The organism is Desulfuromonas sp. TF (genome assembly GCF_000472285.1).
GTDB lineage: Bacteria > Desulfobacterota > Desulfuromonadia > Desulfuromonadales > ATBO01 > ATBO01.
The window spans coordinates 124,442-165,211 of record NZ_KI421424.1 but is presented as its reverse complement, the minus strand read 5'-3'; the positions used below and the strand labels follow the sequence as shown (position 1 = coordinate 165,211).

The window sequence follows — 40,770 nt, the reverse complement described above, 5'->3', positions numbered from 1 at the left end:
CGCTCTGGACCTGGTTCTTGAGCTTCCCCATTCCGGCGATGGCGTTGTCCACCACCTGGACTCCGTTGTTGCAGGCGGCGCTGGCCTGGGCGGCCTGGGCTTCCACCCGCATGGCGTTTTCGGCCACCTGCTTGGCCGTCACCGCGATCTCCTCGCTGGTGGTGGTCGCCTCCTGCACCGCCGAGGCCTGCTGGGTGGCGCCTGAGGATTGCTGGGCGGAGATGGCCATGATCTCGTTGGCGCTGGAGGAAAGCTGCTGTATGGCCTCCTTGACGCTCTGTATAAGGCGATCGCTTCTTTCTATTTCACTTTTGAGGTTCTTGACGATGACCTGGGTCATCTTGTTGAAGGCGCTGGCCAGCCGGCCGATCTCGTCGTTGGAGTCGATTTCGATAGTTTCGTCGAGCTGCCCCCCGGCGATACGGTCCGCCACCTCCGTCAATCTCTTCAACGGGGTCGTGATCCGCGCCACGACAAAATAGATGGTGATGGAGGCGACCAACAGTACTGCCAGCATGGAGAGGCCGACAGTGTTGCGCAGCTTCGCGATCTCACCGTCGATCTCCTTCATGGAAATGCCGACGCGGAAAGCGCCCCAGTGATCCCCGCGCACGAATACCGGGGCCGAAATGTCCCAGACCGTCTCTCCGGTATCCTTCTGATAGACCTGGCGCAGGATCTTGTTCCCGTCCTCGCCTGTATACCGGGCAGCAGCCAGCCCCACCGGATCATTGAAGATGCGTTTGGTCCGGTTCTGCGCCTGATCGATTTCCGGATTCCCGGTGAGCGGCATGGAAAATTTGCTGTTGTGGGTCGGCGCATAGCCGTTTCGGTCCAGCAGAGCGGCGAATACGACCATGCTGTCCTCCTCGACCATGGTATCTTCTATTTTCTGGATGGTCTGATCCAGAAAGGTATCGTAGGCAGTGTGGTATTTGGGGATGGTCGCCCCGGCAAGCGGACCCTCAGTGATCTTCCGGTAATCGGTATCGAAGATCTGCTCCTTGGTAAACCGCCCGCTGGCGATGGCATCCTCGAGGATCTGTTCCATGGTTCTCGCCCCCACCAGAGCCATCACCCGGGCCTTGGTCAGGAGCTGCTCCCGCAGAACCTCTCCGCGTTTTTTCACCAGCAGAATGGTAAACACCCCCATGATCACCGCCAGGACGATGACCAGGGAGACGACAATTTTCTTGGATATCCGATCTGTAACCCACCCGAACATGACAACCCCTTACTCAGTAGTGCCTGCTGAAAAACCGAGACGGATGGCGAGTGACAAGGGCGTCTTGAACGCCATTCGTCACTCGCTACCTCTCTTCTGATCGATCACGAATTCCGACCGCGACAAGATATGCTCCAGATCGAGCAGGACCAGCAGACCTTCCTCCCCCACCATCTGTCCCGTAACCGCCTCCCGGGGAAATCCGGCCAGCCCTTCCGTGCACGGTTCGATCGAATCGACGGCGATGCTTTGGATTCCTTCCACCCGTTCCGCCAGAAGGGCGGTGACCAGCCCGGCAGCCTCCACCACCACCAGCCTCCCACCGGCAGGGAGGTCCTCTCCGGGCAACCCCAGCATCGGACGCAGGTCGGTGACCGCAACGATCTCTCCGCGCAGGTTGATGACCCCCCGGATATGGTCGGCCATCCTCGGCACGCGGATGAGGCGGGGCATCCGCAGAACTTCGCGGGCTGCCGAGGCGGAAAGGCCATAGCGTTCGCCGGCCAGGCGGATCACCACGAAATCGCGGGTTTCAGACGCCGTGGCCTCTTCGGCCTCCTCGATTCCCCTCCAGTATTCCTCCCGCATTTCCCTGAGAACGTCCTGGATCTGGTAGGTATGGTCTTTCATCGTCCGACTCTTTCTTCATTATCTGTCCGGCCGCTTAAGGGTGGCCTCTCTATATACTTTCGAGCCTGGCCGCATCCTCAAGACAGACCTCCAGAAAAACAGCTCGGGTGAGTCCCGACGAAAAGGGAATGATCTCTTCGTCGGCCGTCTGTTCCAGCAGGAGCCGGGTATTGTTCAATTCGCGACGGGCATCCCGAATCCGCCCCTGACGCCAGAAAATTTTGCTCAGGCTATAATGAGGCATGACAAATTCCATGTCCAGCAAAAGCGCCTTTCGGTATTCCGATACCGCTCCGCTGTAATCCTCCGCCATTTCAAAAATCAGTCCCCGCAGATAGTACGCCTCCGGACGCAGGTCATCCACCGCCACCGCCCGGTCGAAAAATTCCACCGCTTCATCGTACAAGCCCTGGTTGGCCAGAATGAAGCCTTTCCCCACCATGGCGTCGACGTGAAGCGGATCGTGCCGGAGTATTTCGTCGTAATTCCGGGAGGCCGTTTTGAAATCATCGCGATTGAAAGCCTGCACGGCTTTTTGATAAATGGACTGAAGGTCCGGCTTGGCAGGAGCGGGTTCCGGAGGTATTGGCCGGGGCTCAGAGAGAGGCAGCGGAGCCGGAGGAGCTTCAGGCGCGCCCTTCGATAAAACAGGGGCGATGGCGGGCATGCTCATCCCGGGCGGTGAAAGCTTTTGCGATGCCTCACCTGTCTTTAGCCGATAGTAAAATCCCCCCGCATTCTGCACCCGCTGAAAACGGTCGGAAATATAGGCCAGCGTCTCGGCGTGTCCGAGGAAAAGATATCCCCCCGGACGAAGACACTGGGAAAACTTCTCCACGATGTGCTTTATCGTGGGAAGGCGAAAATAGATCATGACATTGCGGCACAGCAGGATGTCCACCGCGGCCGTGTCGTTGACTTCGGAGGGGAAAACTCCGGTCTGGAGGTTGAGAAAAGAGAAATCAACCATCTCCTTGACCCGCCGGTCGATCGCGAAAGCACCGCCGAGGTCGCGGAAATACTTGTCGCGATAGCGGGATTCGGTCACCCGCAGAGCCCGGGGCCGATAAACCCCTTCGCGCGCCTGCCGAAGGGCTCGCTTGTTGATATCGGTGGCAAGGATGTGCACATCCCAGTCGGCCAACTGGGGAAAATGCTCCAGCAGCACCATGGCGATGGAATAGGGCTCCTCGCCGGAAGAACAGCCGGCCGACCAGATGCGCAGGCTCCGAGCATGACGGTTTCGTTCGATGAATTCAGGCAGAACGCTTGCGATCAGGGCTTCGTAATGGGGCAGGTAGCGAAAGAAATAGGTCTCGCCGACGGTCAGAAGTCCGAGAAGCTTTTTCAGTTCCTGTCGGCTCTCCTGATATTTTTCCAGATAAACGAAGTAGTCGCGAAAATTATCGATATGCACGGCCCGCATGCGGCGGACCAGCCCTCGCTCCAGGATTTTGCTGTTGCGCTGGTCGAAATGCAGGCCGCTGTGAACGACCAGGAAATCTTCGAAGAGGGACCGTTCAGCGGAAGTCAGGAGAGGCGAGGAAGCCGGCGCCCCGGAACGCGATCCGGAGGCGAGCAGAGAAAGATCTTCAAGAAGCCGCTGTTCCTCCACCGGCTTGGGCAGGAAGTCGAAGGCATCCAGGAGCTCGTATTCGAGTTCCGCCTGGCGGGATGTGACGATCACCGGAATTTTCCGGAGCCCGCGAAGGGTATCGAGACGGCGCAGTGTCTCCATCCCTTTTGCCTCAGGCATGGAAATGTCCAGGATGACGACGTCGGGGGCCATTTCACGGATGGCCTGATACGGATGGTCTCTCCCCGAGAGGCACTCGACCCGGTATCCGCCTCTGGCGATGATATCCGAAAGAGCGCAGCACAGCTCCCGGTCCTCATCGACGATCAGTACGTGTAATGGTTCTTTCATCCCGGCCTTCATTTCTGCTGCAGCATCCTGTGATCAACTCTGCGGCTTCTCGCGGCTGCTTTATCCCTTCCCGTTTTCGCTCCAGGAATCTCGCAGAGTGGCGGTGCGGTTGAATACCGGCGCTCCGGGCGCCGAGTCGACGGTATCGACACAGAAGTAGCCCAGCCGCTCAAACTGATAGCGGGTTCCCGGCGCCGTCTGCGCCAGCCCCGGCTCCAGCCGGCAGGACGTTAATCGCTTCAGGGACTCGGGATTGATATGGTCCCGGTAATCGGTCTCTTTATCGCCGGTGGGGTTGGCCCGGACGAAAAGACGGTCATAGAGGCGCACCTCGGCTTCCAGGGCATGCCTGGATGAAACCCAGTGGATCGTCCCCTTGACCTTCCGCCCGTCCGGGGCGCCGCCGCCCCGGGTCGCAGGATCGTACGTGCAGCGCAGCTCAACGATCTCCCCCTGTTCGTCCCTGATCACCTCTTCGCACCGGATGAAGTAGGCGCTGCGCAGGCGCACCTCCCGGCCGGGCGCCAGACGGAAAAATTTCTTCGGCGGCTCCTCCATGAAATCGTCGGCTTCGATAAAGATCTCGCGGCAGAAGGGAACCTTGCGCGTCCCCATTTCGGGATTCTGCGGGTGATTGGGCACCTCGAAGACCTCGACCTCCCCCTCGGGATAGTTCTCGATCACCACCTTCAGCGGGCGCAGCACCGCCATGGCCCTCGGGGCCGATTCGTTGAGGTCCTCGCGTACGCAGTCCTCGAGCACCCCCATATCGATCCAGCTGTCGCTTCTGCCGACGCCGATGCGCTCGCAGAAATTGCGGATGGCCGCGGGAGTGTAGCCGCGACGGCGCATCCCGGCGATGGTCGGCATCCTCGGATCGTCCCAGCCTTCGACTCGTCCCTCCGTAACCAGTTCGAGCAGCCTGCGCTTGCTCATCACCGTATAGCTGAGATTGAGGCGGGCGAATTCGATCTGCTGGGGATGATGGATGCCGAGCTGGTCGATGAACCAGTCGTAGAGAGGTCGATGATCTTCGAACTCCAGGGTGCAGATGGAGTGGGTGACCCCCTCAATGGAGTCGGACTGGCCGTGGGCGAAATCGTACATCGGATAGATGCACCATTTGCGGCCGGTGCGATGATGCTCCGCGTGGAGAATGCGGTACATGACAGGATCGCGCAGGTTCATGTTCGGAGACGCCATATCGATTTTGGCCCGCAGAACCCGGCTGCCGTCCGGGAACTCTCCGGTTCGCATCCGCTCCAGAAGCTCCAGATTCTCCTCCACGGGCCTGCCGCGGTAGGGGCTGTTCTTCCCAGGCTCCGTCAGCGTGCCGCGATATGCGCGGATTTCCTCGGCGGTGAGTTCGTCGACGTAGGCCTTCCCATCCCTGATCAGGCGAACGGCGAAATCGTACAGCCGCTCGAAATAGTCGGAGGCGTAAAAAATCCGGTCCTCCCAGTCAAAGCCGAGCCAGCGCACATCCTCCTGGATGGCCTCGACATACTTGTCCTCCTCCTTGACCGGATTGGTGTCGTCGAAGCGCAGGTTGCAGACGCCCCCGTACTCGGCAGCGAGGCCGAAATTAAGACAAATGCTTTTTGCATGGCCGATATGGAGAAAGCCGTTCGGCTCCGGAGGGAAGCGGGTCATGATGCGGCCGTCGTTCTTCCCGGCACTGAGGTCGGCGGCAATGATGTTGCGGATGAAATTGGAGGATGACATCGAATCAGTGGTGGACATGGAGTTTTCCTTGTCGGTTTTATCGGTTATTTAAAGATTATCCATTCACCACAGAGCCACAGAAAAAATCTAAAAGATTTAGAATCTTAACTCTGTGTCTCGGTGTCTCTGTGGTTGATTTATTAATTAAGCCCTGACTTCCAGTTCTGCGTCGACCCGGATTGGGCGCAGCAGCACCACGGCATGGGAGGAAATCCCCTCGCCGCGCCCCTCGAAGCCCAGCTCTTCCGTAGTTGTGGCCTTGATGTTCACCCTCTCAATGTCGCAGCGGCAGGCTTCGGCGACATTCTCCACCATCGACCGGATATGCGGAGCCATCCTGGGTTGCTGGGCGATGATCGTGGCATCGAGATTACCGATTCCGAATCCCTTCCCCTCCGCCAGAGCCATCACCTCTCGCAGCAGTTTAAGGCTGGATATCCCACGGTAAGCGGGATCGGTATCGGGAAAATGCCGGCCGATGTCCCCCTCGGCAAGCGCACCGAGGACGGCGTCGCAGATGGCGTGAAGGAGCACGTCGGCGTCCGAGTGCCCCAGCAGGCCCAATTCATGGGAGATCTCCACTCCCCCCAGAACAAGCTTCCGTCCTGTCACCAGGCGGTGCACGTCATAGCCGTGGCCGATGCGCATGAAAGCGTCCTTTCAAAAGCCCCCGAGGGGAGCGGTGTCGGAAACGTGCCCTTCATTCTCAATCTGCATCCTGATGAATGCCTCCGCCAGAATCAGGTCCTCGGGCGTGGTGATCTTGATGTTGCGATAGCTGCCTTCAATCATCGCCACGGGATGGCCATTACGCTCGACCAGAGAGGCGTCGTCGGTTCCGCGGAACCCCTCCTGCCTGGCCCGCTCGTGAGCGTCGCGGATGAGGCCGAAGACAAAAGCCTGCGGAGTCTGTGCCTGCCAGAGGCGCCGCCTGTCGGGCGTGTTTCGGATCAACCCCTCCGCCACCTCCTTGATGGTATCTTTCACCGGAACCCCTACAACGCAGGCGCCGTTTAGCCCGGCGGCGGTCACGACGTCTTTGATGCGATGGTAAGGGAAAAAGGGGCGGACCCCGTCGTGGATCAGGACGATGTCGCTGTTGGAGGCGGCACAGGCGGAAAGACCATTGTACACTGAATCCTGCCGCTCGGCGCCACCTGGGATGAGATCCCTGATCTTGGTGAAACCGAAACGCTCCACCACCTCGGCACGACAGTAGTCGATTTCCTCTTCAGGAGAAACGATAAAGATATGATCGATGGACGGGTGATGGTCGAACAGTCCGAGGGTATGAGCCAGAACGGGGCGATCGGCCAGGAGGAGGTACTGTTTGTTGACAGAGGCGCCCATGCGGGCCCCCATGCCGGCGGCGGGGATCAGAACGGTGACACTCATGAGACTCCGAGCGGGAGGGACCCCCACGAAAACAGACGCGGCCCGGGCGGCGCGAATCAGTTGAAAACAAGGGGATAAATCTAGTGCGACAAGACGGAAAAGACCGGGCGAAATAGCCCGGCCACGAAAACTGAGGTGTGGAGTCTAGTTGAAAATACGCTCGACCCGTTTCACCACTTGTTCCTCTTCTGCCCCTTCGGCCAAGGCAACTTCCTTCACCAGAAGCTTGCGGGCCAGATCCAGAACTTTTTTCTCACCATAGGAAAGGTCTTTGCCTTCCTTGATGAGGTACAATTCCCTGAGAACCTCGGCAACTTCGAACAGGTCGCCGGATCTGATCTTTTCGTTGTACTCTCGCTGCCTCCGGCTCCAGGAAGCTATGGCGTTGCCGTTTTCCTGTTTTTCCTCAAGGATATCGTAAATCGCTGCCACCCGATCCTTGTCGATCAGGTTGCGCATTCCGACCTGCAAGGCATTGTCCACCGGAATCATAATGGTCATGTCGCTGTCAACAATGCGCAGGATGTAGAACTCATGCTTTTCACCGGAGAACTCTTTGGCTTCGATAGCCTCGATTATTCCAACGCCTTGGGTCGGGTATACAGCCATGTCGCCAATTTTATACATGGGTTTTGCCTCCTTTTGCATTAATATAGAATATCACGTCATCGGCCTTTCGTCAAGGTCAATAGCCCATTTTACAAGGACTTAGCCATCGAGATGCTTTTTTCACCTGACTTGCCGAAAAGCCTTATGTTATTATTTTTCGCTTAACCGTCCGCTTAACCGGCTGAAAGGAATCGCCATGTCCTCCATTATCAACGCCGTTTGCGACTGCGGCCCGAAGTGAATTGAATCCTCCCTCTCAGACAAGAAGAAATCGAGGAGTGGTTGGGAAGATGAAGATGCATATCGCCGTTATCGGTGCCGGCGCTCTGGGGCTGTACTACGGCGCCATGCTGCGCCGTTCCGGCCAGGAAGTAGAATTCCTCCTTCGCCGCGATTTCCAGGCCGTTTCCGCCGGAGGCCTGCACGTCACCTCCCCAGGCGGAGATTTTCACCTCGACGCGGTTTCGTGCTTTCAGGATTCAGCGGATATGGGAGAGGCCGACTTGGTTCTGATCGGCCTCAAGACCTTCGATAACAGCCGGATGGTGGATCTCGTCCGGCCCCTGGTGGGCAAGAAGACAGCTCTGCTCACCCTGCAGAACGGGCTGGGGAACGAGGAGGTCCTGGCTGCGGCCTTCGGCACCGGTCGCGTGATGGGAGGCGTGGCGTTTCTCTGCGCCAACCGGGGGGAGCCGGGAACGGTCCATCATCTGGGACAGGGAGCGATCCGCCTGGGCGAATTCGGCAGAGGCCTTTCCGGACGGGCCGGTATCGTCGCGGGGCTGTTCAATTCAGCCGGAGTTCCATGCGAAGCGGTTGCCGACCTCATGAAGGCCCGCTGGGAAAAGCTGGTGTGGAACATTCCCTTCAACGGCCTGAGCGCCCTCACGGGCCTGACTACCGACCGCCTCCTGGCCCATCCGCCCACACGCCGCCAAGCAACCGAAATCATGGCCGAAGTGATCCGGGCAGCCAATGCCCAGGGGCTCTCCGAGCCGATCGACGCCGTCTCCTTCATCTCCCGCATGTTCGAGCTGACCGAGCCTATGGGCGATTACCGCCCCAGCATGATGCTCGACCGGCTCGAGGGACGACCGCTGGAACTGGAGTCGATCTACGGGATTCCACTGCGGATGGCGGAGGAAAAGGGGGTGGAGATGGTACGGGTGAGAATGCTGCATGCTCTGCTGGAGGCGTGGGAGAACCGGTGATCGCATTGCCTCCGGCAATAATCCCATTAGAACGCCTCCGACTGCATAAGGTCCGGAGGCGTTCTGTCCATTGTGACCCAATTCAATTGATCTGGACAACGTTCCCGTTCTGGATCTGCAGGAGAAAGAGGACCTTATCTGCGTCCCCCTGCAGGTTGAACGTCGTGCCGCCGGTGACGCCGGGGTAGTTCTTGAGTTGGGCCAGGGAGAGGCGCAGGGCCTCTCGGGACCGGACCTCGGGGCGGTTCAGCAGGGTGAGAAGGATGTTGGCCGCGTCGAAACCCTGAGCTTCGAGGATGGAGGGCTCTTCGCCGTATTTTTCGAAATAACGGTTGACGAACTCCTCCACGAAGGGATAGGGACTGTAGCGGAAAAATCCGTCCACGAAGACGGCTCCCTCAACGAATCGCCCGGCGACGCGGACGAGTTCGGGCGAATTCCAGCCGTTGATCCCCAGCAGAGGGAGATCCTCGATGCCGTAATAAGCCAGCTGCGGGGCGATGAGTCCGACCCGCTCGGCGTAATCGGGAATAAACAGGGCATCGAAATTCACAGACGGTAAAGCCTGCACATCGGGTCGGGTCAGCTCTTTCTGTTGTTCCTCCTCGGTTTTCGGAGTGTTCTCCTCCAAAGGCGCATCAGGGTCCTCGCCCTTGAGCAGCCTGATCTGGCGGCGGAAATCGGTGGCATCTTCGGCATACTTCTGCCGAGCCACCACCAGCCCACCCCGCTTCAGGACTTCGGCGGCGAACAGCTCGGTCAACTCCCGTCCGAGTTTGTTGTCGGGATAAAGTACGCCGAAGCCGGTCATCCCCTTTTCCTCAACTGCATAGCGGGCCAGAGCCCTGGCCTGCAAACGACTGGTCAGGCTGTTGCGAAAGACGAATTCTCCCATCAAAGGCAGACCCTCCCGCGGAGAGATGGTCAGAAGGGGAACGCGTTCCTGCTGGGCTCGCTCGGCGGCGGCAACGGCGGCGCCTCCGGTGAGAGGACCGGCTATCGCCATGACTCGGTCCCGGTTGGCCAATTCGGAAACCGTGCGGGCGCACGTTTCAGGATCGGCGCCGCTGTCCCGGAACAGAAACCGGACGGGGGGATTGTTGGCATTATAGATCTGCTGCGCCAGCTCCATCCCGCGGCGGACCAGCTCACCAAAGGCGGCAAAACGGCCGGATTGGGGGAGAACCACACCGATGGCGCGCCGCAGCCATGTCTCGCCGGTAAGACGCTCCCAGAGAGCAACGGCCTGATCACGATAGAAGAAGGGAGCCGTAGTTGCGAGGGCCGACTCGACCAGCCGCAGGGCCGCCGCCTCCTCGTTTCTGGCCAAGGCGCGCTGCGCCTGCTGCAGTACCGCATCGGCGCCAAAGGAGGTTCCTTGGAACATGAATCCGGCCTCGGCGAGTTCCAGATCGGTCAGCTTTTCAACCAGAATCGAATGGGCCTGCTGCTGAATCGCTTCTCCCTCCACGCCGTATCCCAGGGAGTACCCCTGATGGAGAAAAACCAGCGCCTGCAGGGGAAGGTCCAGTTGAACGGCCCCCTTGGCCAGGGCGACAAGGCGCGTCACCTGATCGTCCCCACCCAATGTTTTTTCTTCCAGAGAACGAAGAATGGCCATTCCCTCGCCGGCCGAACCGGTCTGCACCAGGGATACGCCTCTGATCAGCTGTGCCTCCGGTCCCCGCTGCGCGGGCTGAATACGGTCCAGGTAAAGGAGCGCCTTTTCGGGCTGTCCCTGTTCATGGAAGATGCGGGCGAGATAGAGATAGGCTCGGGGAAGAAGGGGGGACTCGGGGAAACGGACAAGAAAGCTGTGCAGCCGGGAAATCGCCTCCTCGAATTCGCCGGCCGCATGCAGGTCGATGCCCTCCTGCAGGGCCGACTCCTGAGCGAGCGCTCCACTTTGGCGACCGAAGCTGAATTCGGCAGCCGAAAGCGCCGGGGCCGAAAAACAGAACCCGGCAGACAAAAACAACAGCCAAAAACAAACAAAGCGCTTCATTATTTCTCCCGCTTCAAGGGATTGATCGGCTTATCCGAACATTTCCTTGACCTTGTCGAAGAAGCTCTTGCCCAGTGGATGGGTATCCCCACCTTCCTGCGCGAATTCCTCAAGAAGCTCCTTCTGACGGGAAGTGAGCCGCGTGGGAGTTTCCACACGGATCACCACCAGTTGATCGCCGCGTCCGTAACCCTGGAGGTTGGGAATTCCTTTGCCGGAGAGCTTCAGCACCTTGCCGGACTGGGTGCCGGCCGGAACCTTCAGCTTGACCTTCCCTTCCAGGGTGGGAACCTCGAATTCGCACCCGAGGGCGGCCTGGGGAAAGGAGACGGGAATCTCGCAGATCACGTCCTGGCCTTCCCGCTGAAAAAGAGGGTGTTCCTTTACACTGATGACGACATAGAGGTCGCCAGGAGGCCCCCCTTGGGTTCCCGCTTCTCCTTCGCCGGAGAGCTTGAGGCGGTTCCCCGTTTCGACCCCTGCCGGGATTTTAAGGGAGATTGATTTCTTGCTCCGCACCCTTCCGGTCCCACGGCACTCCGGACAGGGGTTTTCAATCACCCTGCCTTCGCCGGCACAGTCCGGACAGGGCCGGGTCAGTGAGAAGAACCCCTGCTGGTAGCGAACCTGACCGGCCCCCCTGCAAGTGGGACAGGTCTTCGGACTCGTTCCCTTCTTCGCCCCGGAACCGGCGCATGCCTCGCAAGGGTGGTGGCGGGGGATCTGGACCTTGGTTTCCAGACCGAAGGCTGCCTCTTCGAAGGAGATATTAAGGTTGTACCGCAGGTCGTCCCCGCGTCTCCCCCGTCCCCTGCGGGCTCCGCCGCCCCCGAAAATATCGCCGAAAATGTCTCCGAAGATATCCTCGAATGGACTGCCGCCGAAACCGAAGCCCTCGGAAGTGAACCCGCCTCCGCCCAGTCCCGCATGCCCGAACTGGTCGTAAGTGGCCCGCTTCTGCCCGTCGGAGAGTACAGCGTAGGCTTCGGAGAGCTCTTTGAACTTTTCTTCGGCTTCCTTGTCCCCTGGATTTTTGTCCGGATGAAACTGCAGGGCCTTGCGCCGGTAGGCCTTCTTTATTTCCGTTTCGCTGGCGTTCCGGTTGACCTCCAGCACTTCATAATAGTCCCGCTTGCTGCCGTTTGCCAAAATAAATTTCCTTCAATAAACAGGGTAAAAAATGGACTCGGGGCAATAGGCAAAAGGCTAAAGGGTTTTATTCCCCTTAGCCTTTCGCCCTCAGCCGGTTTTTCAGCCCTCAGGCCTTTTGCCTGTATGAATTACTTCTTATCCTCATCGACTTCCTCGAATTCGGCCTCGACTACGTCTTCACTCTTGGCCGCTCCTTCCGGCTGGGCACCAGCTTCACTTTCGGCCGTCTGGGCCTTGGCGTAAATGGCTTCGGCCAGCTTGTGAGAGGCTTTGGCGAGTTCCTCGGTCTTGGCCTTGATCTCCTCGGCGCTGTCTCCTTCCATGGCTTTTTTCAGGTCTTCCATAGCGGCCTGGATATTTTTCCTGGTTTCCTCATCGACCTGCCCGCCGTGTTCGGAGAGGGACTTCTCAGTGGTGTAGACTAGGCCGTCGGCCTGGTTTCGGACCTCGATCAGTTCGCGCTTCTTCTTGTCCTCGACGGCATGGGCCTCGGCGTCCTTGACCATCTTCTCGATCTCCTCCTCGGAGAGGCCGGAAGAGGCGGTAATGCGGATCGACTGCTCCTTGCCGGTGCCGAGATCCTTGGCCGAGACATGGAGAATGCCGTTGGCGTCGATATCGAAGGTGACCTCGATCTGCGGCACGCCCCGGGGCGCTGACGGTATGCCCACCAGCTCGAAGCGGCCGATGGTCTTGTTGTCGGGCGCCATTTCTCGCTCTCCCTGCAGAACGTGGACCGACACGGCCGGCTGGTTGTCGGCGGCGGTGGAGAAGACCTGGCTCTTCTTGCAGGGGATGGTGGTATTTTTTTCGATCAGCTTGGTCATTACACCGCCCAGGGTCTCGATCCCCAGAGACAGCGGGGTGACGTCGAGGAGAAGCACATCCTTGACTTCCCCCTTGAGGACGCCGGCCTGGATGGCGGCGCCGATGGCCACCACTTCATCGGGGTTCACCCCTTTGTGGGGAACCTTGCCGAAGATGTCCTGCACCCTCTTCTGCACGGCCGGCATGCGGGTCATCCCGCCGACCAGGATGACCTCGTCGACGTCGGAAGGGGAGAGCCCGGCGTCCTTGAGTGCGGTCTTGCAGGGCTGGACCAGTTGGTCGAGCAGATCGGCGCAAAGGCTCTCGAGCTTGGCCCGGGTCAGCTTGATGTTGAGATGTTTGGGCCCAGTCTGATCGGCGGTGATGAAGGGGAGGTTGATGTCGGTCTCCATGGAGGAGGAAAGCTCGCACTTGGCCTTCTCCGCCGTCTCCTTCAAACGCTGCAGAGCCATCTTGTCGCTTCTCAGGTCGATTCCCTGCTCCTTCTTGAACTCGTCGGCGACATAGTCGATGATGCGCTGGTCGAAGTCCTCGCCGCCCAGGAAGGTGTCGCCGTTGGTCGACTTGACCTCGAACACCCCCTCACCGAGCTCCAGGATGGAAATGTCGAAAGTGCCTCCGCCGAGGTCGAATACGGCAACTTTTTCCTCTTTTTTCTTATCCAGGCCGTAGGCCAGGGATGCGGCGGTAGGCTCATTGATGATCCGCAGCACATTGAGGCCGGAGATCTTGCCGGCGTCCTTGGTCGCCTGGCGTTGGGAATCGTTGAAGTAGGCCGGCACCGTGATCACGGCGTCGGTGACTTCCTCACCCAGGTAGTCCTCGGCGGTCTGCTTCATCTTCTGCAGGATCATGGCCGAGATTTCGGAGGGGCTGAACTTCTTCCCTCGCGTCTCGACCCAGGCATCCCCGTTGTCGGCCTTGATGATCTTGAAGGGGCTGATCTGGATGTCCTTGCGCACGGCGTCCGAATCGAACTTGCGGCCGATCAGGCGCTTGATCGCGTAGAGAGTGTTCTCGGGATTAGTTACCCCCTGGCGCTTGGCCTGCTGTCCCACCAGACGTTCACCGCTCTCGGTGAAGGCCACCATGGAGGGAGTGGTGCGGGATCCTTCGGCGTTGGCGATAACGACGGGTTCCCCCCCTTCCATCACGGCGACGCAGGAATTGGTGGTGCCGAGGTCGATTCCGATGACTTTACCCATGATCTATATCCTCCTTTGTTCCTGGTTTCGTTTTTTAACTTATCCGTAAGCAGCGGTCAGCCGCGCTCCTCTTTTTTCGGCTCGGCAGCAGGCTTGGCCACCATCACCATGGCGGGCCGCAGCAGTCGATCGCTGAGAAGATAACCCTTCTGCAGTTCCTGCGCGACCATATTCGGCGCATGTTCCGCGCTTTCCACATGCCCGATGGCCTCGTGCCGCGAAGGATCGAATGCCGTCCCCACCGATTCGAAGGGAGTAGCGCCGAACTTTTCCAGAACCCGCTGGAGCTGGTTGAGGGTCATCTCCACACCTTCGAGCAGCCCTTCGCCGCCGCCCTGATTCTGACGGGCATGGTCGACGGCCCGCTCCAGGTTGTCCAGCACCGGCAGTATCTCCCGGAGAAATTTTTCGTTGGCGAAGCGGGCCAGATCTTCCTTGTCGCGCTGCGCCCGCTTGCGGAAATTTTCCAGATCGGCCCTTTCGCGCAGGTAAAGATCCCAGTTCTTCTTCGCCTCTTCCACGCTGGCGGCCAGTTGCTCTTCCAGCGAAGGCCCCTCGCCGGCCTCGCCCTCGACGCCTTCTTTTTCCCGGGTTCCCTTTACATTCAGCTCTTGCGGCGCTCCCCCTTCTGCCGAGGGGATATTTTCTTGTTCCTTCTTCTTTTTAGGCAATCTTCAAATCTCCTGTCTTTTTAGGGTCTATTCCGAATCGTGTTCCAGAATCTGACTGAGCAGCCGCGCCGTGTAATCGACGATGGGGATTACCACCGAATAGGGCATGCGGGTTGGGCCGATGACGCCCAGGGAACCGATGGTTCCGCGACTGCTGGAATAGGTAGATGTTACCAGACTGCAGCCGGAAATCCCGCTGTACTCCGTGTCGCTTCCGATAAAAATATTCACTCCCTCGGCGCTCTGGCTCTTATCGAGCAGCTCCACCAGAAGGCTTTTCTGTTCGAAGGTCCGAAACAGCCTTTTCATCCGTTCCAGATCGGCAAACTCAGGCTGATCGAGAATGTTCGAAGCCCCTTCGATGAAGACCTGCTCCCCGGCTTCCTCCTGGAAAACCTCCTGGGAAAGTTTGAGAGCCCGCTGAAGAAGCTTGTCATAGAGGGCTTTCTCCTTAGCCATCTCCTCAATGATCCGCTCCTTCACCTGCTGGATGGTGAGTCCCCCGAGGGTGTGGTTCAGATAAGCGGAAATCTGCTCCAGCTCCCGCGGGGCGATGTCTTCGTCGATTTCGATGATCTTGTTCTGGACCAACCCCGAGCGGGAGACAAAAACAACCAGAATTCTCCCCTGGGATAGCCGGATGAATTCGATCTGACGAAAAACCGTTGTGGTAAAGCGGGGAGCCATGACGATCCCCGTGTATCTGGAGATGGCGGAGAGCACTTTTCCCGCCTCCCGCAACCGCTCTTCCGCCTGCATGCCCTTGCGGCAATAATAGTCTTCGATCTTCTTCTGCTGCTGGGATGTCAGCGGCCCGACCCGTAGAAGCGAATCGACATAGAAGCGATATCCCTTTTCCGTGGGCACCCGTCCGGCCGAAGTATGGGGTGAGATGAGATATCCCATCTCCTCCAGATCGGCCATGACGTTGCGCACCGTGGCGGGAGAAAGGCTGAGATGATGCCGCCGGGTCACGGCCCGTGAACCGATCGGCTCGGCGGTGCCGATGTAGTCCTCGATGATGGCCTCGAGAATCCGGCGACTTCTTTCGTTGAGCTCTTCGCTCATCGCTTCACCGCCCCAAAAAACTCAAGCCGGAAAATCCGGCCGTCGAAAAATCTTAGCACTCCAGGGGAGGGAGTGCTAACGGAAGATAACATAACAATGGCCCTGGGCTTTGTCAAGGGCAAACCCGGCAGGAAAATGGCGGAATTTCTCAGAGAAAAGCGGTAATAATGTGATCGAAAAGAAGCCATCCTTCAAGGTCCATCCTCCAGCGGCCATCCCGCAGCACCAGACGATCTCCCGCCCTCCGCAGCGCCTCGGGAAATGTCTCTTCCACTCCGGCGCTGAAGCGGCGGCGGAATTCACCCTCATCGACGCCCTCGGCGGTTCGCAGGCCGAGATAGAGGGTCTCGGCCATGGCCCCGCGGCGATCGAAGGTCTCCAGCGTCTGCGCCGGATCTTCTCCCCTGGAAAGAGCAGCGGTATAAGGAGCAAGGTCCGCAGGAACCGCCCGCCGCTCCCCCCAGCCCCGCCCGCAGAAGGAATGAGCGCCGGCGCCGACCCCCAGATAAGAGCGCCGGCGCCAGTAACGGAGGTTGTGCCGGCACTCACGCCCCGGCCGGGCGTAGTTGGAGATTTCGTAATGACGGAATCCCTCCCGGCCAAGCCGCTCGTCGACGAGGCAAAAGAGCTCGGCGTAGCGGTCCTCATCGGGGAGATCGAGTCCGCCGGCGCGGTGCAGATGGTAAAAGGGCGTCTCCTCCTCCACCGTCAGTCCGTAGGCGGAAACATGGTCGGGGGACAGGTCGAGGAACCGGTCGAGTTCCGCCTGAAGCGCGCCCGCCGTCTGCCCGGGGAGGGCGAACATCACGTCGCAGGAGAGATTGGCGAAACCCGCCCGCCTCGCCCAAGTGGCGGCGTCCTTCGCTTCCTCCGGGGAATGGATGCGCCCCAGGAGTTCCAGCTTCCGCGGGTCGAGGGATTGAACTCCCAAGGAGAGACGGTTGACGCCGGCGGCGCGGTAGCCGGCCAGGGAGGCGGCGGTGAGGGTTCCCGGATTCGCCTCGAGGGATATCTCCACGTCGGCGGCAAACCCGAAACGATCTTCGGCCCGCGCAAGAATCTCGCCGATGGATTCCGGCGAAAGCAGTGAAGGCGTGCCGCCGCCGAAGAATAGGGTCTCAATCGGTCCGCCCCATTCTCCGCCGTCGGCGGCAAGATCGAGGTGGCGCATCAGCAACGCGGGATAGGACTCCAGAGACGACAAATGCCCCGGTACCGAGAAGAAATCGCAGTAGGGGCATTTTTTGCGGCAGAAGGGAACGTGCAGGTAAAGAGAGGCCATCCGGGCGCGGTCAGGCCACCACCCAGACGGTCTGGTTCTCGACCTTATGCAGGACTTCGGCGGAGATGCTTCCGTGGAAGAGCTCCTTCATCCGCGAGGCGTCGCTGCGTCCGATGATGATGGTGTCGCAGCCCGCCGCCGTCGCCTCGTCGACGATATCCTGGGCGACGCCGCGGCATACCGGTTTGATCCGCATCTGCAGCCGCTCCGGGGCGACGCCGCGCTCGCGCAGCATGGCGGCGATTTCCCCGACCAGCGTTTCGGCCTGCACCAGCTCCTGGTGATGGTCCTCGTCGCCGTGCACCTCCGGTGGCGCAGCGGGCTCCGTCGTACCGGGCACGCCGGTGGTCAGAACCAGCAGAACGAGCTCGCAGTCGCCAAGGGCGGGAACAACCCCGGCGGCGTATTCACCGGCCCGCCGGCCGCGGACGGTGTCATCGAGGGCGATAAGGGCTTTTTTCATGATTCACCTCGCAATCCCGGCCTGCGGCAAAACGCCGGCCGGTTAAACAAAGAACAGAAAGGATATCACAGCCAGGAAGAGGACCGCGAGCAGCACACCGATGCCGACCGGGTAGGCCGCGCTTCTGCTGCGCCGCTCGATCATCGCCTCCTCCTCGCTGAGGTCGCGGTCGCCGCCGGCCGCTCCGGCCATCAGGCGCAGCCCGTGCTTCTGGACGTTGCCTCCGGGCTCGGCGAAAAACCGGCTCAGCAGTTCCGGAACCTGTCGTACGAAGATCCGGTCGCACCAGCTGTTCAGGCCGCCGAACGCCTTGTCGGCCAAGGCATAGAATCCCCTTCCCCCCTTGCGGTAGACCCAGTCGGAATCGATATTGATGGAGCGGATCTCCGCAGGATAGATTCCCGACAGTAGCAGCAGGGTGAACGCCAGGGCGGAGAAGAAGAGGAGCTGGGTCTGGGCCAGGACATGGGAGGTGGTATAGGGCTGATAGTCCGTGGCATAGGGGAGCAGGTCATAAAGGAAGCGGGGGAAGGAGCCGATAAAGATGCAGGCAAAGGCCGTCAGGCCCATGGCCAGCAGCATGTGCCTCGGCGCCTCCTTGCAGCGCAGGCCCGAATCGTGCGAGTAGAAGGCAAAGAAGGGGATCTTGATCCCGGCGTGGTGGAACACCCCGGCCGAGGCGAAAAGCAGGATGAACCAGATGAAGCGCATATCCCCGTGGGCGGCGGCCTCCATGACCATCGACTTGCTCACGAACCCGCTGAAGAGGGGAAAGGCCGAAATCGAAGCGGCTCCGACAATGCAGAAAGCGCAGGTCCAGGGCATCGATTTGTAGAGTCCGCCCAGGTCGGTGGCATTGATCTTTCCGGTACGGTACATCACCGCCCCCATCGTCATGAAGAGCAGTCCCTTGAAGAGGATGTCGTTGAAGGCGTGTGCCACCGCTCCGTTGACGGCCAGTTCGGTGCCGATGCCGATGCCGACGACCATGAAGCCGACCTGGTTGATCAGACTGTAAGCGAGCACACGGCGCAGGTCGTTTTCGATCACGGCGTAGAAGATGGGAAATCCGGCCATGATCGCCCCGATCCAGATCAGGGCCTCCGTCCCTGGGTAGGCGCGGGCCAGCACATAGACCGCGGTCTTGGTGGTGAAGGCGGAGAGAAAGATGGTCCCGGTTATGGTCGCCGCGGGATAAGCGTCGGTCAGCCAGTTGTGCAGCAGCGGCCAGGCGCAGTTGACGCCGAAGCCGAGAAAAATCAGATGGGAGGCCAGTCCATTGAGACCGATAAAGCCGAACTCGGCGCTGCCGGTCTGCTGGACGTGGATGATGATTCCGGCCAGCAGGCAGAGCCCGCCGGCGACATGCACCATGAAGTAGCGGAAGCCTGCTCCGAGGGCCCCCGGAGTGCGCCGGGCCAGAATCAGGAAGGTGGCGGAGATGGTCAGGGTTTCCCAGAAGGCGAAGAGGGAAAAGAAGTCGCCGGCAAAGGTCACCCCCAGCGCCGCGCCGGCATAGACCAGCGCCGCCACGTTCTGCACGTCATCCTCGACATGCAGGGCGTACAGATTGGCAATGAACGCCACCAGATGGAAGATATAGCCGAAAATCAGACTGAGCCGGTCCATCTTGCCGAAGACCAGTTCATAGTCCATGAAGGAAACGGCCCAATGGCTCCCCTCAGGGATGGCGAGGAGGTTGATAAAGCTGAGTACCGGCAGCAGCAGCATCCAGGCCTGCCGGATCCGTCCCTTGAGAAAAGGAACCGCCAGCGCCCCTAGAATCAGGATAACGGCCGGAGGAAGGGCGTTAATCATAGTAGTCCTCTTTGCGCATCACCATGGGGCGCAGGATATATTTGGCCACCAGCACCAGCACCACGCAGGCAACGAAACCGTAGACCGAATAGAAGCCGAATTTTCCCTCCCAAGGGAAAATGGCGTGTTTATGATAAGCGAGATCGACCAGCAGCAGCAGAACGACGCAGGTGTAAAACCCATAAAGCAGACGTTTGACGTTCTGCGGCTTGTCGAACATCGCGAGTTCTTCATCGATGTCGACCTGGTGCTTGAAATCCTTTTCCCGGATTTGCGGTTTTTTCTTCTGTGATTTTTTCTTCATCGTCCTCTCCCTACAGGGTGGTAAAGAGGATATAGGCCAGATAGAGCACGCCCACGGTAAAAATTATATTGAAGACGGGGCGGTAGCCGTCCACCGGATCGTGGGCGAGGATCATCTTTTCTTCCTGTTCGTGATGTGGCTTCATGTGCAATCTCCGGGGCCGGGATCAGTCTAGGGGAAGAGCGCTTTCTGAATCAGCTGCAGAAAAACTGTAGGGTAGAAAAAGAGCGCCACCGAACAGAGCGCCGTCACGGTCAGCGGCAGCAGGCAGAAAATCGGCGCTTCCTTGATGCCGCTCGACACCCCTGCGGCCGGAGCGGCGAAAAAACCCCGGTATACGATCGGAAAAAAATAAGCGGCGTTGAGCAGCGAACTCACCAGGAGCACCACCACCAGGACCAGCTGATCGGCTTCCACCGCGCCGATGACCAGATTCCATTTGCTGATGAACCCCCCCAGGGGCGGCATGCCGATGATGCTGAGCGAACCGAGGAAGAAGGCCATATAGGTGACGGGCATCTGCCGCCCCAGGCCGTCCATCTCGCTGATGTATTTCTTGTGACTGGCGACATAGATCGCGCCGGCGCAGAAGAAGAGGGTGATCTTGCCGAAGGCGTGCATGGCGATATGCATGACTCCGCCGGTCATTCCGGCCGCCGAGAGCATGCCGGCGCCAAGCACCATGTAGGAGAGCTGGCCGATGGTCGAATAGGCCAGCCGCCGCTTGAGATTGTCCTGGGTCAGGGCGACCAGAGAGGCGACCAGGATGGTGATCGAGACGAAGTAGGTCAGGGCGACGCCGTAATCGAGCTGGCGCAGCAGATCGGGTCCCAGAATATCCAAAATGACCCGCAGGATGGAGAACACCCCGACCTTGACCACCGCCACGCCGTGCAGAAAGGAGCTGACCGGCGTGGGAGCGACCATGGCTGCGGGGAGCCAGCCGTGAAAGGGCATGATCCCGGCCTTGGCGAAACCGAAAACGAAAAGAACCAGCAGCAGGCCTATGGTGGCGGGAGAGGCTGCTCCGGTCATGATGCCCCCCGGCGTGAAGTCGAGGGTGCCGGCGGAGGCGTAGGTGATGAGCATCGCCGGCAGCGCAAATCCGATGGAGGTGCCGAGAATATAGGTAAGGTACTTGCGTCCCGAGCGGCGGGCCTCGTCATTCTGCTCGTGGGTTACCAGCGGGTAGGTGGAGAGCGAAAGCATCTCGTAGAAGAGATAGAGGGTCAGCAGATTGGCCGAGAAGGCGACGCCGATGGTCGCCGAAATGGCTATGGCGAAGGAGGCGAAATAGCGGGTCTGATCGTGCTCCTTCAGGGAGCGCATGTAGCCGATGGAGTAGATGGAGGTGAAGATCCAGAGGAAGGATGCGATCAGGGCGAAGTACATTCCCAGAGGATCGACTCTCAGCTGAATCGGCACCCCCGGTAAGACCTCGGCGAGAGTGAAGACGAACCCGCCCCCGGCCAGCACGGCCGGCAGCATCAATGCGATGATGCCGAACTTGGCGACGGCGATCAGAACCGTCCAGCTCTCCCGCAGATTGGGACGGCGGGCCGACACCATGATCGGAACGGTGCCGAGCAGCGAGACGAGAATCGCGGCCAGTGGCCAGATGGAATGTTGGTACGCCATGATCTCTCTTGTTCGGTAAAGGGGAGTGGCGAACGGGCCCGCGGCGCCGCCCGCCTCTTCTGTTAAAACCCTGCGGGAATCGCCAGGCGGATCACTCCGACGAGCTGTCCCGAGCCGAAGCCGACCAGCAGCAGGGCGATAGCGGTCACGATCAGCGGGTTGAGCATCATCATCGGCGCCTCCTGCACCGTCAGCATGCCATGCCCGCCTTCCTCCTTGCGGAAATAGGCGATTTCGATAATGCGGAAAAAGAGCACCGCGTTGACAAGGCTGCTGAAGATCAGCGCCGCGACGTAGCCCCACTGGCCCGCTTCGATCCCCCCGAGGATCAGATACCATTTGCTGAAGAATCCGCAGGTCGGGGGAACACCGATCATCGAGAAGGCCCCCACGGTAAAGGCCGCCATCGTGACAGGCATTCTGCGATAGAGGCCCTGCAGCGAATCGAAGGCGAGACTGCCGGTGCGGTGAAGGATCGCCGCGGCCACCAGGAAAAGGCACAGGGTCATCAGCGCGTCATTGACGATGTGCAGGATGGCGCCGGTCAGTCCCTGGCCGTTGGCCAGCCAGACGCCGCCGACCATATAGCCGACCTCGGCGATGATAATGTAGGTCAGCATCCGGCGCAGGTCGCGCTGGGCGAGGGCCAGAGCCGAGGCACAGACGATCGCCAGGGCCGCCACCCAGACAATGGCCGATGCCACGCCGGGGTGATGAAAGAAGGCATAATCGGGAGTAAAAATTGAAAAGATGACGCGGATCATCAGATAGACGGTCACCTTGGTCATCAACGGTGCAACCATGACGCCGGCGCCGGTTGGAGCCAGTGAATAGGCGTTGGGCAGCCAGTTGTGCAGGGGAAAGAGAGCCATCTTGACCCAGAGACCGACCATGATGAAAGCGAAAGAGGTCGCCAGGGCCGCCGGCTGGCCGAGTCCGGGGAGGATTCGGGCGATGTCGGCCATATTCAGAGAACCGGTCAGGATGTAGAGATAACCGACCCCCAAAAGGTAGAAACAGGCGCCGATCGATCCCATGATGACGTAGTTGAAGCTCGCCAGCGCGGCTCGTCCCCGTCCCATGGCGATCAGCCCGTAGCTGGTGATGGAGGTGATCTCCAGCAGCACATACAGGTTGAAAGCGTCGCCGGTGAGGATCAGGCCGAAGAGGCCGGCGATCAGGATCAGGTACAGAGTAAAAAAGAGGTATTCGCGCCCGGCCAGCTCCCGCTCCACGCTTTTCAGTGCGGAGAAGGTCGCGACAAGGGCAACGGCCGCTACCAGCAGCATCATCAGGGCGCTCAGCGGATCGACCACCAGCTCGATGCCGAAGGGGGGCCTCCAGTTTCCGACCGTGTAACGGATCGTCCCCTCACGCAGAACCCGCGCCAGCACCGCGATCGAACCCGCGGTGGAAAAGGCCAGCGCGCCGAGGGTCAGCGGTGCGATCCAGCCGCGGTTGGTCCGGCCCAGCAGGTTCACCACAAAGGCCATCAGCAGGGGCGCGGCGAGCACGTAGACATGCAGGTTGGTGGCCGTCATTTTCCGATCTTCTCCAGGATTTCGTCTTCTTCGAGAGTGCCGTACTCCCGATAGATGCGCTGCAGGATGGCCAGAGCGACACCGGTCACGCTGACCGAAACGACGATCGCCGTCAGCATCAGCACGTGGGGCAGCGGATTGACCACGGTTGCCGGATCGATGCCGTGCTTGAGCACCTCGTATTTGTCGAGAATCGGAATCCCGCCGCCGCGCTTGACACCGGTCGAAACGAAGAAGAGGATGATCGCGGTCTGAAAGATGTTCATGCCGAGCAGTTTCTTGACCAGGTTGCGCTTGCCGATCATGGCGTAGAAGCCGATCATCATCAGCACGACGTAGAGCCAGTAATTGTATTTGGCGACGATCTCCGCCAGCAGTCCTTCCATGTCAAAGCCCCTCGTCGAGTTCGCCGCCTGAGCCGAGATCCCAGTACAGCGATACCATGATGCTCATCACCGCCAGTCCGACGCCGACCTCGACCAGAAAGATGCCGAAGGAGCGCCACTCGATCGGGCCCAGGGGAATGATCGCGTCCAGGGCGCTGTAATCGAGAAAGAGCCCGCCCATAATGGCGCACAGGGCTGCCGTCCCTGTATAAATCAGGGCTCCGGCATTGCCGAGCCGGTTGTTGATCCGCTCGGAGAAGTGGCGGATCGAGGTCTTCAGATCGAAAGCCAGCGCCAGGAGGATGAAAGAGGCGCCGAGAACAACTCCGCCCTGGAAGCCGCCGCCCGGGCTGTAATGGCCGTGCACGACGATGTAGAGACCGAAGATCTGGACGAAGGGAACCATCACCCGCACCGCGGTCTGGATAATCAGGCTCTCGCCCACCGCCCGGGTCCGCGCCCGCTCCTGCAGCAGCTTCATTCCTTGGTCCTCCGCAGCACGCTGACCACCGCCAGGCCGGCGCAGTAGATGACCACCGTTTCGAACATGGTGTCGTATCCCCGGTAATCGCCGAGCACCGCCGTCACGATGTTGGGCACGTGGGTTTCCTCCACCGCCCGTTCGATGTAGACCGGCGAGAGATGGGTGCTCGCAGGCGAGGCGGGGTCTCCCCAGGCGGCGAAATCTTTGGTGCCGTAGAGCAGAATGGCACCGGTAATCGCGGTGGCCAACAGTGCGAGCGCTTTCAATCCTTGCTCCTTCGGCTGGTCCGCAGAATCGCGGCGATAAAGAGGACGGTGCTGATGCCGGCGCCGACCGTCGCTTCTGTGAAGGCCACGTCGACGGCTCCCATCTCCGCCCAGAGCAGGCACATGAGGAAGCTGTAGACGCCGAAGATGACGGTCGCCGAAAGCAGATCCCGGACGCTGATGACCGCCAGGGCGCAGATCACCACCAGGGCGAGTATGAGCAGATCGAGCTGCCAGATCATCGCTGTTTCTTCTCCTTTGTCCAGGGCTCGACGCCGATCACCAGGGCCGCCTCGGTGATCGCGTGGGTGGCTGTGGGGCTGGCCACGAAGACGAAGGCGGCAACGAACATGATCTTGATGCTGACCAGCAGGTTGGCGCCGGAAAACTCCTGCAGATTGAACAGGGCGATGCCCAGCACCACCAGCACCGCGGCCAGCGAGTCGCATTTGCCGGCGGCGTGCAGGCGGGTGTAGAAATCGGGGAAGCGCAGGATGCCGAGGACTCCGATGGCGAAGAAGAAGAGGCCGGCAACGATCAGCAGGGCGGCGACAACGGACATACAGCCTCCTTACGACTCCAGGTCTTCAAGGTTAACGCTCTTGCGGCGCAGGAAAAACTTGGTCGCCGCCAGGGTGGCGATGAAGTTGAGCATGGCATAGGCGATGGCAATGTCGACGAACATGCCGACATTGTCATAAAGGACGCCGATAAAAAGCAGCAGCACGGTGGTCTTGGTGCCGATGACGCTGCCGCCGAGGATCCGGTCGAGGATCGTAGGTCCGGCGATCACCCGGATCAGCGACAGCATCATGAGAAGCACCAGGGCGATGCCTCCGGCCAGAAAGAGCTGTTCCATCATGCACCCCCTTCCAGGGCCGCCGCCACGCGCCGCTCCATCTCGCCGGGTAAGCCTTCGGCGGTGCTCCGGGTCAGGGCATAGACGGTGAATTCGTCCTCGTGAATGCTGACGGTAATCGTTCCGGGGGTCAGGGTGATCGACTGGGCCAGGGTCACCTTGGAAATCGGCCTTTTGAGGGTGGTTCGGAACCGGACCAGCTGGGGATCGATGAGGTCGAGCATGCGGGGGTGCAAAACAAGGTAGGTCACCTGCAGATCGGCCAGCACGATCTGCCAGAAGAGCCAGGGCAGATAGAGGATCACGCCGAGAATACCGCCTCCCCAGCCCCGGCTGTCTCCGTAGAAAAGCAGGGAATGGCTGAACCAGGCGACCAGCAGGCAGGAGATAACGCCAAGGGTCAGATGGAAGGGATCGAACATCCCCGACATGATCACCCAGAAGGCAAGCATGACAAAAAAAGCGGCTATTTTGGCCATGATCGGCAACCCCTGCAAAACAAGTCAGAAAAAAAACAGGTTTTTGTCTCCTGAACGCACCCTCTCGGCAGAAGACGGCAAGTCCTCATCAGGAGCGCTTTCCGCTGTAAATCCGATATTGCTGAACAACGACCCGGGAGAACATTAAAATAAGCCGTTTTTTAACATGACTCCGGCCCTGGGTCAAGAAAATCCGACTGCGGTCAGCTTGCAGGACGGAGATGCTTGACGTATAATTACATGTTTTGCATGAGCCTTGATCCTAGCTTCGCATAAAATAGAACGTTTTTTTATATTTTCAAAGAGGAAGGATTTCATCATGTTCCGAAAAGTTTGCGCCGCAACCATCCAGTTCAACATCACCATGGGGGATGTCGATGCCAATCTGAACCATGTCCTCGCCGCGTTGAAACGGGTTCGTCAGCGCGATGCCCGACTGGCCGTCCTGCCCGAGATGTGGAGCACGGGCTATGCATACAAACACCTTGCCAAACTTGCTGAAGAGACCCCGCGGGTTTTGACGGCCCTGCAGAAAGCCAGCGCCGAACTCGGCATGGTCGTCGTCGGGAGCCTGGCGGAGAAGGAAAACGGCGTCATCTACAACACCGCCTACGTCGTGGACAAAGGAGAAGTGCTCGCCGGCTATCGCAAGATGCACCTCTTCTCCATGATGGGGGAAGACCGCTTCCTCGGTGCCGGGGACGAGTCGCTGGTGATTTCCACTTCAGTCGGTCGCCTCGGTGTGGCTATTTGCTACGATTTGAGGTTTCCCGAGCTGTTCCGCAAGATGGCCCTGGAAGGAGCCGAGATCGTCTGTCTTCCCGCCGAATGGCCGAAACCCCGGCAGGATCACTGGCGCACCCTGCTGCTCGCCCGAGCCATTGAAAACCAGCTGTTCGTGGCGGCGGCAAACTGCTGCGGCATCCAGGGGAAGCTCGACTTCTTCGGAACGAGTCTGCTCCTCTCGTCGCGCGGGGTAATTCTGGCCGAGGGAGGCGAAACCGAGACCGAACTCTTCGCCATTTTCGATTTCGAGGAGATGGCCACCTACCGTTTTCAGATCCCCTGCTTCAAGGACCGGCGGCCGGAAGTATACGGAAAACTGCCCTAATTTTCCAGAGATTGGGCTTCCTTGCGATATTCCGGGGGAATCTCTTTCAGAGTGTCCGCAAAATGCAGTTCGCCCCGGCGGTCGGCATAAAGGTAACGGGGAGCGCTCCCACCGGAGCGGGGAGAACGGAGGAGGGGCTCGGCGGCGGTCTCCTCGATCACCGACTCGAGGGTGAGTTCCTGCCTCCATCCGCCAAGAAGGGCAAGGCGGCTGCGGAAATCGAGATAGAAAGCGCGCACCTCTGTCAGGATCGGCACGGTGGTTGGAACGCGGAGAAAAAACTGGTCCACTCCCGCTAAAAGTACGAGGAAAAGAGAGGTCCAGATCAGTGCTGGGACAATACGCTTCATAACGGTTCAGGCTCGAGCGATGGTGAGGAGAATGCGATAACCTATGGAATACCTTCCCCGTTGATCAGGGGCTGTGGCCGTGATCATGTCCGCCGTGGCCGTGGGAGCAGAGGCTGGAGCGGCGAGGACGATGCTTCAACTGCTGGATCACCGGCCCGGTGACGCATCGAGAACACTCCCCCTGCAGGGTGGAGTGGGTGATGTGATAATCATCGTCCAGCATGGTTTCGATCTCGCCGATAATCTCCCCCTGACGCAGCCGGTACTCGGGAAGGATGTCGATATGGGCCGACAGGGCGGAGATGTGGGAGCAGATCGACCAGGCATGGAGGTGGTGCACATCGTTCACCCCTTCCACCGCCCGCATCTTCTCAGCGACTTCGCTGATATCCACTCCCGCCGGGACTCCCTCCAGAAGGATGTGGGCCGCCTCCCGGATGAGGCGGACGGATCCCCAGGCGATGATGAGAACGATCCCTACGGAAATCAGGGCATCGAGCACATACCATCCCGTAAAGAGCATGATCACGCCGCCGATGATCACGCCCACCGAGGCCGCGGCATCGCCGAGGACGTGGAGGAAGGCGCTGCGGACGTTGAGGTCGTCGTGGGCATGGCCGTGCAGACGCCCGGCGGCGACCAGGTTCATCACCAGCCCGACTGTGGCGATGATGAACATCTCCTTGCTTTTGACCGCCTCGGGATGCTGGAAGCGGCCCCATGCTTCATGGAGGATGCCGAAGGCGATGAAAATCAGGGTCAGGCCGTTGATGAGCGAGGCGAAGATCTCCGCCCGATGCCATCCGTAGGTGCGCCGGTCGGTGGCCGGCCGGGTGGCCAGTTTAATGGCCATCAGGGACAGGATCAGGGCGAAGAGGTCCATGAAGACATGGGCCGCATCGGAGAGCAGGGCCAGGGAGTTGGTCCAGAAGCCGCCGATCGTCTCCGCCACCAGGGTGATGGCAGTCAGCGCGATGGCTATGCCGAAACCGCGGCTGATGCTCCGGTCAAGATGTTCTGATTCGGTCATGCGCGGCCTCCCGGTCTGTGCCTATTCTAGACCGTGCCCTCCGCCGAATCAAGGGTGTATGTTCGTCCCGCTCCCTTTCTTTTCGTCCAGCCGCAACCGGTTCCCATTTGAATCAGCCTGTGCTATGGTTTGGCCTTAATTTCCTCAAGGAGCAGCAACCATGTCCCAGTCCCTTTATGACGTCGTCATCATCGGCGGCGGTCCGGCAGGCCTCACCGCCGGTCTCTATACCTCCCGCGCCCAGCTCAGGACTCTTCTGGTGGAGCGTATGATCATGGGCGGTCAGGTGATGACCACCACCAAGGTAGAAAACTACCCGGGTTTTCCCGGGGGCATTGACGGCCCCGACTTGATGGTGCGCTTTCAGGAACATTGTCAGGAATTCGGGCTGGAAATTGAATATGGTGAGGTGGAAAGCCTTTCAGACCGAGGCCGGGAGAAAGTCCTGACCGTCGACGGCAAGGAAGTCCGCGCCCGCACCGTGATCATCACCACCGGAGCCGAACCGCGCAAGCTCGGCGTTCCGGGCGAAACCGAACTCACCGGCCGCGGCGTCTCCTACTGCGCCACCTGCGACGGCGCCTTCTTCCGCGAAGTGCCCGTGGCCATCGCCGGTGGAGGCGACACGGCCGCCGAGGAGGCCTTGTTCCTCACCCGCTTCGCCAGCAAGGTCTATGTCATTCACCGCCGGAACGAGCTCCGGGCGACAAAGATCCTCCAGGAGCGCCTGTTTGCCCATGACAAGATAGAGATTCTCTGGAACACTACCGTCGTGAGGGCCGAAGGGAACGCCTCGGGTCTTCAGGCGGTGGAACTGAAGGATACGGTCAGCGGCGAAAAACGCTGCCTTGATCTGCAGGGCCTCTTCGTTGCCATCGGCGTCACCCCCAAGGCCCATTTTATCGCAGAGGTTCTCGATCTCGATGAGGATGGCTATATCCTGACGGATGCCGAATGCCGCACCTCCATGCCGGGCGTTTTCGCCGCCGGCGACGTACGCAAGAAGATCCTCAAACAGATCGCTACCGCCGTCGGAGACGGCGCCGTGGCCGCCATTATGGCGGAGAAATACCTGGAGGGGCTGTAAGAAATACTCGTAAAAGACAATCAGGAGGGGGATTATGCTGGCCAAGGTACTTTCCGGAGCGTTGATCGGGATCAACGCCTATCCGGTGGAAGTGGAAGTCGATATCGCCCAGGGGCTGCCGCAGTTTTCCACCGTCGGCTTGCCCGAGGGGGCGGTCAAGGAGAGCAAGGACCGGGTCAAGTCGGCGATCAAGAACTCGGGTTACGAATTTCCCGCCCGGCGCATCACCATCAACCTGGCGCCGGCCGACATCCGCAAGGATGGCGCCGCCTTCGACCTTCCCATGGCAGTCGGCCTGCTCACGGCCACCGGCGCCCTCAAGCCCGCCCGCGAAGGCCGCTTCGTCTTCATGGGGGAGCTCTCCCTTGACGGCCGCATCAAACCGGTCAAGGGCGCCCTGCCGGTTGCCGTGGCAGCCAAGGACTGGGGCGTCACCGCCCTCATCCTGCCCGAAGAGAATGCCCCCGAAGGGGCGATCGTCGACTCCCTGCCGGTCTACGGAGTTCGCGATCTCGGCGAAGTGGTCGCCTTTCTAACCGGCGAAAAAGAGCTGGCCCCCTGCCGGGTCGACGCCCTCGACCTGTTCGCCCGAGCTGCCGTCCACGTCGAGGATTTCGCCGAAGTGCGCGGCCAGGAAAACGTCAAGCGCGCCCTCGAAGTCGCCGCGGCCGGAGGGCATAATCTCCTGATGGTCGGCCCTCCCGGGAGCGGCAAGACGATGTTGGCCAGGCGGCTCCCCACCATCCTCCCTCCCCTGTCCTTTCCCGAATCCCTTGAGACGACCAAGATCCACTCCATCGTCGGCCTGCTGCCGCGCCAAGACGCCCTCGTCGCCGTTCGCCCCTTCCGCAGCCCCCATCACACCGTCTCCGACGCCGGGCTCATCGGCGGCGGCACCGTTCCCAGGCCCGGCGAGGTCTCCCTGGCCCACAACGGGGTCCTGTTCCTCGACGAGCTCCCCGAGTTCAAGAAAAACATTCTCGAAATGCTGCGGCAGCCCCTGGAGGATGGACATGTGACCATCAGCCGCGCCGTGCAGAGCCTCACCTACCCCGCCTCCTTCATGCTGGTGGCGGCCATGAACCCCTGCCCCTGCGGCTTTCTCGGAGACACGAAGCACGACTGCACCTGCACCCCGCCGATGATCCAGCGCTACCGCTCCCGCCTCTCCGGGCCGCTCCTCGACCGCATCGACCTGCAAGTCGAGGTCCCCCGCATCCGTCACCGAGAGCTCGCCGACCCCCGCGACGGCGAGCCGAGCACCGAAATCCGGGGGCGGGTAGGCCGGGCCCGCCAGATCCAGCGCGAGCGCCTCGCGAAGTTCAGTCTCCACGCCAACGCCCAGATGCAGGCCCGCCACATCCGCCGCTTCTGTCCGGTGGACGAAGAGGGACAGAAGCTCCTCGAGATGGTCACCGACCGCCTCGGGCTCTCCGCCCGAACGTACACCCGCATCCTCAAGGTGGCGAGGACTATCGCCGACCTGGTCGGGGAGGAGCAGATCAAACAGGCGCACCTGGCCGAGGCGATTCAGTATCGGAGCCTGGATCGGAAGACACGCTGATTGGAAAAATCGCGACGGGCACGCTTGCGGCCTCTAAAAGGACCTCAATAGACGCTCCGTTATTCTCTGTTTACAAATGGGTGGTTGGTTCAGGCAAACTTCCTTGCATCGGCGGTGGAGAAACCGTATAGTAACAGCGTCTTATTATAAGCAGTTAGACCTGCGGAACCGACATAAAGAGGTCCACGGATGCCCGATCAGAGTCTTGAGTACAAAGTTTATCAGCAGATCAAGGACATGATGCTGAATTTTGACATCGTTCCTGGCCAACGGATAGTTATCACCGAGCTGGCCGAGAAACTCGGGGTGAGCCGGACTCCGGTCAAGATGGCCCTCATCATGCTGTCGAAAGAGGGGTTCGTGGACTATGCGCCCCGCCAGAGCTGCTATACGATACACCAGTATTCAAAGGAAGAGCTGGACAGCCTTCACGACTTCAGGGTGCTTCTCGAACTGGGCGCGCTGCCGAAATCGATCGAGAATCTGACTCCGGCGAAAATGAAGGAACTGGAAAAAAAAGCGCAGGATTTCAAGCGGGCGGGGGACATTGACAAGCGGGAGCTGCGATTCATGCTTGACCTGAGCTTCCACTCTTGTTTTGTCGACCTGGCGGGGAGTCCTTATCTATCCGAAGCTTACAGGGAAGTGTATCAGCGCTTTTTCATGCGCCGCAGAATCAGCAATTTCTTCGGCGACCGGTATACCCATGCCTTTGCGGAACATGAAGAGATTCTCGAGGCCTTCCGGCAGCGCGACGCGGAGCGGGCGAAGCGGGCCATCTGCACCCATGCCGCGGCGACCAAGGAGTTCGTCGACTCCATCTACTTCTGACCTATCTTTTTACCACCCGTTCGCTCCGCTCACTGGAGACACGGAGACACGGAGAAAACCTGAATCTTTTGATTTCCTCCGTGACTCCGTGGTGAAACATTCCTCTTAAATCATCATCTTGAGCGGTATCAGAGCTCCTTCCCCGGATCCTTGACGTTCTCGATGGTAGCGAATTCGATGTTGTACACCTTGTCCCCCACCTTCTTGGCTTCACGCACGTAGACGTTCTGGACGATGTCGCGCGTCTCGGGGTCGATGTAGATCGGGCCGCGGGGACTCGCTATTTTCAGCCCCTTGAGGATCTCCATGGCCTTGTCCCCGTCGATCTTCCCGTTCAGCTCCCTGATTACGGTATAGATGGCCGACATGCCGTCGTAGGCGCCGATGGCATGACCGTTAGGACGCGTGTTCGGATCGATTTTCCGATAGGCCTCCAGATAGGCGGCATTTTCGGGGGATTCATGGGCGGCCGAGTAATGATAGGTCGAAATCACCCCCAAAGTGGCATCCCCCATCGAATCCATGGCACCGTCGTCGAGAAGGTCACCGGTGGCGAGCAGGGTCACTCCCGCCTCCTTCAGACCGCGCTCCTCGAAGGACCTCATGAAGGCCATCCCCATCTGCCCGGTCGGGAGGAACACGAAGAGGCCTTGGGGAGTGCTGTCCTTGATGCGCTGCATGTAGGGTGCGAACTCCAGGTTCTTCAGCGGGACGCGCACTTCGCCGACGATCTCGCCTCCCTTGGCCTTGAAGGCCTTCTGGAACGCCTTCTCGGCGTCGTGCCCCGGGCCGTAATCGGCCACCAGGGTGTAGGCCTTCCGGTAGCCGTTGTCGTACGCCCACTGCGCCATCGGCGCCGAGACCTGGGGAAGGGTGAGGGAGGTTCGCACGATGTAGGGGGACTTGGTGGTGATGATCGAGGTCGCGGCCAGCATGTCGATCAGGGGAGTCTTCGCTTCGGTGGCGACCGGCGCACAGGCGAGCGCATCGGGGGTGAGGCCGAAGCCGGCGATGAAATCCACCTTGTCCTGCACCACGAGCTCCTGGCAGAGCCGCTTCGCTACCGCCGGTACCGGGCCGGTGACATCCTTGAAGATCAGCTCTATTTTCTTTCCGGCGACGGTATCGCCATGCTGAGCCATGTAGGCCTTGATGGCGTTGGTCATCTGGCGCCCGGAATCCGCAAAGGGCCCGGTCAGCTGGAGGACCAGGCCGATCTTGACCGTGTCTGAGGCTGCAGCAGCCTGGCCGGCCCAAAGCATAAGCACCCCACAGACAATGACCAGTAAACGGCTTTTCATCCTGCTGCGAATTCGTGTCATTACGGGCGTTCTTCCTTTCATGGCAATCTCCTTTTGTGACTCCTAGGGGCCCCTAGGGGAAAATCCGGGGAGGAAAATGCCCCCCCAGACGATGTAGCACCGTTGTAGAGCTGTTCCCGACCGCGGCGAATCATTCAGCCGGCAGCACTGCGCAGGAGCTTCTTTTCGGGATTCCCTGCACAATGTTCCTTTGAGACGATTTCTTCCCTGAAAACCTCCACAAGATGGTGGAGGTGAACAGGATCATCAAACGGGCTGCCTGCAAGAGCCACGCACTCTGCCTGTTGCCCGGCCGCCAACCTAGCCGGGGCGACTCCCCAACGCTGGCGCGGCAGCGATGTTGCCGCGCGCAGGATGTCTTCCATGGGAAGGCCCGCCCGGGCAAAAAAATCGAGCTCGTCGATCAGAGCCGCTCCGTGCCGCACCCCATGGCTGCCGGCATCCGAGCCGGCAATCAGCGGAACTCCCAGCTCCGCGGCCAGCCCGACATGCTCAAGATGGGAATCGAGAATCCGACGCAGGTTAGCGACCGTCTGTCCGTTCCATCCCGCAATTTCAGGATGCTGCCACTGGAAGTGGACCGGCGAAAAGGTGGGCACCCAGGCGATCCCCTGCTCAGCCATCCCCTGCAGCACCTCACGGGTCATGAAAAAGCCGTGTTCGATGGAGTCCACGCCTGCGGCCACTGCGGTTTCGAGGCCATCGATTCCGCTGCAATGGACAAAGGTGCGCAGCCCCTGTCGGCGCGCCAGGCTCACGATAAGACGCAATTCCTCCTCGTTGAATTGGGGTTTTCCCTTCACACCCCCTGCTTCGAAATCGATGATGCCGGTCAGGATCACCTTGAGTTCGTCCGCCGTCTTGCCGATCTCGCGCACGGCCGCTTCGATTTCGGTATGGCCGGCCACTTCCCGTGCCATGAAACTGCCGTAGCGGCCGGGCCGCCGCAGTCCCAGCCCGGCCGAACGCACCGTCACGGTTCGGGACTCGCTGCGAATGGCGTGGTTGATTCCGTAGCGGTCACCGGCATCCACGACCAGGGTCACTCCGGCCGCCAGGTTTGCCGCGACATTGGCCCGGGCCACTTCCTGCATTTCATCGTTCGTTGCGTTCAGGTATTCGCTGCGTGCCTGGAACTCGAGCTGCCCGCCATCGAGGAAAAGATGACAATGGGCTTCCACCAACCCCGGCATCAGGAAGGGGGCGCGCCGAACCGGGATCTTCCGTTTCTCCAGTGCGTCCGTGAAATCGCCTGCCGCAACATCGGTGATGTTGCCGTTTTCAACGACCATTGTATAGGGACCGTCCGGAAAATATTTTTCGCCGTCGAAGTAGCTGACGGCGACAATGGCATAATGGCGGCTCATGACCGGTAAAACCTCCGCACCTGGCGGAGCGCCTTGCCCCCGGTGAGTTCGATAAAGTCGCGGAAGGTCTGCATCACGTAGTTGTCTTCCGGCAACGGTCCGTATTCTTTCCAGGGCGTGCCCAGCACCGTATTCATGCCGGCCGGAACGGCAACGGTCAGAAAAGCGCATTCGAGCTGCTCCTTGAGAGCTGAACCATCGGCGGCCTTGCTCGGCAGCTGCTGGCCGATATTGCTGAGTCCGCCGGAGATATTGATGCCGGCCAGATCAGGGTCGCTGCCGATCAGACGGATCCCTTCGAGGGTGGCACGGGTCATCCCCGTCGTATCGGCGATCAGGGCGCTGACGGAAATATCGACAAACACGTCGCTGAGGCGCAGGCCGTGGTCGCGCACCAGGCGAAGGCTTGACCGCCTGGCCGTGGCGGCTATTTCCTCGCCGGTTTTATTCGGCGTGCCGACGCCGTCCTCGAGGCGCTCGGTCCCCATGAGAATGACCCGGAACGGGCGGATTTTCAAAAGGTCCATCAGCTCCCAGCGGGTTTCGGCAATGGAGTTGATGATCGGCAGCTCCCCGCCCGCCTTTTCCTGGTCGTAAGCCTTGAGGCAGACTTCCTGGACCTCGGCGTTTGGAAAATCAAAGGAGAGCGGCACGGAAACCGCCGCCTGGATCGCCCGGATCACTTCCGCCATGAACTGCGGATCTTTCATGGCCCGGGTGCCCGCGTTGACGTTCAGGGCAAAGGCGCCGGCTTCCACCTGCCTGACAGCGAGAGCCTGGATGCCGGCAAAGTCCTCATTTTCAAAGAGGGCACGGGTACTCTTGAAACCCGGGTTGATTCTTTCGCCCAGGACGTTGAGCTTAAATTTCTGCATGATTACTCCTCGAATTTATAGACCAATCCGTTTCATGAAAACCTTCTGGAAGTCCGGCTGGGTGCTCAGATCGAAATGACGGCAGCGCACCGCCAGCTCCCCGGCCTTTTCACGGGCGTCCCGTGAAGTCAGCGTCATCCGCACCCCGGCGCCGGCGGCGTTGCCGACCTGCGTAAACCGCTCCCGGGGGATGTCGGGGAACATCCCGATCCGGATACAACTCCGCACGTCGAGGTAAACACCGAACGCTCCGGCGATCACCACCCGATCTATATCCGACTCGACCAGTCCGTATTCCCGGATGAGCAGATCGATCCCAGCGCGAATCGCCGCCTTGGCCAGCTGGACTGCACGCACGTCCTCCTGGGTGAAGGCCACCTGCGGGGCCAGCAGGCATTCGCGTCTGTCGCCGGCCTCCCTGACGGCGGGATGGCCCAGGCAGATGCGCCCGCGCCGGTCGATGATTTGCGCCCTGCTCAGTGCCGCCAGCGCATCGACCACACCCGAGCCGCAGATTCCCACCGGGATGCCGCCTCCGATCACTTCCAACTGCAGGTCGCCGGAGGAAAATCGGACCCGCTCGATCGCGCCATGGGCGGCACGCATCCCCGAAGAAATGTTTCCGCCTTCGAGCGCCGGCCCCGAGGGCGTGGAGGCAGTGACGATCGTGCCATGATGAATCAGTGAAATTTCCGTGTTTGTTCCGACATCGACAATAAGGCTCGTCCCCTCCGTCCAGTGCTTTTCCGTGGCGAGCAGCGTTGCGACATGGTCTCCGCCGACAAAGCCGCCGATGTTGGGCAGGACATGCAGATAGGCTCCCGGAAGGACGGAGATTCCGAGGTCGCGGGTCTTGATGTCGAGGGCCGTGCAGGCCGCCGGAACAAAGGGGGCGCGTCCCAGCTGCGACACCGGCAGACCCAGCAGGAGATGATGCATGGCCGTATTGCCGCAGAGGGTGATATCGGCGATTTCGTCGGGGCTTGCCGAAACGGCGCTGCAAAGGTCCGTGGCCAGAGTGGTGATCGCCTCGACCGCGGCCCTTTGCAGCTCGCGCTGACCTCCACTCAGGCGGATTGCATGGTTCATCCGGCTGATCAGGTCGGCGCCATAAGCCACCTGGGGATTTTCAAGGCCGAGGCTCGCCAGGCGTGCTCCCGTTTCCAGGTCGATAAGGTATGCCGCCACATTGGTGGTGCCGAGATCAACGGCAAGCCCAAGCAGCCGCTTCCCGACCGGAATCACGCCGAGCAGCTCACCATCGCGTTCACAGGCACGCAGCCGCCAGTCGTTCTCACGCAGCATGGGCGGCAGTTGCTGCAGGGCGCCGAGGTCGCAGCACCGGATCCGTTCCTTGCCGAGAGTGTTCAGGAGGCGTTCAAAGTCGCCACCGTTCTCCGCCAAGGCTGGGTGAGCCATCTCGACATCAAAGGAGGAGACGAGAGGGGAGAATGGAAATGCCGCGTCGTCATCGTCCGCTTCGGCATCGGTTCGGACGACCTGGGCGAAAGCTCGGGGCGCCACCTCCACGACACAGTCCGTGACCGGCCGAATCCGGCAGGCACGCATCCACTGGTTGCCCTGCTCGAAAGAAAGCCGATCATCGACATCTCCATCCAGGAATTCAACCTTTCCGGAAATAATCCGGAACGCGCAACTGCCGCAGGCGCCCTCCCCGCCGCAGGCGCCGACCATGCGCATACCGGTCCGCCGAGCACATTGCAGAAGGGTCTCCCCCCCGACGACTTCGATGACCAGGTCCAGGCCGGCGAAATGGACCACCCGTCGGGTCGGCTCTTTTGTCAACGCGTCCGATACCTGCATTGTTCCCTCGAAGAACAGGTGTCACAGCGCCTGCGCCAAGGCTTCGCTGTAAGTCCTTTGCCGACGTTCACCAGAATGGACCGCGACTTCACGGGCCAGAGCATCCCCTTTTGCGTGACGGTAATCCCGATCTGTTCACCCCCGGCCAGCCCGACAACCTTGGCCTGCTGATCAAGGGAAAGGCCCCGACCGCCCGGCGTCAGCATGTCGCCCGTCGATAAGCCCAGCCGCCGGGCCTCGCCCCGCACTTTCCGTGCGGCAAGGCGCACGGTGTAAATCAGCAGTTCATTGCCCAGTTCATCCAGGGCAAGCGCCAGGGACAACTTGCGCTCGACACATAGAGTGGAAACCCGCTGTTCAAGGGCGGGACCCAGGGTGCAGGCCACGGCCGTGACTCCGTTCAACCCGCCAACGGCTTCAACTCCCGGCGCCTGCAAGGCCCCATCCCCTAGAAGGAGCTCTGCAGGGGTGCCGAGGAGCTCCCTCGATGCGATGTTCCGAAAGCTGCACTTCGGCGCAACCAGTGACTCGGATACGATCAATGACAGGGACTCCTGCCGGGCCTTCAGCGCGGGCCCCGCGGCCCGCGGCCGCTTCATCGCGGCGGCAAAAGCCCTGGACAGATCGATGTCGGCAACAACTGCCATGGTCTTCCTCAGGCCGAATACTTATGCACCGACCGGTACAGCGCCCTTACATTCTCCAACGGACTTTCATCGGGGACGCCGAAGGCGCAGTCCAGGATAAAGCCCCCGTCCTTGCCGACATTCTCAATCAGGCGACGGCAGGCCGCATCCACCTCTTCCGGGTTTCCCGTGGCCATCAAGGATGGAGAGACGTTGCCGCGCAGGCAGACGACATCGCCCAGCACCTCCTTGGCTTCGACCAGGTCGCTGCGCTCGAACCAGTAAATCGCTTTTTTTGCCGGGATGTCGCCGATCACTTCCATACGCTTGGTACAGACCGACTCCCAGAGGCAGACGGGGATCAGGTCGTTTTCAATCAGGCCGAGCAGCATCTGCCTGAACTGCGGCCACCAGAACTTCTTGAACTGATCCTGGGACATGAAGGAATCGGGCGCCCAGTGGATGGGGATGAACACGAAGTTGTTGCCGCTCGCCTTGGCGCCGGCGATCGCATGGCGCAGGAGCAGCACCAGCGCCTTGTCCATGGCTTCGAGCAGCTTGTCCGGGCGGCGTCGCATGTCTGTGAGGATCCCCTTGGCGCCCCGGAAGAAATCACCGAAGTAATCGAAGGGAGCATTGGTGCCGACCGCATGCGAGGCCGGATAGCCCAGATCCGCCATCTTCCTGGTGAAAGCCGCCCGGTGTTCGGCCAGGCGCTGCGCTTCCGCCGCCGTTTCCTGCAGGGCGGCCAGAGCCCGGACGGCTCCGGGATTGCCGAAATGACGCATATTGACCACCAGCTGGTGATAGTAGAGTCCGGCGAACTTCGGCAACTCCTCGATTCCTTCGAAGGCCGAGGCGATCCTCGGCAGATACTTGCCCAGGTAATAACCGGTCGGGTCGAAGATATAGTCGTCGTATTCGTCGGCCGTCATGTACTCGCGGTCGATGTATTGAAAGGGCTGGTTGTCGCCGACTCCGTGCCCGGGCCACTCGATCTGCTTGAAACCGATCTTCTCGCAAACCGGGCCGAGGGTCGTGACATGGACCGGGTAGTACAGGTCCGGATCGAGTTCGAGCAGAACCCGCTGCAAGATCTCGCAGGCCTTGTCGTAGTCGTACATCAGCTCGCGATTGGTAATGCCGCCATAGCGGGCGAGCCAGAACGAGGCTTGAAACGCGGTCGGAACGCGATCCGTCTGGCGCAGCGCGACCGCATCCAGGATGCGCTGCATTTTCTCTGCATAACGTGCGGGCCCGGTCTGGTCAGTCATGACATCACTCCCCCATGCATTTGCGGCTGTAGGTCACGGCATCCACCGCATTCAATCCGAAAGCATCGGCGCCGGTGTAGGCGCGGATTGTCTCATCGATCTGGCCGCCGCCGATCTGAATCTTCAGCTTGTCACGCATGCCGGCAGCCTCGATCGCCTCGATCGTCTCTTTCATCGAATCGAAGGCCAGCGTCAGGAAGCCGCTCAAGCAGACGACATTCGGCTGAAACGCCTTGATTTCTTCGATGAATCTGGCCACCGGGACATCGATCCCGATGTCCTTCACCTCGAAACCGTTGATGTCGAGCATGAAGGTGACGATGTTTTTACCGATGTCGTGCAGGTCGCCATGCACAGTCCCGATCAACACCCGTCCAAGCTTCCGCGACGGGCTGTCCGGCGATTGCTGGATCAACGGCTTCGTCATGGCGCCGATCTGGTCGAGCACCTCCCCGGCCAGGATCAACTCGGGAAGGAAATATTCCCCTTCCTCAAAACGCTTTCCTACGATATCCATGGCTTCGCGGCAGAGATCGAGCACAACCAGAGGATCGACTCCGCCATCCAGCATCTCTTGCGCCAGGACGAGGGCGTCTTCTTCTTCCATCTCGGCAATCAGTTCGACCAGCTTTTCCTTGTCGCTCATCATTCACCTCGGTTCCTGATACTGGGTAAAACAAGGCCCACTGCTTATCCGACACGGAGGCGCCGGGAGGGATCGGCGGCCGTTTGAACACGCTGCGCGGCACCCGATTCAACAATAATTTCAGCGAGAACATGTTCGTTGCGGTGACCCATCAAGTGGACACCGGCAACTCCGGCAATCTCCCGAAGGGCCTGGATGGTCTCGATGCAGATCTTCTTTCCTTCCAGCTTCGGATCATTTGCCTGTTCAATACGCCGGATCACTCCGTCAGGAATCACCACGCCCGGCACATTGCCGTTCAGCCAGCGGGCGACGCGCACCGAAGCCAGCGGCCCGACCCCGACCAGGATCCGACAGCGCTGCTCGAGCCCGCGCGCCCGCACTTCGACCATGAATTTCTTGAACATTTCGAGATCGAAACAGAACTGGGTCTGGATAAACTGTGCGCCCGCCTCGATCTTCTTCTCCAGGTTCACGAGACGGGATTCGAGTGTCGGTACGAAAGGACTGATCGTAGAGCCAAGGAACAGGTTCGGGATCGAGGACAAGCGTCGTCCCGAAGCATATTCGCCACGATCGCGCATGCCGCTGGCGATCTCCAGGAGGGAGACGGCGTCGAGGTCAAACACCGGACGGGCCTGGGGGTGATCACCGGATTTGACGTCGTCGCCCGTCAGGCAAAGCAGGTTGCGGACTCCAAGCGCAGCCGCTCCCACGAGATCGGCCTGGATGGCAATCCGATTGCGGTCACGGCAACCGGTCTGGAAAACGGAGGCATATCCGCCGGCGGCAAGGATTGTCGAGGCGGCCAGACTCGACATGTGGCAATTGGCGCCGGCACTGTCGGTCACATTGACGGCATCGACCAGCCCGCGAAAGTGTCCGGCCCTTATCAACAGGTCCTGGGGATCCACGGAATCGGGAGGGGAAATTTCCGCCGTCACCAGGAAACGCCCCGACCGGCAGGCCTGCTCGAAGGCCGCCGGCTGCCGTTCCGGCGGTGAGGGTGCTGGAGGTTGATTTTCGGCAGGGGTACATTTTTCGCCCAGTACAATCTCGAGCCAACTGGAAGAACCCTCCCTGCTGTAATCGACGGGAGGCTGTATCCTGGCGATCTCCGTATGCATGGCCATCTGCCCGGCACCTTTGAACGCTTCCAGCCAGACACAAGGCATGTCCGTGTGGACCTCGCAGCAACCCTCGGCAGTCACGCCGCCGCAGGGGCCGTTGCGCAGCCGCTTTGCGCAGTTCATGGGACACGCCATGCCGGTCGCGGAGAGCACACACTGTCCGCACATCCGGCAATCGAAAAGGATCCCCTTCAACCTGCTTTCTACGGCTGCCAATAAGCGGTCTGAGCGTTTCCGGCCCAGCAATGAGAGACCGGCCCGCAGCAACGGCAAGATCCGGCAAAAGCCCTTGTAGAAGAGCTCCATGCTCCGTGCATGACGAACCGACCAGTGACGCACACTTCTCATCGGCTTACCCAATCCCTATCGACAGCACCCTGGAGTCGATGATGATTCTTTGAATTCTACCGTGAATTCACCAATGAATTCGATGCTGCATACAGTCTTATATAACGCTGTTATTTTGTCAAGTGGATAAATGTAAAAACCACCCGTCGGGTCAACCGACCAGGGACGTCAGTGCGACATCAGGACGGGCAGCGTCATGTCCTTCAGGAGCTGC

At 60.2% G+C, this 40,770-nt stretch carries 41 protein-coding genes; 5 read left to right on the top strand and 36 right to left on the bottom strand.

Annotated elements, in window-relative coordinates:
- The 7 genes from DTF_RS24160 to DTF_RS0117015 all read right to left on the bottom strand — a co-directional run.
- Window positions 1-1,225 (bottom strand): methyl-accepting chemotaxis protein (locus DTF_RS24160; protein WP_226989399.1); only part of this gene is annotated, 1,225 nt, incomplete at its 3' end.
- 78 nt (window positions 1,226-1,303) lie between these two features.
- A complete protein-coding gene (locus DTF_RS0117040) occupies window positions 1,304-1,855 on the bottom strand; it encodes a chemotaxis protein CheW (protein WP_027716306.1) in 552 nt (183 codons plus the stop codon).
- Window positions 1,856-1,904: 49 nt separating this feature from the next.
- Entirely contained in the window at window positions 1,905-3,782 is a 1,878-nt protein-coding gene (locus DTF_RS0117035; protein ID WP_035057921.1) for a CheR family methyltransferase, read from the bottom strand.
- A gap of 60 nt (window positions 3,783-3,842) precedes the next feature.
- Complete coding sequence (locus DTF_RS0117030) at window positions 3,843-5,525, bottom strand: glutamine--tRNA ligase/YqeY domain fusion protein (RefSeq protein ID WP_027716304.1); 1,683 nt, start codon at window positions 5,523-5,525, stop codon at window positions 3,843-3,845.
- 126 nt (window positions 5,526-5,651) lie between these two features.
- The gene (gene ispF, locus DTF_RS0117025; protein WP_027716303.1) at window positions 5,652-6,155 is read right to left on the bottom strand and encodes a 2-C-methyl-D-erythritol 2,4-cyclodiphosphate synthase; all 504 of its coding nucleotides are present in this window, start codon (window positions 6,153-6,155) and stop codon (window positions 5,652-5,654) included.
- A gap of 12 nt (window positions 6,156-6,167) precedes the next feature.
- Entirely contained in the window at window positions 6,168-6,902 is a 735-nt protein-coding gene (ispD, locus tag DTF_RS24155) for a 2-C-methyl-D-erythritol 4-phosphate cytidylyltransferase (protein WP_051361417.1), read from the bottom strand.
- Window positions 6,903-7,046: 144 nt separating this feature from the next.
- On the bottom strand, window positions 7,047-7,529 hold the full coding sequence (locus DTF_RS0117015) for a CarD family transcriptional regulator (protein WP_027716302.1): 483 nt from the start codon (window positions 7,527-7,529) through the stop codon (window positions 7,047-7,049).
- Window positions 7,530-7,801: 272 nt separating this feature from the next.
- On the opposite strand from DTF_RS0117015, the gene DTF_RS0117010 reads away from it, so the two are divergent.
- Window positions 7,802-8,722: a putative 2-dehydropantoate 2-reductase gene (locus tag DTF_RS0117010; protein ID WP_304412884.1), complete on the top strand. Its 921-nt coding sequence runs from the start codon at window positions 7,802-7,804 to the stop codon at window positions 8,720-8,722.
- Between the two features lie 82 nt (window positions 8,723-8,804).
- Here the strand turns inward: DTF_RS0117010 and DTF_RS0117005 are convergent, their stop codons facing one another.
- From DTF_RS0117005 to DTF_RS24140, 19 genes are all read right to left on the bottom strand, one after another.
- Window positions 8,805-10,727, bottom strand: a complete 1,923-nt coding sequence (locus DTF_RS0117005; RefSeq protein ID WP_027716300.1) for a penicillin-binding protein activator — start codon at window positions 10,725-10,727, stop codon at window positions 8,805-8,807.
- A 30-nt stretch (window positions 10,728-10,757) separates the two neighbouring features.
- On the bottom strand, window positions 10,758-11,876 hold the full coding sequence (gene dnaJ / locus DTF_RS0117000; RefSeq protein ID WP_027716299.1) for a molecular chaperone DnaJ: 1,119 nt from the start codon (window positions 11,874-11,876) through the stop codon (window positions 10,758-10,760).
- A gap of 131 nt (window positions 11,877-12,007) precedes the next feature.
- Window positions 12,008-13,912 carry a molecular chaperone DnaK gene (gene dnaK, locus DTF_RS0116995; protein WP_027716298.1) on the bottom strand — a complete coding sequence of 635 codons (1,905 nt, stop codon included), beginning with the start codon at window positions 13,910-13,912 and terminating at the stop codon, window positions 12,008-12,010.
- A gap of 56 nt (window positions 13,913-13,968) precedes the next feature.
- Window positions 13,969-14,583 (bottom strand): nucleotide exchange factor GrpE, encoded by a 615-nt coding sequence (gene grpE, locus DTF_RS24150; protein ID WP_051361416.1) that lies wholly within the window; start codon window positions 14,581-14,583, stop codon window positions 13,969-13,971.
- A 27-nt stretch (window positions 14,584-14,610) separates the two neighbouring features.
- Window positions 14,611-15,651: a heat-inducible transcriptional repressor HrcA gene (hrcA, locus tag DTF_RS0116985; RefSeq protein WP_027716297.1), complete on the bottom strand. Its 1,041-nt coding sequence runs from the start codon at window positions 15,649-15,651 to the stop codon at window positions 14,611-14,613.
- Window positions 15,652-15,799: 148 nt separating this feature from the next.
- The gene (gene hemW, locus DTF_RS0116980) at window positions 15,800-16,933 is read right to left on the bottom strand and encodes a radical SAM family heme chaperone HemW (RefSeq protein ID WP_027716296.1); all 1,134 of its coding nucleotides are present in this window, start codon (window positions 16,931-16,933) and stop codon (window positions 15,800-15,802) included.
- Window positions 16,934-16,943: 10 nt separating this feature from the next.
- Window positions 16,944-17,396: a universal stress protein gene (locus tag DTF_RS0116975; protein WP_027716295.1), complete on the bottom strand. Its 453-nt coding sequence runs from the start codon at window positions 17,394-17,396 to the stop codon at window positions 16,944-16,946.
- Window positions 17,397-17,438: 42 nt separating this feature from the next.
- Window positions 17,439-19,214: a Na(+)/H(+) antiporter subunit D gene (locus DTF_RS0116970; RefSeq protein WP_027716294.1), complete on the bottom strand. Its 1,776-nt coding sequence runs from the start codon at window positions 19,212-19,214 to the stop codon at window positions 17,439-17,441.
- Window positions 19,207-19,518 (bottom strand): hypothetical protein, encoded by a 312-nt coding sequence (locus tag DTF_RS0116965; protein ID WP_226989398.1) that lies wholly within the window; start codon window positions 19,516-19,518, stop codon window positions 19,207-19,209. The genes DTF_RS0116970 and DTF_RS0116965 overlap by 8 nt, the downstream gene beginning before the upstream one ends.
- A 10-nt stretch (window positions 19,519-19,528) precedes the next feature.
- Complete coding sequence (locus tag DTF_RS27605) at window positions 19,529-19,663, bottom strand: hypothetical protein (RefSeq protein WP_255342774.1); 135 nt, start codon at window positions 19,661-19,663, stop codon at window positions 19,529-19,531.
- 26 nt (window positions 19,664-19,689) lie between these two features.
- Window positions 19,690-21,156 carry a monovalent cation/H+ antiporter subunit D family protein gene (locus tag DTF_RS0116955; protein WP_027716292.1) on the bottom strand — a complete coding sequence of 489 codons (1,467 nt, stop codon included), beginning with the start codon at window positions 21,154-21,156 and terminating at the stop codon, window positions 19,690-19,692.
- Window positions 21,157-21,218: 62 nt separating this feature from the next.
- A complete protein-coding gene (locus DTF_RS0116950; RefSeq protein WP_035057775.1) occupies window positions 21,219-22,697 on the bottom strand; it encodes a complex I subunit 5 family protein in 1,479 nt (492 codons plus the stop codon).
- The gene (locus DTF_RS0116945) at window positions 22,694-23,083 is read right to left on the bottom strand and encodes a sodium:proton antiporter (RefSeq protein ID WP_027716290.1); all 390 of its coding nucleotides are present in this window, start codon (window positions 23,081-23,083) and stop codon (window positions 22,694-22,696) included. The genes DTF_RS0116950 and DTF_RS0116945 overlap by 4 nt, the downstream gene beginning before the upstream one ends.
- 1 nt (window position 23,084) lies before the next feature.
- The gene (locus DTF_RS27360) at window positions 23,085-23,564 is read right to left on the bottom strand and encodes a Na(+)/H(+) antiporter subunit B (protein ID WP_226989397.1); all 480 of its coding nucleotides are present in this window, start codon (window positions 23,562-23,564) and stop codon (window positions 23,085-23,087) included.
- Window positions 23,561-23,833: a hydrogen gas-evolving membrane-bound hydrogenase subunit E gene (gene mbhE, locus DTF_RS27355; protein ID WP_226989396.1), complete on the bottom strand. Its 273-nt coding sequence runs from the start codon at window positions 23,831-23,833 to the stop codon at window positions 23,561-23,563. Before mbhE ends, DTF_RS27360 begins: the two co-directional genes overlap by 4 nt.
- The gene (locus DTF_RS0116935; protein ID WP_027716289.1) at window positions 23,830-24,075 is read right to left on the bottom strand and encodes a hydrogenase subunit MbhD domain-containing protein; all 246 of its coding nucleotides are present in this window, start codon (window positions 24,073-24,075) and stop codon (window positions 23,830-23,832) included. Before DTF_RS0116935 ends, mbhE begins: the two co-directional genes overlap by 4 nt.
- The gene (mnhG, locus tag DTF_RS0116930; RefSeq protein ID WP_027716288.1) at window positions 24,072-24,395 is read right to left on the bottom strand and encodes a monovalent cation/H(+) antiporter subunit G; all 324 of its coding nucleotides are present in this window, start codon (window positions 24,393-24,395) and stop codon (window positions 24,072-24,074) included. The genes DTF_RS0116935 and mnhG overlap by 4 nt, the downstream gene beginning before the upstream one ends.
- 9 nt (window positions 24,396-24,404) lie before the next feature.
- Complete coding sequence (locus DTF_RS0116925) at window positions 24,405-24,695, bottom strand: monovalent cation/H+ antiporter complex subunit F (protein ID WP_226989395.1); 291 nt, start codon at window positions 24,693-24,695, stop codon at window positions 24,405-24,407.
- Window positions 24,692-25,171, bottom strand: coding sequence for a Na+/H+ antiporter subunit E (locus DTF_RS24140; protein ID WP_035057909.1), 480 nt, complete (start codon window positions 25,169-25,171; stop codon window positions 24,692-24,694). The genes DTF_RS0116925 and DTF_RS24140 overlap by 4 nt, the downstream gene beginning before the upstream one ends.
- Window positions 25,172-25,490: 319 nt before the next feature.
- On the opposite strand from DTF_RS24140, the gene DTF_RS0116915 reads away from it, so the two are divergent.
- The gene (locus DTF_RS0116915; RefSeq protein ID WP_027716286.1) at window positions 25,491-26,282 is read left to right on the top strand and encodes a carbon-nitrogen family hydrolase; all 792 of its coding nucleotides are present in this window, start codon (window positions 25,491-25,493) and stop codon (window positions 26,280-26,282) included.
- Here DTF_RS0116915 and DTF_RS0116910 read toward each other — a convergent pair.
- Window positions 26,279-26,632: a hypothetical protein gene (locus DTF_RS0116910; RefSeq protein WP_027716285.1), complete on the bottom strand. Its 354-nt coding sequence runs from the start codon at window positions 26,630-26,632 to the stop codon at window positions 26,279-26,281. The two genes, DTF_RS0116915 and DTF_RS0116910, sit on opposite strands and share 4 nt — an antisense overlap.
- Before the next feature lie 64 nt (window positions 26,633-26,696).
- Window positions 26,697-27,662: a cation diffusion facilitator family transporter gene (locus DTF_RS0116905; protein WP_027716284.1), complete on the bottom strand. Its 966-nt coding sequence runs from the start codon at window positions 27,660-27,662 to the stop codon at window positions 26,697-26,699.
- A gap of 160 nt (window positions 27,663-27,822) precedes the next feature.
- Between DTF_RS0116905 and trxB the strand changes: the two genes are divergently transcribed.
- The 3 genes from trxB to DTF_RS0116890 all read left to right on the top strand — a co-directional run bounded on the left by trxB (window position 27,823) and on the right by DTF_RS0116890 (window position 31,144).
- Entirely contained in the window at window positions 27,823-28,749 is a 927-nt protein-coding gene (gene trxB, locus DTF_RS0116900) for a thioredoxin-disulfide reductase (protein WP_027716283.1), read from the top strand.
- A gap of 34 nt (window positions 28,750-28,783) precedes the next feature.
- Window positions 28,784-30,313, top strand: a complete 1,530-nt coding sequence (locus DTF_RS0116895; RefSeq protein ID WP_027716282.1) for a YifB family Mg chelatase-like AAA ATPase — start codon at window positions 28,784-28,786, stop codon at window positions 30,311-30,313.
- Window positions 30,314-30,502: 189 nt separating this feature from the next.
- Window positions 30,503-31,144, top strand: coding sequence for a GntR family transcriptional regulator (locus DTF_RS0116890; RefSeq protein ID WP_027716281.1), 642 nt, complete (start codon window positions 30,503-30,505; stop codon window positions 31,142-31,144).
- A 128-nt stretch (window positions 31,145-31,272) separates the two neighbouring features.
- Here the strand turns inward: DTF_RS0116890 and DTF_RS0116885 are convergent, their stop codons facing one another.
- From DTF_RS0116885 to DTF_RS24130, 8 genes are all read right to left on the bottom strand, one after another.
- Window positions 31,273-32,487, bottom strand: coding sequence for an ABC transporter substrate-binding protein (locus DTF_RS0116885; protein WP_226989394.1), 1,215 nt, complete (start codon window positions 32,485-32,487; stop codon window positions 31,273-31,275).
- Window positions 32,488-32,600: 113 nt separating this feature from the next.
- On the bottom strand, window positions 32,601-33,833 hold the full coding sequence (locus tag DTF_RS25735; protein WP_051361414.1) for an amidohydrolase family protein: 1,233 nt from the start codon (window positions 33,831-33,833) through the stop codon (window positions 32,601-32,603).
- Window positions 33,830-34,708, bottom strand: coding sequence for a dihydropteroate synthase (locus tag DTF_RS0116875; RefSeq protein ID WP_027716279.1), 879 nt, complete (start codon window positions 34,706-34,708; stop codon window positions 33,830-33,832). The genes DTF_RS25735 and DTF_RS0116875 overlap by 4 nt, the downstream gene beginning before the upstream one ends.
- A gap of 15 nt (window positions 34,709-34,723) precedes the next feature.
- Entirely contained in the window at window positions 34,724-36,532 is a 1,809-nt protein-coding gene (locus tag DTF_RS0116870; RefSeq protein ID WP_081703056.1) for an ASKHA domain-containing protein, read from the bottom strand.
- Window positions 36,511-37,179: a hypothetical protein gene (locus DTF_RS0116865; RefSeq protein WP_027716277.1), complete on the bottom strand. Its 669-nt coding sequence runs from the start codon at window positions 37,177-37,179 to the stop codon at window positions 36,511-36,513. Before DTF_RS0116865 ends, DTF_RS0116870 begins: the two co-directional genes overlap by 22 nt.
- 8 nt (window positions 37,180-37,187) lie before the next feature.
- The gene (locus DTF_RS0116860; RefSeq protein WP_027716276.1) at window positions 37,188-38,432 is read right to left on the bottom strand and encodes a uroporphyrinogen decarboxylase family protein; all 1,245 of its coding nucleotides are present in this window, start codon (window positions 38,430-38,432) and stop codon (window positions 37,188-37,190) included.
- Window positions 38,433-38,436: 4 nt separating this feature from the next.
- On the bottom strand, window positions 38,437-39,081 hold the full coding sequence (locus DTF_RS0116855; protein WP_027716275.1) for a B12-binding domain-containing protein: 645 nt from the start codon (window positions 39,079-39,081) through the stop codon (window positions 38,437-38,439).
- A gap of 41 nt (window positions 39,082-39,122) precedes the next feature.
- Entirely contained in the window at window positions 39,123-40,514 is a 1,392-nt protein-coding gene (locus DTF_RS24130) for a methylenetetrahydrofolate reductase C-terminal domain-containing protein (RefSeq protein WP_051361413.1), read from the bottom strand.
- Window positions 40,515-40,770: the final 256 nt, after the last annotated feature.

What these genes read in the sequence shown, in the direction of transcription:
- DTF_RS25735 (WP_051361414.1), bottom strand. Translation starts at nt 33,833, where the DNA reads ATGAGCCGCCATTATGCCATTGTCGCCGTCAGCTACTTCGACGGCGAA.
- DTF_RS0116890 (WP_027716281.1), top strand. Translation starts at nt 30,503, where the DNA reads ATGCCCGATCAGAGTCTTGAGTACAAAGTTTATCAGCAGATCAAGGAC.
- DTF_RS0116970 (WP_027716294.1), bottom strand. Translation starts at nt 19,214, where the DNA reads ATGATTAACGCCCTTCCTCCGGCCGTTATCCTGATTCTAGGGGCGCTG.
- DTF_RS0116870 (WP_081703056.1), bottom strand. Translation starts at nt 36,532, where the DNA reads ATGCAGGTATCGGACGCGTTGACAAAAGAGCCGACCCGACGGGTGGTC.
- DTF_RS0116885 (WP_226989394.1), bottom strand. Translation starts at nt 32,487, where the DNA reads ATGAAAGGAAGAACGCCCGTAATGACACGAATTCGCAGCAGGATGAAA.
- DTF_RS0117005 (WP_027716300.1), bottom strand. Translation starts at nt 10,727, where the DNA reads ATGAAGCGCTTTGTTTGTTTTTGGCTGTTGTTTTTGTCTGCCGGGTTC.
- DTF_RS27605 (WP_255342774.1), bottom strand. Translation starts at nt 19,663, where the DNA reads ATGAAGCCACATCACGAACAGGAAGAAAAGATGATCCTCGCCCACGAT.
- DTF_RS0116895 (WP_027716282.1), top strand. Translation starts at nt 28,784, where the DNA reads ATGCTGGCCAAGGTACTTTCCGGAGCGTTGATCGGGATCAACGCCTAT.
- DTF_RS0116915 (WP_027716286.1), top strand. Translation starts at nt 25,491, where the DNA reads ATGTTCCGAAAAGTTTGCGCCGCAACCATCCAGTTCAACATCACCATG.
- trxB (WP_027716283.1), top strand. Translation starts at nt 27,823, where the DNA reads ATGTCCCAGTCCCTTTATGACGTCGTCATCATCGGCGGCGGTCCGGCA.
- DTF_RS0117010 (WP_304412884.1), top strand. Translation starts at nt 7,802, where the DNA reads ATGAAGATGCATATCGCCGTTATCGGTGCCGGCGCTCTGGGGCTGTAC.
- ispD (WP_051361417.1), bottom strand. Translation starts at nt 6,902, where the DNA reads ATGAGTGTCACCGTTCTGATCCCCGCCGCCGGCATGGGGGCCCGCATG.
- DTF_RS0116905 (WP_027716284.1), bottom strand. Translation starts at nt 27,662, where the DNA reads ATGACCGAATCAGAACATCTTGACCGGAGCATCAGCCGCGGTTTCGGC.
- DTF_RS0116965 (WP_226989398.1), bottom strand. Translation starts at nt 19,518, where the DNA reads ATGAAGAAAAAATCACAGAAGAAAAAACCGCAAATCCGGGAAAAGGAT.
- DTF_RS0116955 (WP_027716292.1), bottom strand. Translation starts at nt 21,156, where the DNA reads ATGGCGTACCAACATTCCATCTGGCCACTGGCCGCGATTCTCGTCTCG.
- DTF_RS0116925 (WP_226989395.1), bottom strand. Translation starts at nt 24,695, where the DNA reads ATGATGGAACAGCTCTTTCTGGCCGGAGGCATCGCCCTGGTGCTTCTC.
- DTF_RS0116865 (WP_027716277.1), bottom strand. Translation starts at nt 37,179, where the DNA reads ATGGCAGTTGTTGCCGACATCGATCTGTCCAGGGCTTTTGCCGCCGCG.
- DTF_RS0116935 (WP_027716289.1), bottom strand. Translation starts at nt 24,075, where the DNA reads ATGATCTGGCAGCTCGATCTGCTCATACTCGCCCTGGTGGTGATCTGC.
- DTF_RS0116855 (WP_027716275.1), bottom strand. Translation starts at nt 39,081, where the DNA reads ATGATGAGCGACAAGGAAAAGCTGGTCGAACTGATTGCCGAGATGGAA.
- DTF_RS24140 (WP_035057909.1), bottom strand. Translation starts at nt 25,171, where the DNA reads ATGGCCAAAATAGCCGCTTTTTTTGTCATGCTTGCCTTCTGGGTGATC.
- DTF_RS0116975 (WP_027716295.1), bottom strand. Translation starts at nt 17,396, where the DNA reads ATGAAAAAAGCCCTTATCGCCCTCGATGACACCGTCCGCGGCCGGCGG.
- DTF_RS24130 (WP_051361413.1), bottom strand. Translation starts at nt 40,514, where the DNA reads ATGGAGCTCTTCTACAAGGGCTTTTGCCGGATCTTGCCGTTGCTGCGG.
- ispF (WP_027716303.1), bottom strand. Translation starts at nt 6,155, where the DNA reads ATGCGCATCGGCCACGGCTATGACGTGCACCGCCTGGTGACAGGACGG.
- hrcA (WP_027716297.1), bottom strand. Translation starts at nt 15,651, where the DNA reads ATGAGCGAAGAGCTCAACGAAAGAAGTCGCCGGATTCTCGAGGCCATC.
- DTF_RS0116860 (WP_027716276.1), bottom strand. Translation starts at nt 38,432, where the DNA reads ATGACTGACCAGACCGGGCCCGCACGTTATGCAGAGAAAATGCAGCGC.
- DTF_RS27360 (WP_226989397.1), bottom strand. Translation starts at nt 23,564, where the DNA reads ATGAAGCTGCTGCAGGAGCGGGCGCGGACCCGGGCGGTGGGCGAGAGC.
- DTF_RS0116875 (WP_027716279.1), bottom strand. Translation starts at nt 34,708, where the DNA reads ATGCAGAAATTTAAGCTCAACGTCCTGGGCGAAAGAATCAACCCGGGT.
- DTF_RS0117040 (WP_027716306.1), bottom strand. Translation starts at nt 1,855, where the DNA reads ATGAAAGACCATACCTACCAGATCCAGGACGTTCTCAGGGAAATGCGG.
- DTF_RS0117015 (WP_027716302.1), bottom strand. Translation starts at nt 7,529, where the DNA reads ATGTATAAAATTGGCGACATGGCTGTATACCCGACCCAAGGCGTTGGA.
- DTF_RS0117035 (WP_035057921.1), bottom strand. Translation starts at nt 3,782, where the DNA reads ATGAAAGAACCATTACACGTACTGATCGTCGATGAGGACCGGGAGCTG.
- DTF_RS0116910 (WP_027716285.1), bottom strand. Translation starts at nt 26,632, where the DNA reads ATGAAGCGTATTGTCCCAGCACTGATCTGGACCTCTCTTTTCCTCGTA.
- mnhG (WP_027716288.1), bottom strand. Translation starts at nt 24,395, where the DNA reads ATGTCCGTTGTCGCCGCCCTGCTGATCGTTGCCGGCCTCTTCTTCTTC.
- DTF_RS0117030 (WP_027716304.1), bottom strand. Translation starts at nt 5,525, where the DNA reads ATGTCCACCACTGATTCGATGTCATCCTCCAATTTCATCCGCAACATC.
- hemW (WP_027716296.1), bottom strand. Translation starts at nt 16,933, where the DNA reads ATGGCCTCTCTTTACCTGCACGTTCCCTTCTGCCGCAAAAAATGCCCC.
- DTF_RS0116945 (WP_027716290.1), bottom strand. Translation starts at nt 23,083, where the DNA reads ATGGAAGGACTGCTGGCGGAGATCGTCGCCAAATACAATTACTGGCTC.
- dnaK (WP_027716298.1), bottom strand. Translation starts at nt 13,912, where the DNA reads ATGGGTAAAGTCATCGGAATCGACCTCGGCACCACCAATTCCTGCGTC.
- DTF_RS0116950 (WP_035057775.1), bottom strand. Translation starts at nt 22,697, where the DNA reads ATGACGGCCACCAACCTGCATGTCTACGTGCTCGCCGCGCCCCTGCTG.